At 70.5% G+C, this 56554-nt stretch carries 55 protein-coding genes (2 of these 55 running past the window's edge); 28 read left to right on the top strand and 27 right to left on the bottom strand.

Annotation, left to right across the window (positions count from 1 at the left end; translation table 11 throughout):
* A protein-coding gene (gene sepH, locus ACIA77_RS14680) for a septation protein SepH (protein ID WP_395886372.1) crosses the window boundary here: on the top strand, positions 1 to 636 show its 3' portion. 219 nt of this gene lie to the left of the window's left edge; 636 of the gene's 855 nt are visible here — the last part of the coding sequence; its start codon lies off the left edge, out of view; the stop codon is at positions 634 to 636.
* Here sepH and ACIA77_RS14675 read toward each other — a convergent pair.
* From ACIA77_RS14675 to ACIA77_RS14665, 3 genes are all read right to left on the bottom strand, one after another.
* A complete protein-coding gene (locus ACIA77_RS14675; protein ID WP_395886371.1) occupies positions 633 to 998 on the bottom strand; it encodes an MmcQ/YjbR family DNA-binding protein in 366 nt (121 codons plus the stop codon). The genes sepH and ACIA77_RS14675 overlap by 4 nt on opposite strands.
* An 18-nt stretch (positions 999 to 1016) precedes the next feature.
* Complete coding sequence (locus ACIA77_RS14670) at positions 1017 to 1607, bottom strand: DUF2537 domain-containing protein (protein WP_395886370.1); 591 nt, start codon at positions 1605 to 1607, stop codon at positions 1017 to 1019.
* Positions 1608 to 1765: 158 nt separating this feature from the next.
* Complete coding sequence (locus ACIA77_RS14665) at positions 1766 to 2587, bottom strand: TrmH family RNA methyltransferase (protein ID WP_395886369.1); 822 nt, start codon at positions 2585 to 2587, stop codon at positions 1766 to 1768.
* A gap of 226 nt (positions 2588 to 2813) precedes the next feature.
* Between ACIA77_RS14665 and ACIA77_RS14660 the strand changes: the two genes are divergently transcribed.
* The 5 genes from ACIA77_RS14660 to ACIA77_RS14640 all read left to right on the top strand — a co-directional run bounded on the left by ACIA77_RS14660 (position 2814) and on the right by ACIA77_RS14640 (position 7463).
* Positions 2814 to 4313, top strand: a complete 1500-nt coding sequence (locus tag ACIA77_RS14660) for a glutamate-cysteine ligase family protein (protein ID WP_395886368.1) — start codon at positions 2814 to 2816, stop codon at positions 4311 to 4313.
* A gap of 63 nt (positions 4314 to 4376) precedes the next feature.
* Positions 4377 to 4985, top strand: a complete 609-nt coding sequence (locus tag ACIA77_RS14655) for a TetR/AcrR family transcriptional regulator (RefSeq protein WP_395886367.1) — start codon at positions 4377 to 4379, stop codon at positions 4983 to 4985.
* 65 nt (positions 4986 to 5050) lie between these two features.
* Positions 5051 to 5719 (top strand): heme oxygenase (biliverdin-producing), encoded by a 669-nt coding sequence (locus tag ACIA77_RS14650; RefSeq protein WP_395886366.1) that lies wholly within the window; start codon positions 5051 to 5053, stop codon positions 5717 to 5719.
* A gap of 208 nt (positions 5720 to 5927) precedes the next feature.
* Positions 5928 to 6551 (top strand): superoxide dismutase, encoded by a 624-nt coding sequence (locus ACIA77_RS14645; protein ID WP_360593604.1) that lies wholly within the window; start codon positions 5928 to 5930, stop codon positions 6549 to 6551.
* 99 nt (positions 6552 to 6650) lie between these two features.
* On the top strand, positions 6651 to 7463 hold the full coding sequence (locus ACIA77_RS14640; RefSeq protein ID WP_395886365.1) for an arylamine N-acetyltransferase: 813 nt from the start codon (positions 6651 to 6653) through the stop codon (positions 7461 to 7463).
* Positions 7464 to 7714: 251 nt separating this feature from the next.
* Here ACIA77_RS14640 and ACIA77_RS14635 read toward each other — a convergent pair whose 3' ends face one another.
* The 3 genes from ACIA77_RS14635 to ACIA77_RS14625 form a co-directional block, all read right to left on the bottom strand.
* Positions 7715 to 8974 carry an MFS transporter gene (locus ACIA77_RS14635; RefSeq protein WP_395886662.1) on the bottom strand — a complete coding sequence of 420 codons (1260 nt, stop codon included), beginning with the start codon at positions 8972 to 8974 and terminating at the stop codon, positions 7715 to 7717.
* 239 nt (positions 8975 to 9213) lie between these two features.
* Entirely contained in the window at positions 9214 to 9645 is a 432-nt protein-coding gene (locus tag ACIA77_RS14630; RefSeq protein ID WP_395886364.1) for a MarR family winged helix-turn-helix transcriptional regulator, read from the bottom strand.
* A 143-nt stretch (positions 9646 to 9788) separates the two neighbouring features.
* The gene (locus ACIA77_RS14625) at positions 9789 to 11258 is read right to left on the bottom strand and encodes an NCS2 family permease (protein ID WP_395886363.1); all 1470 of its coding nucleotides are present in this window, start codon (positions 11256 to 11258) and stop codon (positions 9789 to 9791) included.
* A gap of 84 nt (positions 11259 to 11342) precedes the next feature.
* Between ACIA77_RS14625 and ACIA77_RS14620 the strand changes: the two genes are divergently transcribed.
* On the top strand, positions 11343 to 11570 hold the full coding sequence (locus ACIA77_RS14620; RefSeq protein ID WP_395886661.1) for a DUF2530 domain-containing protein: 228 nt from the start codon (positions 11343 to 11345) through the stop codon (positions 11568 to 11570).
* Positions 11571 to 11583: 13 nt separating this feature from the next.
* Here ACIA77_RS14620 and ACIA77_RS14615 read toward each other — a convergent pair whose 3' ends face one another.
* Both ACIA77_RS14615 and ACIA77_RS14610 read right to left on the bottom strand, forming a co-directional pair.
* Complete coding sequence (locus tag ACIA77_RS14615) at positions 11584 to 14394, bottom strand: sacsin N-terminal ATP-binding-like domain-containing protein (RefSeq protein ID WP_395886660.1); 2811 nt, start codon at positions 14392 to 14394, stop codon at positions 11584 to 11586.
* Between the two features lie 8 nt (positions 14395 to 14402).
* Positions 14403 to 17741: a DUF3027 domain-containing protein gene (locus ACIA77_RS14610; protein WP_395886361.1), complete on the bottom strand. Its 3339-nt coding sequence runs from the start codon at positions 17739 to 17741 to the stop codon at positions 14403 to 14405.
* A gap of 51 nt (positions 17742 to 17792) precedes the next feature.
* Here ACIA77_RS14610 and ACIA77_RS14605 point away from each other — a divergent pair, with 51 nt between their 5' ends.
* Genes ACIA77_RS14605 through ACIA77_RS14595 form a run of 3 tightly spaced genes read left to right on the top strand, consistent with a single transcriptional unit; the run spans position 17793 to position 21058 of the window.
* Positions 17793 to 18584 (top strand): glutaminyl-peptide cyclotransferase, encoded by a 792-nt coding sequence (locus ACIA77_RS14605; protein WP_395886360.1) that lies wholly within the window; start codon positions 17793 to 17795, stop codon positions 18582 to 18584.
* Positions 18585 to 18622: 38 nt separating this feature from the next.
* Positions 18623 to 20572 (top strand): MFS transporter, encoded by a 1950-nt coding sequence (locus ACIA77_RS14600; protein WP_395886358.1) that lies wholly within the window; start codon positions 18623 to 18625, stop codon positions 20570 to 20572.
* 9 nt (positions 20573 to 20581) lie between these two features.
* Positions 20582 to 21058 carry a DUF2771 family protein gene (locus ACIA77_RS14595; RefSeq protein WP_395886357.1) on the top strand — a complete coding sequence of 159 codons (477 nt, stop codon included), beginning with the start codon at positions 20582 to 20584 and terminating at the stop codon, positions 21056 to 21058.
* Positions 21059 to 21145: 87 nt separating this feature from the next.
* Here ACIA77_RS14595 and ACIA77_RS14590 read toward each other — a convergent pair whose 3' ends face one another.
* Positions 21146 to 21532, bottom strand: coding sequence for a cold-shock protein (locus ACIA77_RS14590; protein WP_007033367.1), 387 nt, complete (start codon positions 21530 to 21532; stop codon positions 21146 to 21148).
* 131 nt (positions 21533 to 21663) lie between these two features.
* On the opposite strand from ACIA77_RS14590, the gene ACIA77_RS14585 reads away from it, so the two are divergent.
* Positions 21664 to 21906: a hypothetical protein gene (locus ACIA77_RS14585; RefSeq protein WP_395886356.1), complete on the top strand. Its 243-nt coding sequence runs from the start codon at positions 21664 to 21666 to the stop codon at positions 21904 to 21906.
* 3 nt (positions 21907 to 21909) lie between these two features.
* Here the strand turns inward: ACIA77_RS14585 and ACIA77_RS14580 are convergent, their stop codons facing one another.
* Positions 21910 to 22518: an HAD family hydrolase gene (locus ACIA77_RS14580; protein ID WP_395886355.1), complete on the bottom strand. Its 609-nt coding sequence runs from the start codon at positions 22516 to 22518 to the stop codon at positions 21910 to 21912.
* A gap of 105 nt (positions 22519 to 22623) precedes the next feature.
* Between ACIA77_RS14580 and ACIA77_RS14575 the strand changes: the two genes are divergently transcribed.
* The 3 genes from ACIA77_RS14575 to ACIA77_RS14565 all read left to right on the top strand — a co-directional run bounded on the left by ACIA77_RS14575 (position 22624) and on the right by ACIA77_RS14565 (position 24908).
* On the top strand, positions 22624 to 23250 hold the full coding sequence (locus ACIA77_RS14575) for a TetR family transcriptional regulator (protein WP_395886354.1): 627 nt from the start codon (positions 22624 to 22626) through the stop codon (positions 23248 to 23250).
* A gap of 16 nt (positions 23251 to 23266) precedes the next feature.
* Positions 23267 to 24235 carry a R2-like ligand-binding oxidase gene (locus ACIA77_RS14570; RefSeq protein WP_395886353.1) on the top strand — a complete coding sequence of 323 codons (969 nt, stop codon included), beginning with the start codon at positions 23267 to 23269 and terminating at the stop codon, positions 24233 to 24235.
* Positions 24236 to 24668: 433 nt separating this feature from the next.
* Positions 24669 to 24908, top strand: coding sequence for a hypothetical protein (locus ACIA77_RS14565; protein ID WP_395886352.1), 240 nt, complete (start codon positions 24669 to 24671; stop codon positions 24906 to 24908).
* Positions 24909 to 25316: 408 nt separating this feature from the next.
* Here ACIA77_RS14565 and ACIA77_RS14560 read toward each other — a convergent pair whose 3' ends face one another.
* Positions 25317 to 26975 carry an AMP-binding protein gene (locus ACIA77_RS14560; RefSeq protein ID WP_395886351.1) on the bottom strand — a complete coding sequence of 553 codons (1659 nt, stop codon included), beginning with the start codon at positions 26973 to 26975 and terminating at the stop codon, positions 25317 to 25319.
* A 104-nt stretch (positions 26976 to 27079) separates the two neighbouring features.
* Between ACIA77_RS14560 and ACIA77_RS14555 the strand changes: the two genes are divergently transcribed.
* The 6 genes from ACIA77_RS14555 (at position 27080) to ACIA77_RS14530 (ending at position 32069) form a co-directional block, all read left to right on the top strand.
* Positions 27080 to 27853, top strand: a complete 774-nt coding sequence (locus tag ACIA77_RS14555; protein WP_395886350.1) for an ESX secretion-associated protein EspG — start codon at positions 27080 to 27082, stop codon at positions 27851 to 27853.
* A 55-nt stretch (positions 27854 to 27908) separates the two neighbouring features.
* A complete protein-coding gene (locus tag ACIA77_RS14550; RefSeq protein WP_395886349.1) occupies positions 27909 to 28463 on the top strand; it encodes a hypothetical protein in 555 nt (184 codons plus the stop codon).
* An 86-nt stretch (positions 28464 to 28549) separates the two neighbouring features.
* A complete protein-coding gene (locus tag ACIA77_RS14545) occupies positions 28550 to 29041 on the top strand; it encodes a hypothetical protein (protein ID WP_395886348.1) in 492 nt (163 codons plus the stop codon).
* Positions 29038 to 30492 (top strand): hypothetical protein, encoded by a 1455-nt coding sequence (locus tag ACIA77_RS14540; RefSeq protein ID WP_395886347.1) that lies wholly within the window; start codon positions 29038 to 29040, stop codon positions 30490 to 30492. Before ACIA77_RS14545 ends, ACIA77_RS14540 begins: the two co-directional genes overlap by 4 nt.
* 438 nt (positions 30493 to 30930) lie before the next feature.
* Positions 30931 to 31683: a PhzF family phenazine biosynthesis protein gene (locus tag ACIA77_RS14535; RefSeq protein WP_395886346.1), complete on the top strand. Its 753-nt coding sequence runs from the start codon at positions 30931 to 30933 to the stop codon at positions 31681 to 31683.
* Positions 31683 to 32069 (top strand): YccF domain-containing protein, encoded by a 387-nt coding sequence (locus ACIA77_RS14530; RefSeq protein ID WP_395886345.1) that lies wholly within the window; start codon positions 31683 to 31685, stop codon positions 32067 to 32069. The genes ACIA77_RS14535 and ACIA77_RS14530 overlap by 1 nt, the downstream gene beginning before the upstream one ends.
* Here the strand turns inward: ACIA77_RS14530 and ACIA77_RS14525 are convergent.
* From ACIA77_RS14525 to ACIA77_RS14500, 6 genes are all read right to left on the bottom strand, one after another.
* Positions 32066 to 32860 carry a metallophosphoesterase family protein gene (locus tag ACIA77_RS14525; RefSeq protein WP_395886344.1) on the bottom strand — a complete coding sequence of 265 codons (795 nt, stop codon included), beginning with the start codon at positions 32858 to 32860 and terminating at the stop codon, positions 32066 to 32068. The genes ACIA77_RS14530 and ACIA77_RS14525 overlap by 4 nt on opposite strands.
* Before the next feature lie 37 nt (positions 32861 to 32897).
* Positions 32898 to 33692, bottom strand: a complete 795-nt coding sequence (locus tag ACIA77_RS14520; protein ID WP_395886343.1) for an HAD-IIA family hydrolase — start codon at positions 33690 to 33692, stop codon at positions 32898 to 32900.
* Between the two features lie 108 nt (positions 33693 to 33800).
* Positions 33801 to 34877, bottom strand: coding sequence for a sulfate/molybdate ABC transporter ATP-binding protein (locus ACIA77_RS14515; protein ID WP_395886342.1), 1077 nt, complete (start codon positions 34875 to 34877; stop codon positions 33801 to 33803).
* Positions 34874 to 35623, bottom strand: coding sequence for an ABC transporter permease (locus ACIA77_RS14510; RefSeq protein WP_395886341.1), 750 nt, complete (start codon positions 35621 to 35623; stop codon positions 34874 to 34876). The genes ACIA77_RS14515 and ACIA77_RS14510 overlap by 4 nt, the downstream gene beginning before the upstream one ends.
* A 73-nt stretch (positions 35624 to 35696) precedes the next feature.
* Positions 35697 to 36503, bottom strand: coding sequence for a molybdate ABC transporter substrate-binding protein (modA, locus tag ACIA77_RS14505; protein WP_395886339.1), 807 nt, complete (start codon positions 36501 to 36503; stop codon positions 35697 to 35699).
* Positions 36500 to 36904 carry a molybdopterin-binding protein gene (locus tag ACIA77_RS14500; RefSeq protein ID WP_395886659.1) on the bottom strand — a complete coding sequence of 135 codons (405 nt, stop codon included), beginning with the start codon at positions 36902 to 36904 and terminating at the stop codon, positions 36500 to 36502. Before ACIA77_RS14500 ends, modA begins: the two co-directional genes overlap by 4 nt.
* A 428-nt stretch (positions 36905 to 37332) precedes the next feature.
* Here ACIA77_RS14500 and moaA point away from each other — a divergent pair, with 428 nt between their 5' ends.
* The 3 genes from moaA (at position 37333) to ACIA77_RS14485 (ending at position 39984) form a co-directional block, all read left to right on the top strand.
* The gene (moaA, locus tag ACIA77_RS14495; protein ID WP_395886338.1) at positions 37333 to 38406 is read left to right on the top strand and encodes a GTP 3',8-cyclase MoaA; all 1074 of its coding nucleotides are present in this window, start codon (positions 37333 to 37335) and stop codon (positions 38404 to 38406) included.
* A 25-nt stretch (positions 38407 to 38431) separates the two neighbouring features.
* Positions 38432 to 38683 carry a MoaD/ThiS family protein gene (locus tag ACIA77_RS14490; protein ID WP_395886337.1) on the top strand — a complete coding sequence of 84 codons (252 nt, stop codon included), beginning with the start codon at positions 38432 to 38434 and terminating at the stop codon, positions 38681 to 38683.
* 668 nt (positions 38684 to 39351) lie between these two features.
* Entirely contained in the window at positions 39352 to 39984 is a 633-nt protein-coding gene (locus ACIA77_RS14485) for a transglycosylase family protein (protein ID WP_395886336.1), read from the top strand.
* A gap of 246 nt (positions 39985 to 40230) precedes the next feature.
* Here ACIA77_RS14485 and ACIA77_RS14480 read toward each other — a convergent pair whose 3' ends face one another.
* The 4 genes from ACIA77_RS14480 to ACIA77_RS14465 all read right to left on the bottom strand — a co-directional run bounded on the left by ACIA77_RS14480 (position 40231) and on the right by ACIA77_RS14465 (position 43463).
* Entirely contained in the window at positions 40231 to 41217 is a 987-nt protein-coding gene (locus ACIA77_RS14480) for a molybdenum cofactor biosynthesis protein MoaE (protein ID WP_395886335.1), read from the bottom strand.
* On the bottom strand, positions 41214 to 41687 hold the full coding sequence (gene moaC / locus ACIA77_RS14475) for a cyclic pyranopterin monophosphate synthase MoaC (protein WP_395886334.1): 474 nt from the start codon (positions 41685 to 41687) through the stop codon (positions 41214 to 41216). Before moaC ends, ACIA77_RS14480 begins: the two co-directional genes overlap by 4 nt.
* An 81-nt stretch (positions 41688 to 41768) precedes the next feature.
* Positions 41769 to 43166, bottom strand: coding sequence for an NAD-dependent malic enzyme (locus ACIA77_RS14470; protein ID WP_395886333.1), 1398 nt, complete (start codon positions 43164 to 43166; stop codon positions 41769 to 41771).
* A 111-nt stretch (positions 43167 to 43277) separates the two neighbouring features.
* Entirely contained in the window at positions 43278 to 43463 is a 186-nt protein-coding gene (locus tag ACIA77_RS14465) for a hypothetical protein (RefSeq protein ID WP_395886658.1), read from the bottom strand.
* Between the two features lie 91 nt (positions 43464 to 43554).
* On the opposite strand from ACIA77_RS14465, the gene ACIA77_RS14460 reads away from it, so the two are divergent.
* Positions 43555 to 45795: a helicase-associated domain-containing protein gene (locus ACIA77_RS14460; RefSeq protein WP_395886332.1), complete on the top strand. Its 2241-nt coding sequence runs from the start codon at positions 43555 to 43557 to the stop codon at positions 45793 to 45795.
* Between the two features lie 192 nt (positions 45796 to 45987).
* On the opposite strand, the gene ACIA77_RS14455 is transcribed toward ACIA77_RS14460, so the two are convergent.
* From ACIA77_RS14455 to ACIA77_RS14430, 6 genes are all read right to left on the bottom strand, one after another.
* The gene (locus ACIA77_RS14455) at positions 45988 to 47511 is read right to left on the bottom strand and encodes a DUF742 domain-containing protein (protein WP_395886331.1); all 1524 of its coding nucleotides are present in this window, start codon (positions 47509 to 47511) and stop codon (positions 45988 to 45990) included.
* 3 nt (positions 47512 to 47514) lie between these two features.
* Positions 47515 to 47934 carry a roadblock/LC7 domain-containing protein gene (locus tag ACIA77_RS14450; RefSeq protein WP_395886330.1) on the bottom strand — a complete coding sequence of 140 codons (420 nt, stop codon included), beginning with the start codon at positions 47932 to 47934 and terminating at the stop codon, positions 47515 to 47517.
* Between the two features lie 392 nt (positions 47935 to 48326).
* Entirely contained in the window at positions 48327 to 48935 is a 609-nt protein-coding gene (locus ACIA77_RS14445; protein ID WP_204093054.1) for an ATP/GTP-binding protein, read from the bottom strand.
* Positions 48916 to 49680 carry a DUF742 domain-containing protein gene (locus tag ACIA77_RS14440; RefSeq protein ID WP_395886329.1) on the bottom strand — a complete coding sequence of 255 codons (765 nt, stop codon included), beginning with the start codon at positions 49678 to 49680 and terminating at the stop codon, positions 48916 to 48918. The genes ACIA77_RS14445 and ACIA77_RS14440 overlap by 20 nt, the downstream gene beginning before the upstream one ends.
* A 27-nt stretch (positions 49681 to 49707) precedes the next feature.
* Complete coding sequence (locus ACIA77_RS14435) at positions 49708 to 50178, bottom strand: roadblock/LC7 domain-containing protein (RefSeq protein ID WP_395886327.1); 471 nt, start codon at positions 50176 to 50178, stop codon at positions 49708 to 49710.
* Complete coding sequence (locus ACIA77_RS14430; RefSeq protein WP_395886326.1) at positions 50175 to 53222, bottom strand: nitrate- and nitrite sensing domain-containing protein; 3048 nt, start codon at positions 53220 to 53222, stop codon at positions 50175 to 50177. The genes ACIA77_RS14435 and ACIA77_RS14430 overlap by 4 nt, the downstream gene beginning before the upstream one ends.
* A 707-nt stretch (positions 53223 to 53929) precedes the next feature.
* Between ACIA77_RS14430 and ACIA77_RS14425 the strand changes: the two genes are divergently transcribed.
* The 4 genes in view from ACIA77_RS14425 to ACIA77_RS14410 are tightly spaced (at most 22 nt apart) and all read left to right on the top strand, a layout consistent with a single transcriptional unit that may run on beyond the window.
* Positions 53930 to 54892: an ABC transporter substrate-binding protein gene (locus ACIA77_RS14425; protein ID WP_395886657.1), complete on the top strand. Its 963-nt coding sequence runs from the start codon at positions 53930 to 53932 to the stop codon at positions 54890 to 54892.
* Between the two features lies 1 nt (position 54893).
* Positions 54894 to 55661 (top strand): ABC transporter permease, encoded by a 768-nt coding sequence (locus ACIA77_RS14420; protein WP_395886325.1) that lies wholly within the window; start codon positions 54894 to 54896, stop codon positions 55659 to 55661.
* Entirely contained in the window at positions 55658 to 56485 is an 828-nt protein-coding gene (locus ACIA77_RS14415; protein ID WP_395886324.1) for an ABC transporter permease, read from the top strand. Before ACIA77_RS14420 ends, ACIA77_RS14415 begins: the two co-directional genes overlap by 4 nt.
* Before the next feature lie 22 nt (positions 56486 to 56507).
* A protein-coding gene (locus tag ACIA77_RS14410; RefSeq protein WP_395886323.1) for an ABC transporter ATP-binding protein crosses the window boundary here: on the top strand, positions 56508 to 56554 show its beginning. It continues 817 nt past the right edge of the window; only the first 47 of its 864 coding nucleotides appear in the window; the start codon lies at positions 56508 to 56510; its stop codon lies beyond the right edge, outside the window.

Below are 56554 nucleotides of genomic sequence, written 5' to 3'. Positions count from 1 at the left end.
CAGGTCGCGAGCAGTGCCGGGGTGTCGGAGCAGCGCGTGGAGAGATTCGCCTACCCGGTCCTGCTGGAGCGCTCGCGCACGGCGGAGCTGGCGCAGAGCGCGCACCCCGTGCGCGAGGACGGCCCCGACGTCCAGACGCTGGGCGAGGTGATCGCGTACGCGTTCGGCGTCCGCGGCCACGACTACTCCCAGGCCCGCTGGGACTCCTGGCGCGGCGACGACGGCAAGTGGGTCGTCGTGCTGCAGTGGAAGGCCGGGCGCTCCGACAACCGCGCCCACTGGTCCTTCTCGCCCGGGGCCCACGGTGGCACCGTGCACGCCCTCGACGAGAACGCCGAGGTGCTGCTCAACCCCAACGCCTACCGCCCGCCGCGCACCGTGCGCGCCCTCGACCCGGCCCGCGACGCCGCGGTCCAGCCGACGCTCGACGCGAGCGACGACGAGGTCCGCGCCCTCGAAGCCCCGGCTGACCCGGCGGAAGAGGACGACGACACGCGAGAGATCCCGCGCGTCCCCTCGGACGACGACGCCGCGTCCCCCGACGACGAGCAGCCGCGGGCGAAGGCCAAGAAGAACCACCCGATCGTGCCGTCGTGGGAGGACGTCCTGCTGGGCGTCCGGTCCCAGCGCGGCTAGCTCTCCAGCAGCACCGCCAGCGATTTCGGCGCCACCAGCCGGTAGGCGTCGCGCACGATGCGGTCGATCTCGGTCCAGTCGACGTCCACGTCGAGGCGCACGCCGAGCCAGCCGCGGTGGCCGACGTAGGGCGGGCGGAAGAAGCGGTCCGGCTCGGTGCGCACGAGGTCCTCCTGCGCACCGAGCGGGGCGGGGCACCAGAACGCGAGCCTGCCGTCGTCGTGGTGGTGGTCGGCGAACATCACGAACGTCTTCTTCCCGCGGATGAACCACGTCGGCTCGCCGTGGCTGAGGCGTTCGCTCGTCTCGGGCAGCGCGAGGCACAGTGCGCGGAGCCGGTCGAGTTCGCGTCGGGGCGCCATGCGGCCAGTATCGGCGGGTCAGAGCACGATCGCCAGCACGCCGATCCACGCGGCGACGATGCCGGCGCCCGCGCCGTACACGGCCCACCGCACGATCGGCAGCTTCCGCCCGAGCCACAGCGACGGTCCGATGCCACCGGTGACCACGACCGTCGCGACGAGGGCGAGCCACCCGCTCGTCGCGCCGGCGAGCGTGCTCGCCAGTGCGAGCATCGCGACGACCACGAGCACCGCGGCGAAACCGGACACGAGGAGCCCCGTGAGCCACGGCGTCGGCTCGGGCCGCGGCGCCGGCCGCAGCCGCGCCACGACGCGCGCCGGGGGCTCCACCACCGTCTCGACCCCGGACACCGGGTCGACGAACCGCACCGTCGTGCCCATCACCGTCGCCAGCCGCCCGGCGAGCTGCCGGCCCCGCTGCGACACGACGGACGCCGCGACCTCCGCTTCACCGCCGGTGCGCGACACCGCGGACGCGACGCGCGCCCACTCGTGGAGCGCCTGCGCCAAGTCCGGCCCGATCGCCAGCCGGCGCGGATCGACCTCGCGCGCGTGCTCCCCACCCGGGCCGGCGAGCACCGCGCGCTCGCCCCGGATCCGCAGCTCCACCAGTGTCCTTCCCCGCGGGGACGTTGTTCCGCCACCCGGAGCGTACCCGGCCAAACCCGCTGGTCGAGCAGAGCCCGGCGGGCGGTGAAGAGTGCCCGAACGACACCCGCCCCCTGGGCAGCGCCGCGAGAAGTGGGTACCCAGGAACCATGATCACGTCAGCGCGTGGCGGCGGCCGCGGCCACGCCGAAGAACTCGTGGAACGCGATCGCCGACGCCGTGGCGACGTTCAGCGAGTCGACCTCCGGCACCATCTCGATGCGCACGGCGAGGTCCGCGGCCGCGATCGCCTCGTCCGTCAAACCGGGGCCTTCGGCGCCGAGCACGAGCGCGACGCGCCCGGTCACCCCCGCGCGCAGTCCGCGCAACGGAACGGAATTCGGTCGCGGGGTCAGGGCCGCCACCGTGAAACCGCTCTCTCGCAAGAGGTCCAGGCCACCGGGCCAATCCTCGAGCGGCGCGAACGGGACGCGCAGCACGTGGCCCATCGACACGCGCACGCTGCGCCGGTACAGCGGGTCCGAACACCCCGGCGCCAGCAGCACACCGCCGACGCCGAGCGCCGAGGCGTTGCGGAAGATCGAACCGAGGTTTTCGTGGTCCCCGACGCCTTCCAGTACGGCGAGCACGTCCGCACCCGCGACAACGTCGGAAACCGCAACGGGCGCGGGTTTGTCCGCGACGGCCAGCACCCCGCGGTTGAGGTGGAAGCCCACCACTTCCGCCATCGTTTCCGCGGAGGTCACGTACGCGGGCGCGTCGATGCCCGACAGGTCCAGCTCGCGCACGCGTCGTTCGACGCCGAGGAGCGCGCGCACGGGGTAGCGCGACGCGAGCATCCGCTCGACCACCACCGTGCCCTCGGCGATCACCAGCCCGCGCCCGCCGGGACGGTCCGGCCGGCGGTCCGCTGTGGACAGGTCGCGGAAGTCGTCGAGCCGGGAATCGCGCGGGTCCTCGGTGAAGATCAGTTCAGCCACACCGCACAGTGTTGCATCCGAGCAGTGGACACCGGCCCGGTACAAAGCTGGTCCGAACGTCCGGAGAACTGTGGTACGAATGGGCCATTTTCGCGCACCGTCAACCCCCCGTGACGGAGAGCACCAGTTTGGCCGCTAGCCCGGATGCGCCGCGCTGTGCGACGGTGGGCGGCCTGGCAGTCCCCGCCCGGACACCTGCGGACCGAAGCCTTGGAGCGCGTCACTCATGGGTACCGATCTCTCGGCGAAACCGTTCGACCAGCTCGACCGCGGACGGTACCGCCGTAAGGTCCAGCGCTGTCTCGACACCCTCGCCCGGATGCTCACGGACGGGAGTTTTTCCTTTCCCCGCAAGAACATCGGCCTCGAAGTGGAGCTGAACCTCGTCGATCCGCAGCTGCGTCCGTCGATGACCAACACGGCGGTGCTGGACGCGCTCGACGACCCGTCGTTCACCACCGAACTGGGCCAGCACAACCTCGAGCTGAACGTTCCGCCGCGCCCGCTCGCCGGCGATTCCGCGCTACAGCTGGAAGATGATCTCCGCGCGTACCTCGGCCGGGCCGCGAGCACCGCCACCGACACGGGTTCCACGCTCGCGATGATCGGCATCCTGCCCACGTTGCGCCACGAGCACTTCGACCAGAAATGGCTCACCAACCAGGCGCGGTATTCGTCGCTGAACGACCAGATCTTCGCCGCGCGCGGGGAACGGATCGCCCTTTCCGTGGACGGTGCTCCCCTTCCGGGCGAACAGCCCGAAAAGCTCCGCAGTCACGCGGAATCCATCCTTCCGGAAGCCGCGTGCACCTCGGTCCAGCTGCACCTGCAGGTGGCACCCGAGGAATTCGCCGCGCACTGGAACGCCGCGCAGTGCCTCGCCGGCGTGCAGACGGCGCTCGCCGCGAACTCGCCCTTCTTGCTGGGCAAGGCGTTGTGGCACGAAACGCGCATCCCGCTCTTCCAGCAGGCCACCGACACGCGCCCGGAAGAGCTGAAGAACCAAGGCGTTCGGCCGAGAGTGTGGTTCGGCGAGAGGTGGATCACGTCGATCTTCGACCTGTTCGAAGAGAACGTGCGTTATTTCCCGGGTCTGCTGCCGCAGACCGACGGCGAGGATCCCCTCGAGACGCTCGAATCCGGCCAGGCGCCGAAGCTCACTGAGCTGCGCATGCACAACGGCACGATCTGGCGCTGGAACCGCCCGGTGTACGACGTCGTGGACGGCCTGCCGCACCTGCGGGTGGAGAACCGCGTTCTGCCGGCCGGGCCCACGGTGGTCGACATCGTCGCCAACGCAGCGTTCTTCTATGGCGCGCAGCGCGCGCTCGCCGAACAGGAACGCCCGATCTGGACGCAGATGTCGTTCCAGGCCGCGGAGGAGAACCTCTACGCGGGCGCCCGCAAGGGGTTCGACGCGCAGCTGTACTGGCCCGGCATCGGCTGGATCCCGCCGGACGAGCTGGCGCTGCGCGTGCTGCTCCCGCTGGCGCACGAGGGCCTGCGCCGCTCCGGCGTCTCCGACGAAGCGCGCGTCAAGTACCTCGGCGTGATCGAACGCCGTTGCCTCGCGCGCCGCAGCGGCTCGACCTGGCAGCGCGACTTCGTGCTGCGCGCCCAGGAACGCGGCGCCGACCGCGAAGAGGCGCTGCTGCGCATGCTCCGGCGCTACCTCGACCTGTCGGCCGAGGGGGAACCCGTGCACACTTGGCCGCTCGTCGACTGAGTCGATCGGCCCCGTCGCCCTTATGGTGGCTGGACAAGGACTCACGAGGCAGGGGAACCCACGGTGCCGAAAGTTCTCGGCGGCTCCCTCGAAGCGCACCGGCGCGAGGTCCGCGCCCGGGTGTTCGAGGTGCTGCGCGCGCAGCTCTACGAGCGCGGCTTCGACGCGATCACGCTCGCCGGCATCGCCGCCGACGCCGGAGTGGGGCGCACCGCCCTGTACAACCACTTCCCCGACAAGGAGAGCCTGCTCGTCGCGTTCGTCGAGGACGAGGCCGCGAGGTACGTGACGCGGCTGCGCGAGGCCGTGGAAGCCGAGACGGATCCGGTGGCGCAACTGGCGACGTTCGTCCGGCTGCAGCTGCGGGTGCTCGCCGAGCACCACCTGCCGCCGGGCGGGGCGCTGGAGTCCGCCCTCGCGCCCGCGGCCTACCGGCGCATCAGCGCGCACGCGGACCCGATCACCGAACAGCTGCGGGCGGTGCTGCTCGCGGGCGTCGACGCGGGCAGCTGGCCCGCGCAGGACGTCGACGTGGTGGTCCCCATGATCACCGCGGCCCTCGGCACGCGGCAGGTCGTGGACGTGCCGCCGGAGCGCCTGGGCGCGGTGGTCGACGTGGCCGTGCGATTCGTGCTGCAAGCCGTCGGTTCGAGTGAAATTCTCCCAAATTAGGGTAGCCTAACCCCACATCGTGGCCTACGCTCTTTCTGACAGCTTGTCAGATCGAGGGAGGCCCCATGCCGGTGTCCACGGAACTGGAAGCGCGCCCGTTCTCCGCCGAGCTGCGGGCGTCGACCAGGGTGGTGCACGACCGGGCCAACCACTCCACGTACATGAACGCGCTGCTCGGGGGCGAACTCTCGCTGGCGGGCTACACGGAGCTCGCGATCCAGTACTTCTTCATCTACCAGGCCATCGAGCGCGCCACCGACACGATGACCGGCGACCCGGTGGGCGGTGAGTTCGTGTTCGACGAGCTGCGCCGGCTGCCCTCGCTCGAACGCGACCTCGCGCACCTCGTGGGCCCGGAGTGGCGCTCGACCGTCCGCCCGCTCGCCAGCACCGAGGCATACGCGGCGCGCGTGGCCGAAGCCGCGAAGTGGGCCGGCGGCTACGTCGCCCACCACTACACGCGCTACCTCGGCGACATCGCGGGTGGCCAGATCATCCGGCGGCTGCTGGAGAAGAAGTTCGACCTCAGCGGGGCGGGCACGCTGTTCTACCACTTCGACGACCTCGGCAGCGCCCCCGCGTTTCGCGACCGCTACCGCGCGAAGCTCGACGCGGCGCCGTGGGACGACGTCGCGCGGGTCCGGGTGATCGACGAAACACTCGTGGCCTTCGAGCACAACGTCGCCGTCTTCGACGAGCTCGCCCTCGACCTGCAGCGTCACCGGATCGCCTGAGCGGCAGCCGGATGAAGCTGATCACACGGAGTTGACCTCCAGTTTGGTCGAGGTACAAGGCTCTGTTTCGCACGGTGCCCACCCGGGTACGCGACAGCCGGACGAGTGCGCCCACCCTGCGGTACGCAGGCGGCCCCGGTCGCCGCGAACCCGGGTGTGCTACTAGGTTCGGTAGTAGGAACTTGTGTCGAAGACTGAAGGAGGGCCAATGGCCCGGTACAACCTGCCCGATCTCGACTACGACTACGGCGCTCTCGCGCCCCACATCTCCGGTCAGATCAACGAGCTGCACCACAGCAAGCACCACGCGACCTACGTCAAGGGCGCGAACGACACGCTGGACAAGATCGCCGAGGCGCGCGAAGCCGGCGACTTCGGCAACATCGTCGGTCTCGAGACCACGCTGGCCTTCAACCTGGCCGGCCACGCCAACCACGTCGTGTGGTGGAAGATCCTGTCGCCGGAAGGCGGCGACAAGCCGACCGGCGAGCTGGCCGCGGCGATCGACGAAGCGTTCGGGTCGTTCGACAAGTTCAAGGCCCAGTTCACCGCCGTGTCCACCACGATCCAGGGCAACGGCTGGGGCGCGCTCTCCTGGGACCCGATCGGCAAGACGCTGATCACCCAGCAGCTGCGCGACCACCACAACAACCTGATCCTGCCGACCACGCCGATCCTGCTGGTCGACGTGTGGGAGCACGCGTTCTACCTGGACTACAAGAACGTGAAGCCGGACTACGTCAAGGCCCTCTGGAACATCTTCAACTGGGGCGAGATCAGCAAGCGGTTCGACAACGCCGTCGCCGGTGGCAACGGCCTGCTGCTCAGCTGAAGTTCACCTTCGCGGAAGACGGGGTTCTCCTCCTGGGAGGGCCCCGTCTTTCCGTATCTCGGTTGACTTCGAGCGCACTCGAGGTGTGAGGCTGTGGTCATGGACGTCGACGCCTACCTCGCCCGACTCGACCTCGCGCTGCCCACCACGGCGGACCTGGCCGCCCTGCGGCAGCTGCAGGAACGCCACCTCGAACGCGTGCCGTTCGAGAACCTCAGCATCCACCTCGGCGAACCGATCGAGCTGACCGAGGACGCGCTGTTCGACAAGATCGTGCACCGCCGCCGCGGTGGCTTCTGCTACGAGCTCAACGGCCTGTTCACGGCCCTGTTGCGCGAGCTCGGCTTCGACGCGGAGCTGCGCGGGGCGTACGTGTTCGACGGCGAGGGTGTGCCCGGACCGCCGCTGGACCACGCGGCCGTCGTCGTGCGCCTGGACGGCGAGCAGTGGCTCGTCGACGTCGGCTTCGGCCGGTTCAGCCGGCACCCGCTGCGCATGTCGGCCGTGGACGTGCAGACCGACCCGGAGGGCGAGTTCCTGTTCCTGGACGCGCCCCACGGCGATCTCGACGTCGTGCTGGACGGGAAACCCGCCTACCGCCTCGAACGGCGCCCGCGGGAGCTCTCGGAGTTCAGCCCGATGGCCTGGTGGCAGTCGACGTCGCCGGCGTCGGGGTTCACCGGGCGCCTCACCTGCTCGCGGACGACGTCGCAGGGCCGCGTGACGCTCTCGGGGCACCGGCTGATCGAGACCGTCGACGGCGTGCGCCACGAGGTGCTGCTCCCCGACGACACCGCGATCCACACGGCCTACCGCGTCTACTTCGGGCTGACGCTCACGCGGCTTCCCGCCCCACCTGATGAGCGCACCTTGACGCCGAGCACGCCCGACCCGACCATGAACCCGTCGTGAAGGGCCGAATCCGGCGGATCACCCCTGGCGTGAACGAAGCCCCGCCCCCGGGGTTCCCAGGTGCGGGGCTCCGTCCGTTCCCGAACTGACTGCCGCTCCCACCACGAAGCGGACGTGTATGAGGTTAGCCTAACCTCATACGGCGGGCAACCCCCTGATCGCGGAGACCCACCTCTCACTCGCGCGGGTGAGCCGTGAAAAACAGCAGGGCGCCCCGGGAAGCTCCCGAGGCGCCCTCTTCGAGCCGAGCGTCAGACGCGTTCGCGCTTGAGCACGCGCAGCCCGTTGCCGAACCGGCGCACCGGCAGGCTCACGCCGCCGCGCCGCACGAGCACCAGTGCGCACACCACCGCGGCGATCAGCGAGATCGCGCCGCCGATGTAGAACGGCGAGCGCCCGCCGAACACGTCGGCCATCCAGCCCGTCATCGGGCCGCCGATGGGGTTGCCGCCGATCAGCACCAGCACGTAGATGCCCATCACGCGGCCGCGCATCTCGGGCGAGACGGACGTCTGCACCAGCGCGTTGGCCGTGTTGAGGAACGTGATGGTGGCGAAGCCGAGCGGGATCAGGCCGATGCCGAAGGCCAGGTAAGTGGGCATGAAGGCCGTGATGAACTCGAACAGGCCGAGCCCGGCCGCCGCGAGCAGCATGGTCCGCACCCGTGGGCGGCTCTTGATGCCGCGGCGCGCGGACAGCAGCGCGCCCACGAACGTCCCCACGGCAACGAGGGTGGAGAGCAGGCCGTAGCCGTCGGCCTGGGTGTGGAACACGTTCGCGGCGACGATCGGCAGCGACGTGAAGTAGGTGATGCCGAACGTGCTGACGAAGAGCACCAGCACCATGACCGTGACGAGGTCGGCGCGGTGCAGCACGTAGCGCAGGCCTTCGACGAGCTGTCCCTTCGCGCGGGGGATCGCGGGGCCGCGGAAGAGCTTGGCCGGGTTCATCAACGCGAGCCCGGTGACCACCGCGACGGTGCTCACCGCGTTGGCGATGAACAGCCAGCCGGTGCCGACCCAGGTGATCGCGAACCCGGCGATGGCCGGGCCGACGATGCGGGCCAGGTTGAAGATCGAGGAGTTGAGCGCGACGGCGTTGGCGATCTGGTCGCGGCCCACCATCTCGGCGACGAACGACTGCCGCGTCGGCACCTCCACGGCGGAGGTGATGCCGAGCATCATGCACAGCAGGTACACGTGCCAGATCTGCACCACGCCGGTCAGGTCCAGCACGCCCAGCAGCGTCGCCTGGACGCAGTTGATGCTCTGGATGAGGATCAGCAGGCGCCGCTTGTCGACGCGGTCGGCGAGCACGCCGGCCCACAGCGAAAGCAGCAGCGTCGGCGTGAACTGGAACGCGACGGCGATGCCGAGCGCCACCGGGTTGTTGCCCGAAAGCTGGAAGACGAGCCAGTCCTGGGCGATGCGCTGCATCCAGGTGCCGACGTTGGAGATGACCTGGCCGCTGAAGAACAGCCGGTAGTTGCGGACCCGCAGCGACGCGAACATGCCCTTGCCCTTTTTGGGCTCCGCGGGCCGTTCGGTTTCTTCGGGGACGCGGTCGGCGCCGGCCGGCAGGCTCGGCACGAGCTTCTTCTCGCCGGTCTTCGCCCGGGCCAGCGCCTGGTCGGCGGCGGTCTTGCCGGGAGGTCCGGACGGGGGCGGACTCGACGGCTGTGGTGCCGTTTCCCGGGTAGCAGTGGTTTCGGTCTTACCGTCTGTGTCGCTACCCGTGGTCGCCACCGGTGTTAGTTCCCCGCCATCCTGTCGATGATCTCAGCGGCTTGGGAGAGCACGTCCAGCTCTTCCTCGCCGAGTTCCGCCAATTGCCGGTCCAGCCACGCCTCCCGGACCGAGATGGCCTTCTTCACGTAGGCCAACCCGTCGTCGGACAGCTCGACGATGGCCTGCCTGCCATCGGTCGGGTGCGGACGTCGCTCGACGAACCCCATCTCTTCGAGCGCGGCGATGACCCTCGTCATCGAGGGCGGCTGAACGCCTTCCTTCGCGGCGAGCTGACCCGGGGTCAGCGCACCGCACTTGAACAACGTGGACAGCGCCGCGGTCTGCGTCAACGTGACGTCGTCGGCCACGCGCTGAGCCCGGAGCCGGCGGTTGAGCCGGACCACTGCGAGACGCAAGCGGCTCGCGAGGGAGCGCTCATGCGTGTCGCCGGACATATAGTTAGCATACCTTACGAAAAATTCGCCGGAGGGTGAACCCGGACACCCTCGCCGGTCACGCTGAGCGCACGGGCGGGTTCACGCTCAGTTCCGGTGCGAGGTCAGGCGCTGGGGTCGCGCGCCAGGTCGAGGCGCCGGGGTCAGCTCAGTGCCGCCTGGATCGGGCCGACCGCGAAGTAGGCCACGAACGCCACCGCGATGACCCACATCAGCGGGTGCACCTGCCGGGCCTTGCCGGTCACCGCGCGGATCACGACGTAGCTCACGAAGCCCGCGCCGATGCCGTTGGCGATGGAGTAGGTGAAGGGCATGACGACGATCGTCAGGAAGGCCGGCAGAGCGACCGAGAAGTCCGTGAAGTCGATCTCCCGGACCTGGCCCATCATCAGCGCGCCGACGACGACCAGCGCCGGCGCGGCGGCCTCCACGGGCACGACCTGGTAGAGCGGCGTCAGGAACATCGCGGCGAGGAACAGCACGCCCGTGACGATGTTGGCCAGGCCGGTGCGCGCGCCCTCCGCGATGCCGGACGCGGATTCGACGAACACCGTGTTCGAGCTGGCCGAGCCGAAGCCGCCGGCGGCGCCCGCGAGGCCCTCGACGAACAGGGCGCGCCCGACGTTGGGCAGCTGGCCGTCCTTGCCGATCAGGCCGGCTTCCTTGCCGAGGCCGGTCATGGTGCCCATGGCGTCGAAGAAGTCGGCGAGCACGAGCGTGAACACGAGCAGGACGACGGTGATGATCGGCAGGCGCGTCCAGGCGCCGAACGACACGTCGCCGACCAGCGACAGGTCGGGCACGCCGACGACGTTGTCCGGCAGCGCCGGGTAGCCGAGGTTCCAGCCCTGGGGATTCGTGCCGTTCGACGGGCCGGCCTTCACGACCGCCTCGACGAGGATCGCCAGCACGGTCGAGCCCAGCACGCCGATGAGAATCGCGCCCTTGACCTTCTTCGCGACGAGGACACCGGTGAGCAGGAGGCCGACCACGAACACGGCCGTCGGCCACGAGGCGACCGAGCCGTTGATGCCGAGGCCGACCGGCACGGTGGTGTGCGCGTCGTCGGGCAGGCGGCGCACGAACCCGGCGTCGACCAGGCCGATGAAGCAGATGAACAGGCCGATGCCCACGGCGATCGCCGACTTCAGCGCCGGCGGGACCGCGCGGAACACGGCCGTGCGGAACCCGGTGAGCACCAGCGCGACGATGATCAGGCCCTCGATCACGACCAGGCCCATCGCCTCGGGCCACGTCATCTGCGGCGCGAGCGTGACGGCCAGCAGGCTGTTGAGCCCCAGCCCCGTCGCGATGGCGAACGGGTAGTTGGCGACGAGCCCCATCAGGATCGTCAGCACGCCGGCGACCAGCGCGGTCACCGCGGCCACCGCCGGCACGGGCAGGATGTGGCCGAGCACGTCCTTGTGCGCCGACGGGGTGTCGGCCGCGAAGCTGCCGATGATGAGCGGGTTGAGCACCACGATGTAGGCCATGGTCACGAACGTGACGATGCCGCCCCGCACTTCGCGCCCGGTGGTCGAACCGCGTTCGGTTATCTTGAAGAAGCGGTCCAGAGTGGACACCGCCTGCTGCCGTTCGCGCTGATCCGTCATCCGCCTGGCCCTCCGTGGTCGCTGCTCGGGGGTACCCTTCACCACGTGGACGAACCGATCAATCCCAGTGAGGTAACGGGCACGTTGCGGCACACGCCGGACCTGCCCAAGCGCCTGACCGACCTGACCCCGGTGGTGATCGTAGGTACCTCGCTGTGGGCCGTCGCGCTGGTGGTGCTCTTCGTGGTGACCAGCGGCGTGTGGGTGTGGACGGCGTTCGCGGGGATCGTGCTGGGGTTCATCGGGTTCGGGATCATGCTCTGGCAGCGCGCGGCCGCCCGGCGGGGCTCGAAGTCGGCGCAGCGCTTCTAGTTGGCCTGGCCCTTCAGTTCAGCAGCGTGTGCGGTGCGGGGTCGTCGAGGAGCGCGGTGATCCGGTAGCGCTCGGCCCACCGGCCGCTCGCCCAGGCGAAGGCGCGGGCCAGCCCTTCGGACGTGTCCGCCGCGTGCAAGCGGTTCTGGTCGTCGGCCCACCACGGCACGTCCGAGCTCGCTCCGTCGACGGTGACCGTGAGCACGTCGTGCAGGAGCGGGCCGCCGTCCGGGAGTTCGACGCCGAGCTGGTCGGCGACGAGCCGCAGCGCGGGCAGGTCGGCCCACGCGACGTACTCGCCGGTGCTGGTGACCTCGCCGGCGAGGCTGCTCGCGAGCGGCAGGTCCAGGAGTTCAGCGAGGCGTTCGGGCTCCTCGGGCGCCGCGACGAGCCGGGCCGCGGGCAGTGCGGACGCGGGCCACGGGACGTCGAGGACCACGGCGGTGTCGGCGTCGGCGACGGAGGCGTCGGCCGCGCGCACGCGGGCGGGCGCGTCGAGCTCGTCGACCTCCACGGGTGAGTGGACCAGCGCGCGGTGGGCGCGGGCGGCGAGCCCGGGGCTGGGCGTGCGCTCGGGGTCGCCGAGGCGGTCGAGGAGGTCGGTGACGTCTTCGGCCGTGGCGAGCTCGAGGGTGGTCCGCACGCCGGCGGCTTCGAGGAGCTCGTCGGTGAGACCGAGGTCGGGGACCTCGTCGTAGAGGCCGGCGAGGTCGGCCGCCTTCGCGAGGCGCCACGAACCGGGGGCTTCGCCGGCGAGCAGGGCGTAGCGGGCGAGCCACCAGCGGGCGTGACCGCCGGGAGTGTGCAGCGCCTGCCACGTCTCGGGCCGCGCCGCGATGAGCCGCAGCGCGGCCGGCCACGCGTCGTCGGCGACGAGGTCGAGGTCGCGGATCGCGACGACGGCCGCGGGCTCGCGTTCGAAGGAGTCCCACCAGGCTTCTTCGTCGGGCAGGCCGTGGTCGGGCTCGTGCGGCTCCTCGTCGCGCACGACGGCGAACGAGTCGAGCACGCCCACCGCTTCGAGCGTCGCCGCCGCCCAGTCCTCGGCGAACTCGTCGTCCAGAACGGACAGCGCACCGTCCTCTTCGAACACTTCGGGGTCGAAGACGTCCAGCAGCGGCGAATTCGGCAGCACGAGCTCATCGGCGCGCCGCCAGCCGTCCTCCGAGGGCAGGGCGAGCGCTCGCGCCCATTCCGGCGCGTCGTCGCCGCACTCGGCGATGAGCCGCAGGACGGCGCCCGCGAGGTTCATCCCGTCCAGCCCGGACCGGACGTCCTCCACACTGCGTTCGACGGCGAACTGCACCTGTTCGGCTTCGAGCAGCTGGCGAGCGTCGGCGTGCTTGGCACCCAGGCGTTCCAGCAACGGGTGCGCGGCGGCGGGGTGGACGAGCCGCAGCCCCGGGACGTCCACATCGGACAGCAGCTCGAGCAGTTCGTGGGATCCGTCGACGAGCAGCGCACCACGGGCGCCCGGCAGCGTGCGGCCGTCGGACAGCGGCACGGGCAGGCCGTCGAGCTGCGCCGGCTGGATTTCGTGCGTGTCCACGCCGACGGCGAGCGCCGCGTAGAGCCGGTGCCACCACGCGGGTTCGCGGTCGACGCCGGTGAGGACGCCGAGCACGTCCTGGATGGTGAGCGGCTGCGCGGACACCGGTTTGAGCGTGCGCGCCGCGTCCTTCGGGGCGGGCACCAGCCCGGGCACGAGGTCTTCGAGCAACGGCGGCAGCCCCGGCACGTCGACGTCGAGGACCTTCGCCTCCCGACCGGCGACCTCCTTACCGTCCTGAGTGGACAGCCACGGTCGCGTGGCCAGCTCGGCGAAAACGCGCTCGCGGAGCTGTTCGTCCAGTGTGGACCTCGGGAAACCGACGCTCGGCACGAGCGCGAACCGGTGCTCGGCCGGAAGTTCCGCGACGAGCCCGACGTAACTCCCGGCGGCGTTGTCCAGCGCTTGGGTGAGCGCGGCTCCCGGCAGCACCCGCCGCCGTGACGGCTCCAGCGGCACCGGCGCGATCAGGCGCGCGGGCAGGCTCAGCTCTTCGTCGGTGGGGGTGGGCGCGTGCAGCACGTCCTCGGTGAGCGGCCGCGGCGTTCCGTCGTCGGCCAGCGGAACGGCCCAGCCGTCGTGCGTCAGCCACCGTTGCGTGGTTTCGGGCCCGCTGATCTCGACGGCTTCGTCGCCGGTCCGCGTCCAGCTGCGACCGTCCACTTCGATCTCACCCAGCCACGGCAGGGCGAGCAGCAGATCGGGAATTTCCTGTTCCAGGGCTGCGAGCAGCGTTTCCCCCGCGGCCGCGTCGCGCAGCGGCAACCGCACCTCGGTGTCGAACCCCTCCGGCGGCACCTCCCCGGTCGGCCACGGCAACCGCAGCACCGGCACGTCACCGTCCCGCCCGGCCGCCTCCCGCGTCCGCCCGGCCGAAAACGCCACGCTCCCCGTCGACGACACCACCCGCGGCTCATCCGAAACCGCCACCACGGCCGCGAAGCCGACCCCGAAGCGCCCCACGGACCCGCGCTCCTTGCCCGACGCCCGCAACGACGCGAGCGATTCGACCCCCCGCCCGTCCAGCGGCGCCCCCGTGTTGGCGAACCGCAGCTCACCGTCCACAACGGACACGCGCACCCGCCCGGGCTTCCCGCCCGCCTGCGCCGCGTCCGCCGCGTTCTGCGCCAGCTCGACGAACAAGCGATCGCGATACGCGCCGACCCTCAGGTCGCGCTCCGCGTTCGTGTCCTCGGTGAACCTCGTCGGGGAGTCCTGCCACGCCCGCAGGACCGCCACCCGCAACCGCTCGGTCCCGAACGGATCCTCCCCCACCGCCGTGGTCACCGGGGGCTGTCACCACTTTCCGCATCAGTGCCGTTGTCGGTGTTGGTGTCGGCTTCGGCGTTGCCGTTGGCTTCGGCGTTGCCGTTGGCTTCCGGGGCGGCTTCGGCTTCAGCACCGGCTCCAGCCTCGACCTCGCCAACCGACCGGCCCGCGGCCTCGTCGTCCTCGCCAACCACTCCGGCGCCTTCACCCGCGATCACAGCTCCAGCCGCAGGCTCGGCAACCGACCCAGCGTCCGTCGCGGCACTCGAGGTGTCCACATCGGTCGCGGCCTCACCAGGAACGACGGCCACACCTTCACCGGAACCCTCGGTCGCCGACTCAGCGGCCGGAGCCACAAAGGCCCCTGCGAGCCCGGCAGTCGCAGTCACTTCGGACTCAGCCACGCCAGCCTCTTCGACCGGAGCACCGGCCACGGCCTGCTCGGCAACCGGCTCGCCGGACACCTCAGCCGCCGACTCGCCGGCCTCCGCCGCAACATGCTCCGCCGACCCAGCCTCCGGCGCCTCCGCGTCGGTCACCTCAGCCGCAACCGGCGACCCGGCCGACACATCAGCCGCACCCGACTCGGCGGCAGCTTCGCGAGAAGCGTCAGTCACCGCCTCCGAACCCGGAGCCGCACCCTCGCGCTCCGACTCGAAAACGTCGGCGCCTTCCGGCGCGACGACATCGGTCGACTCAGCGGCAATCGTCGACTCGGCTGGCGCATCGACCACAACCGGCTCGACAACAGCCTGTCCGGAAACACCGCTCACCGACTCGGGCGCCGAAGTCGCAGCATCGACCGCTGACTCAGCAGTGGCGGTCGCTTCCGGCGCGTCCGCGCCGGTCACCTCACCGACAACCGACGACCCGGCCGACACATCGGCCCCAACCGACTCGGCCGCGCCTTCGCCGGAAACATCGGTCACATCGGTCGCCGGCTCGCCGGTCGGAGCGGCCAGGTCGCTCGCCGAACCAGCAGCAGCATCCGCTTCCGACGCAGCGGCATCGACAGCGGTCGCCACGGCATCCGCTTCCGGCGGGGCGGCATCGGTCACCGTGGCGACCGTCGGCTCAGCTGGAACGTCGGCGGCAACTGGCTCGTCAGAAACACCAGTCACCGACTCGGGCGCCGAAGTCGCAGCGTCGACCGCCGGCTCAGCGGTGTCGGTCGCTTCCGGTGAAGCCAAGTCGTTGGCAACCGTCGGCTCCGCTGAAACTCCGGCCGTGATCGGCTCGGCAGCTGGCTCGTCAGAAACACCAGTCGCCGACTCGGTCGCCGAAGTCGCAGCGTCGACCGCCGGCTCAGCGGTGTCGGTCGCTTCCGGTGAAGCCAAGTCGTTGGCAACCGTCGGCTCCGCTGAAACTCCGGCCGTGATCGGCTCGGCTGCAGCTTCGTCCGAAGCATCAGTCGCGGCCTCGGTCGCCGAAGCAGCAGTGTCGCCTACCGATTCAGCAGTGGCAGCAGCTTCCGGTGCGGCGGTGCCGGTCACCTCAGTGGCAACCGTCGGCTCGGCGGCGGCTTCAGCCGGAGCATCGGTTGCCGACTCGGCAGTGGCGGCCGCTTCCGATGCGGCGGCATCGGTTGCCGACTCGGCAGTGGCGGCGACTTCCGATGCGGCCGCATCGGTCGCGACCGTGGGCGCCGCTGAAACTTCGGGCGAGGCCGGCTCGGCGGGGGCGTCAGCAGAAGCATCGGTCGCCGGGTCGGTGGTCTGGGCCGGCACCTCGGCAACCGGCGCGGCACTCGTCGACTCTGGCGTGACCGTGTCGGCAGATTCAGTCGGGGAGCCGCCAACACCCTGTTCAGCCGAAGCGTCGGTCGCCGGCTCGGCGGCGGCCGGAGCCGCAACATCGGTCACCGACTCGGCAGCGACAGTCGCTTCGGGCGTAGCCGCGTCGGTCACCGGCTCGGCGACGGCAGCCGCGTCGGATGTGGCGACGTCGGGTGTGGTCTGCGGAGCCGTGGTTGCCTCGGCAGGGCCAGCCGTCTGAGCTTCATCCGAGGTGGCGGGTGCAGGTGACGTGTCCGACTCCGCCGTCTTGGTCGCGGCCGGCGCATCCGGGGCGACGGTCGCTTCGTCGGAAGCGGGAGCCGCGTCAGGCTCGGTCGCGGTCGGCGCCTCGGGGGCGACAGTCGCGGCATCGGGCGCGGTGGCCGGTGCCTCGATGTCCGGGGTCGGAACCCCGGCAACGGGCTCGGCGGCGACAGCCGATTCCGGTGCAGTGGTCTCGTCCGCGGCCGGAACCTCAGTCGCGATCGGCTCGGCGGTGGCTGCTTTCGCAACCTCAGCCGGTACGGCAGCACCTTCGTCCGCAGCGGCAACCGGCTCGGCAGCAGCAGCAACAGCCGGGGTACCGGTGCCTTCGTCCGCACCAGCCTGAGCCGAAATCGGCTCAGCGGCTTCAGCCTCAACCGGCTCGGCCCCACCCGCAGCTGCCTCCTCGACAGCCACCTCAGCCGCAGCCTCCGGCTCGACCGAACCGGCCGCGACGGTCTCGACCGCGGCGGCCGAAGCGGCCTCCCCAGCGACGCCGAACGCGGCCTCGGACTCGGGAACCTCCACCGGCTCATCGGCAACCGGCTCCGCATCGGGCACCGGGGAGAAGTCGATCAGGGAATCGTCGTAGACGAGTTCGGCGACGGGGACCGAGGAGGTGACCTCGACCTCGACCTCGGAGTGCGCGCCGCAGCCGTATTCGACGTCGACGGCGTGGCCGTCGGCCGGGGCGATGTCGTTGGTGCAGACGCCGAAGGAGCCGCGCAGGGAGCCGGCGAGCGGGACGAAGAAGCCGCACGTCCCGCAGGTCGCGGGGGCGCTGCGGGCCATGTCGGACCGCGGGCCGAACTCGCCGCCGTGCCAGCGGGCGGCGGCGTCCTGGCGGCCGTAGCGGGACAGGACGTGCACGCGGCCCAGGCCGACCTCGTGCGCGACCTCCTCGACGGCCGGGTCGTCGGACTGCAAGTACGCGGGCGCGAGGCGCGGGTCGTCCTTGTCCGTGGGGAAGATGTCGCCGACGCCGAGGTCGCCGGCGCGCACGCGCTGCTCCCAGGGGACCCAGGCGGGCGCGACGAGGGAATCCGGGCCGGGCAGGAGCTCCAGCTCGCTGACCGTCACCTCTTCGTCGAGCCCGGCGACGGCCAGCGTCACGGCCCAGCGCCAGCCGCGGTAACCGGGCACCGACGCTTCGAACAGGTGGGTCGCCGACACGGCGTCCTCGCGGTGCACACCGACGTGCTCGCCGACCTGCTCGGCCGGCGCATCCGCCAGCAGGGCATCTCGCGCGACGTCCACCGCGTCGGCGAGCTTCCGCTGGATAGAGCCGTCGTCGAGGGTCAACAGCAACGTCATGGGCCCAATTGTGCCGCACGCATCCGCGACGCCCGTGCCAGGCTGTTCCCCGTGCGTACCTCCAAGGCACCGATCGTCTGGCCGCTGCTCGCCGTCGCCCTGCTCGGCGGCTGCGCCGGCACGTCAGCGGCACCGCCGGCGCCCGAAGCGATGACCGTCCAGGTGCTCCAGACGCTGCCGCACGACACGTCGGCCTTCACCGAGGGCCTCGAGTTCTCCGGCACCACGCTGTACGAGAGCCGCGGCCTGTCCGGCGAGTCGGCGCTCACCGCCGGACCGGCCGGCCAGGCGCCGGCCACGCGCGTCGCGCTGCCGTCGCCGCTGTTCGCCGAAGGCATCACGGTCCTCGGGCCCGAGCTGTGGCAGCTGACCTGGCAGGACGGCTTCGCCATCGAACGCGACTCGAAGACGCTCGCCGAGCTGCGCCGCGTGCCGTTCGACGGCGAAGGCTGGGGCCTGTGCCACCAGCCCAGCGGACGGCTCGTGATGAGCAACGGCAGCTCGAAGCTCACGTTCCGTGACCCGCAGACGTTTGCGGTCACCGGCAGTGTCGACGTCGGCGTGGACCAGCTCAACGAGCTGGAGTGCGTCGGTGACACGGTGTACGCGAACGTGTGGAAAACCGGGACGATCCTGCGCATCGACGCCCGCAGCGGCCAGATCACCGGGCGCATCGACGCGTCCGGCCTGCGGACTCCGGTCGAACCCGGCGAGGACGTGCTCAACGGCATCGCCGCGATCCCGGGCACGGACGAATTCCTCGTCACGGGCAAGCTCTGGCCGTCGATGTTCCGGGTGAAGTTCGTCCCAGCGAAGACCGGGGACACCCAGAACGGCACGTGAGCGGGCGGAACGGCACCCCGATGAGGCAGGATTGACACGTGGCACTCTTCGGTTCGCGCTCCGAACCCGACGGCACCTTCTCCAGCCGGTCGGGCAAGGGGCGCGGCCGGAAGTCCAAGCGCAAGTGGACGCCGGAGCCCGGCGCCGCCCAGGCCCGCTCCTGGCGCGACGCGCCGCCGCCCCCTCCGACCCGTGTCGACCAGCAGTCGCGGCCTGCGCCGCCCGAGTACGCCGACCAGCAGACGCGCCGCGTCCCGCCTGAGTACGCGGCGGCCGACCAGCCGCGCGCCCGGCCCCAGCACGTGCCCCCGGCCGGCCGGGGGCGCAGTCCGTTCTACGACGAACCGACCGCCGACGAAGCCCCCACCGGCGCTGGCCCGCGGGGTCACCGGCCACCGCCGAACCGCGGCGCCCGGCCGTACCCACCGCCGGACCAGCGCACCGAGCCCGTGCGGCCGCGGCCGGACAACCGGCCCGGCAGCGGTGACTACGAGCACTACGACACCGGTGGTTACGCGGGCGAGCCGCACGTGGGCCCCGAGCGCGACGAGGAGCTGCACACCACGGCGGCGCCCGGCGCGGGCTCGATCCCGAAGCTGCCGAAGAAGCTCACCGTCACGCGGGTCGCGGCGCTGCGCAGCCGGCAGCTGAGCGGGCAGGCCATCGGCATGTTCCAGCGCGCGACGAAGGCTGATGGCGCGGACAAGTCGGGCCTCACCTCGCTGATGTACGCGGTGATGCTCAACTACGCGAGCGACGCGGCCATGGCCATCGCGCTCGCCAACACGCTGTTCTTCGCCGCCACCAGCGGCGAGAGCAAGGGCAAAGTCGCGCTGTACCTGCTGATCACCATCGCGCCGTTCGCGCTCGTCGCGCCCGTGATCGGGCCGGCACTCGACCGCATCCAGCGCGGCCGGCGCCTCGCGATGTGCGCGTCGTCGCTCGGCCAGGGCCTGATGGCCGTGGTGATGGCACTGCACTTCGACGACTGGCTGCTGTACCCGGCCGCGCTCGGGATGATGGTGCTGTCGAAGTCGTTCACCGTGCTCAAGGCAGCCATCACGCCGCGCGTGGTGCCACCGGAGATCACGCTGTCGAAGACCAACGCGCGCCTCACGATCTTCGGTCTCATCGCCGGTGGCGTGTTCGGCGCGCTCGCCAGCGGCGTCAGCTCGTTCAGCGGGTCGGCGGGCGCGCTCTGGTTCACCGCGCTGATCTGCGTGGCCGCGGCCGTGCAGTCGATGCGGATCCCGTCGTGGGTCGAGGTGACCGAGGGCGAGGTGCCGACGTCGCTGTCCGCGCGGCCGGAGCCGAAGCAGAAGAAGCGGCGCCAGCCGATGGGCCGCCACATCGTGGTCGCCTTGTGGGGCAACGGTTCCGTGCGCGTGCTCACCGGATTCCTCATGATGTTCGCCGCGTTCGCGGTGAAAGCGCAGACCGAGGGCCAGGGCCACAGCCCGTTCATGCAGCTGCTGCTGCTCGGCATCATCGGCGCCGCGGCCGGGGCGGGCGGGTTCGTCGGCAACGCGCTGGGCTCGCGCCTGCAGTTCGGCTCGCCGGACCAGGTGATCCTCGGGTGCGTCGCCGCGTGCGCCGGCACGACGCTGATCGCGACCCTCCTACCGGGACTCGCGACGGCCGCGATCGTCGGCCTCGTCGGCGCGACGGCGAGCGCGCTCGCGAAGATCAGCCTCGACGCCGTGATCCAGGCGGACCTGCCCGAGCAGTCGCGCGCGTCGGCCTTCGGACGGTCGGAAACGGTGCTGCAGCTGGCTTGGTGCTTCGGCGGTGCCGTGGGCCTGCTGCTGCCGCCGACGTACTGGATCGGCTTCCTCGTGGTGACGCTGCTGCTCGGCGTGGGCCTCACGCAAACCTACTTCGTGCGCCGGGGCGGTTCGCTCGTGCCCGGGCTCGGTGGAAACCGCCCACTGCGGCCCGAACCGACCGGCAGCTTCCCCGCGCAGGGTCTGCCGCGCGAGCGCCGGTAATCTTCGGCCATGCGACGTTCCCGTTTGGTGGCCGTGCTCGCGGCCGGTGGTCTCGCCGTGGCCGGCTGCTCCGCGCCGGGCCCGGCCGAGGTGACGTTCTACGGCGACGGGCACACGATCCGCGTCGGCCCCATCGGCAACTGCGATCTGAGCACCGGCGTCTGCTCCGCCAACCCGGGCGCCGCGGGCACGCTGAAGGTGCGCCCGGGCCTGCCGGTGGTGGTCTCCGTGCCGAAGGAGATCGCCGAGGGCCCGTGGAAGGTCACCGTGCAGTCCGTCGACGGCAAGGGCCAGCCCCAGCCGTTGAAGGAAGACATCATCACCAACGGCGACCAGTACGCCTACACCGCGACGCCGCCGTCGAAGGACGACCAGATCGTGGTGGTCGAGATCGCGCAGGCCACGGTCATCAGCCGCACCGGCGACCCGAACGACGCGGAGCCGATCACGTCGGCGTTGTGGTCGCTCCAGGTGCAGCCCGCCTGATCCCGGCGGACGGGGTCACAGGGTCCCGGCGGAGGGAACGGTTTTCCGTCCGCCCGCCGGCCCCGCGAGTTGCTGCCCGTCGCCGGTTTAGGGGTCGAGGTCCCGGGCGACCGCGCGCATGATCTCCGCGATCTGCTTGGTGTGCTTGCGATCCGGGTACCGGTTGCGCCGCAGGTCCGGCTGGACCTTGAGTTCGAGGAGCTTGATCATGTCCTCGATGAGGCCGTGCAGTTCCTCGGCGGGGCGCCGGCGCGCTTCGGCGACCGACGGCGGCGGGTCGAGCAAGCGGACGGAAAGCGCCTGCGGCCCGCGACGGCCGTCGGCGACGCCGAACTCCAGCCGCTGCCCGGCCTTGAGGCCTTCGACGCCCTGCGGCAGCGCGGCCTTGCGGATGTAGACATCGGCTCCGCCGTCCTGCGTGACGAACCCGAACCCCTTCTCCGCGTCGTACCACTTGACCTTGCCGGTCGGCACTTCCCTCACCAGTCCTTCTGCTGTGCTGCTCACGACGAACGCGCCCCGGGCGTACCCAGGGCGCGCGTCCGCTTAGCGTATCTCGCCACATGCCCTGGGGAGAAGCGGATACGGCCGATACGCTCGGCGCCATGGAAGACACCGCGAAGCAGACCGGCCGGACGCCGACCGGCAAACCGATCCTGATGCGGATCGGCATCGGCCTGTTCGGCATCGGCATGGCGGCCGTGCTGGCGGTGTTCGTGATGTTCGCAGCCGGCCTGGAGAACCTGCCCGTGTGGCTCAGCGCCGTCGCAGGCGTGGTGACGCCGCTGGGGTTGCTGCTGGGCCTGATCGCGCTGGTCCGCGAGGCGCGCGCGGGCAAACACGGCTGAGCGTCAGCCGAACGTCCGCGCGAACCAGTCCGGGAACTCCACCAGCGAGGCGAACACCACGTCCGCTCCTTCGGCGACCAGTTCTTCCCGTGTGCACGGCCCCGTGGTGACCGCCACCGCGAGCGCGCCCGCCGCGCGGGCGCCGCGCACGTCGCCGAGGTGATCTCCGACATACGCGCGAGCGTCGTGCTCCTTCAAAGCCACCGCTTTCCGCGTGGACCACAGCTCGCCGACGAGCTCGTCGACCTCCAGCCCGAGCGCCTCGACGTGCCGCCGCGCGTTGGGCGCGAACTTGCCCGTGACGACGAGCGTGCGCCCGCCCGCCGCGCGCACGGCCTTCAGCGCCTCCGCCGCGCCCGGCAGCGCGATCGTGCTCGGCACGACCACCTCCGGGTACAGCTCGCGGAACCGGCCGACGAGCTCCGGGATGCGCTCCTCCGGCGCCTCGAAGCCGCGCAGGCTGTCCTCGAGTGGCGGGCCGAGGTTGGCGGCAAAGTGCTCGCCGTCCAACGGCAGGCCCGCCTCCGCACCGAGTGCGTTCATCACCGCGACCATGCCGGGCCGCGGGTCGATCAGTGTCATGTCCAGGTCGAAGCCCACCGTGATGCACACGATCGCCACGGTAGCGGGCGGCACCGACAGGACCGCGAAACTGTACATCCGATCGAGTTCGGTAAACCTTCTTGACACATTTTTCAGATGTGTCAAGCTGGCGATGTGACGAGCTTCACCGAGCGCACCAAAGCTTCGCTGCGCGAGGCCCTCCTCGACGCGGCCGCGGACCTGCTCCCGGACCGCGGCCACGCCGGGCTGCGCATGGCCGACGTCGCGGCGCGCGCCGGCGTGAGCCGGCAGACCGTCTACAACGAGTTCGGCAGCAAGGCGGCGCTCGCGCAGGCCGTGGCGCTGCGCACGGCGTCGGCGTTCCTCGACGCCCTCCGCTCCCGCTTCGAGGACGCCGACGGGCTGGCCGCCGCGATCCACGGCGGCGTCGTCTACACCATCGAGCACGCCCGCGAGAACCGCCTCGTCGCCGCCGCGCTCGGCACGGGCGAGGGCGAAGACCTGCTCCCCCTGCTGACCACCAAGGGCGAGCCCATCCTCACGGCCGCCGCCGACCTGGCGACCGAGCACTATCGCGAGCTCGAACCGCGGCTTTCGCAGGAATCCGCCGCCCTGCTGGCGGAAACCGTGGTGCGGCTGTCGCTGAGCCACCTGGTGCTGCCGACGCATTCCGCGACCGTGGCGGCCGACGCCGTGGTCGCTGTGCTGGCACCCGCCATCGAGCAGTTCGTCCGCGAGCCGTCCGCGGATTCGTCCGGAGATTCGTCCACAACGGAGTGACACGAAAGGGCCAGTCATGACCGAAACGCTCCCCGAACTGCGCAGCGGGTTTTCGTCGCTGCGGGAGGGCGGGCTCAACTGGGACTCGTTCCCCTTGCGCCTGTTCGTCAAGGGCAACAAGAAGTTCTGGAACCCGGCCGACCTCGACTTCAGCCAGGAGCGCGATGGCTGGCAGAGCCTCACCCCGGAGCAGCAGCGCTCCACCACCTACCTCGTGGCCCAGTTCATCGCCGGCGAAGAGGCCGTGACCGAGGACATCCAGCCGTTCATGCGCGCGATGTCGGCGACCGGCCGCTTCGGCGACGAGATGTACCTCACGCAGTTCTGCTTCGAGGAGGCCAAGCACGTCGAGGTGTTCCGGCGCTGGATGGACGCCGTCGGCCTCGACCACGACCTCCACCAGTACGTGGCGGAAAACCCGCACTACCGCAAGCTGTTCTACGAAGAGCTGCCGCAGTCGCTGCGCGCGCTGGCGGACGATCCCAGTCCCCTCAACCAGATCCGCGCGAGCGTGACCTACAACCACGTGATCGAAGGCAGCCTGGCGCTCACGGGCTACTACTCGTGGCAGCTGATCTGCACCCAGAACCAGATCCTGCCCGGCATGCAGGAACTCGTCCGCCGCATCGGCGACGACGAACGCCGCCACATGGCGTGGGGCACCTTCACCTGCCGCCGCCACGTCGCCGCTGACGATTCGCTGTGGGACGCCGTGCAGCAGCGCATGGGCGAACTGCTGCCCCACGCGCTCGGCATGATCCAGTGGGTGCAGGACCAGTTCGAGGAAGTCCCGTTCGACAACGACCCGGAAGAGCTCCTCCAGTACGCCGCCGACCGCGCCCAGCGCCGCCTCGGCGCCATCGAATCGGCCCGCGGCACACCGGTCGAGCAGATCGACCTGGACTACTCACCGGAGCAGCTTGAGGAAACCTTCGGCGAGGAAGACGAGAAGGCACTGGCGGAAGCCGCCGCCGCGGCTTCCTGAGCGACTCCTGCACCTGGCCGTCCCCGGTTCCCCAGGGGACGGCCAGGTGCGGTCACCGTCAAAGCACCGTGCTGCCGTCGCTGGAGGAGCGGCGGTGACGCCGCGGGAGTTGATCACCGTCGCCGCCGCGGAACCGTGGCCTGGCAACGAATCCAGCCGTGCGCGGGAGCCGTCTGGCGCCCACCGCGCGGCCGAAGCGGTTGACCCCGTGCGGCGCTACGGCCGTCACTCGGCAGGTACGCCGGCCGGCCAATGGGGCCCACCGCACGGCGAGGTCACCGCCGAAGCCGGGGTTCCCGAGACCGACGACGGTGCCGAGTCGTTGCGGCCAGCACTTCCGGGCTGTCCAGTGCCCTCAGGCAGGGCGTGCGTCGCGCGGCCCGACCGATTCCCCCGCACCGCCACGGAAGATCCGCCGACCGTCTTCGAGCCGATGGCCACCCCTCTGAGGGAGATCGCGACGACCCAGGCCGTACTCGGCGTCCGGCGTCAGGGTGGTGATGCGCCCGCGCGCACGACGCGGGTGGTGCTGCTGGCGTCGACCGCGGCGCCGGCGATCACGCGACCGTCGCGCTCCCAGCGCAGGGGGCGGGCGACGATGCCGCCGGAGTCCCAGGCCACCGCGCGGCAAGTGTCGCTGTCCGCGCTCGTCGGCGCTGTGCCGGGCAGCTAGCACACTGTGCCGTCGGCGGCCCAGCGCGCGCCGGACGTGGTGCGCGTCCTCGGCCCGCCCGACCGCGACGTCGGCCTTGTTGATCGCGACGGCCTGGCAAACCTCGCCGACGTGCGCCGACAGCGCGGTGAGCTCGCCCGTCGGCGAACAACTTCGCCGGGTGGTCGAGATCGTGACGTCGCGCGAGACGTCTCGCCCGCGACGGTGCTGCGGTCGTCGATCGACTCGACCCGCCGCACTCGTCACCCGGCCGGGATGCGAGCTCCACCGGTCCCGGCGGCATCGCGACCGGTAACAGCGCCACAGGCACCACCTGCAGCGAACACTCTTCGGCTGAACTTCCCAGACCACACGTCGTTCCCCCTTCGCTGATCGGCTCAGGGGGAACACGCGCTTCCGGTTGCCTCGCTACGCGTGCTGGGTGGCAGCGGCAGCCTCGAGGCCGAGCAGCGTCACGGACTGCTCACGCATCTCGACCTTGCGCACCTTGCCCGTGACGGTCATCGGGAACTCCTCGACGACGTGCACGTAGCGCGGGATCTTGTAGTGCGCGAGCTTGCCCGCGCAGAATTCGCGCACCGCTTCGGCCGTGAGCGGCTCGGCGCCCTCGCGCATGCGGATCCAGGCCATGAGCTCCTCGCCGTACTTGACGTCGGGCACGCCGATCACCTGTGCGTCGAGGACGTTCGGGTGCGTGTAGAGGAACTCCTCGATCTCGCGCGGGTACACGTTCTCGCCGCCGCGGATCACCATGTCCTTGATGCGGCCGGTGATGTTGAGGTAACCGCCGTCGTCCATGATCGCGAGGTCACCGGTGTGCATCCAGCGGGCGGCGTCGATGGCCTCGGCCGTCTTGTCGGGCTGTTCCCAGTAGCCGAGCATCACGGAGTAGCCCCGCGTGCAGAGTTCGCCGGGCACGCCGCGCGGCACCGTCAGGCCCGTTTCGGGATCGACCACTTTGGACTCGAGGTGCGGTCCAACGCGGCCCACCGTGGACACTCGGCGCTCCACCGAGTCGTCGGCGCGCGTTTGTGTGGAGACGGGCGAGGTTTCCGTCATGCCGTAACAGATGGACACCTCGGTCATGCCCATGCGGTCGATGACCTGCTTCATCACCTCGACCGGGCACGGCGAGCCCGCCATGATCCCGGTGCGCAGCGACGACAGGTCGAACGAGTCGAACTCGGGGTGGTTGAGCTCGGCGATGAACATCGTCGGCACGCCGTAGAGCGACGTGCACCCTTCCGCCGCAACGGCTTCCAGCGTCGCCTTCGGGTCGAACGCCGGCGCCGGGATCACCATGGCCGCGCCGTGGCTGGTGCACGCGAGGTTGCCCATGACCATGCCGAAGCAGTGGTAGAAGGGCACGGGGATGCAGACGCGGTCTTCCTCGGTGTAGTTGCACAGCTCGCCGACGAAGAAGCCGTTGTTGAGGATGTTGTGGTGGGAAAGCGTGGCGCCCTTGGGAAAACCCGTGGTGCCGGAGGTGTACTGGATGTTGATCGGGTCGTCGGCCGACAGGTTCGCCTGCAGCTTCGCGAGCTCCGCCGGGTCGCCGCCTTCACCGGCGGCCATCAGGTCCGTCCACGCGCCGGTGCCGAGCAGCACCACGGACTCGAGGTCCGCGCACCGGGGCCGGACCTCCTCGATCATCGCCGCGTAGTCCGACGTCTTGAACTTGTCCGCCGCGACGAGCATCCGCACGCCGGCCTGCTTGAGGACGTACTCGAGTTCGTGCGAGCGGTACGCGGGGTTGATGTTGACGAGGATGGCGCCGATCTTGGCGGTCGCGTACTGCAGCACCGTCCACTCCGCGCGGTTCGGCGACCAGATGCCCACGCGGTCGCCCTTGCGGATGCCCTTGGCGACCAGGCCGTGGGCGAGGGTGTCGACGTCGGTCTTGAATTCCGCGTAAGTCCACCTGATGTTCGCCGCGCGGTCCACCAGCGCGTCGCGCTCCGGGAAGGCGGCCACAGTGCGGTCGAGGTTGTCCCCGATCGTGTCGCCCAGCAGGGGGACGTCGGACGTCCCGGAGGCGTAACTGGGCAATGCGGGCGCGTCAGGCATGGGTGCCTCCCGTGGCGGTCGTCGTCGACAAGGGGAGTCTAGTGCCGTGCGCCGTCCGCTACGCTCGGTGGCGGTTGGGGATCCTTTCACGAGGGGTTGGGGCTGTGCCGGAGGAATTCTCCCTGAGCTGGCATGAGGTCGACGTCGCCGTGCGCCGCAGCGGCCTGCCCGCCTCGTGGCACCCCTTCGAGATCCGCAGTCCGGGCTACACGGTCGACGAGCACGAGCGCTTGTCGGACGCCGCCTGGGACTCCATGCGGTCCCGCGGGCTGGCCGAAGCGGACAAACTGGATCCGGACGTCCTGGCCACGCTGCAGGCCTGGACCCGCCCGGAGGTCCTGATCATCGTCCGCGCCGCCGAACTCCCGTCCGGCACGGTCCTCTACCGCGCCTCCGCGGGCTTCGGCCTGGGCGTGTTCTCCGAGTCCCTCGCCGAGGGCATCCGCTTCCTGCAGGTCCGCCCCGAACGGGTGGCGGAGACGGTGCTGAGCATGTTCCCCGCGTATCCCCCGCTGCCCGTCTCGCCGATCGCCATCACCCAATCCCCGCCCCGCCACTCCTCCGCGGACTTCTCCGACTTCTCCGACCGCGACTTCACCGCCGACGGCTCCTCCCCCTCCCGCCGCGACCGCGACGCGCTCGCCGCGTACTCCCGCTGGCCCCTCCACCGCCACGGCACGGTCGAACTCTCCCTCCGCCCCCGCCACGGCTCGCTGCGCCCCGTCGGGACGGTGACGTTCGCGGATACCGATGGTGGCCGGTACGTGACGTTCTCGGAGCCGCTTCGGGACGGGGGGTTCCGGTTGAGGTTCGTGCCGTCGGATGGCTCGCACCTGCGGAGGTGGCTGTTGGATGCGATCGAGGAAGGCGTGCGCTGACGGCATCCGCCGACGGGCTCGCCTCGGGCGATCACCTACCCGTAGTGTTCAGCGCGTGACTGGACCGATCCGTGGCTTCGTGACCTTCGTCGGCCTCGCCGCACTCGCCTGCGCCCTGACCGCCTGCGACGGCCCGTCCGTCGGCGGCACCCCCGCACCGGCGACCCCGTCTGCGTCGGCGCCGAGCAGTTCAGCTGCGCAGTCGAACACCCCGTTGGCTGGCATGAGCCCCTGCACAACGCTGGACCAGGCACTCGCTGGACAGGGCTACCCACCGGCGAAGCCCGAATCCGCCGACATCGAGCACTCCTGCGGCACCGACCGGCCCGACGGACACGGCGTCAGTCTCCAGCTCCAGGACGGCATGACCATAGACCAAGACCTGACCGACCCCTCCGTGGCGAAGACCGGATCGATCAACGGCCGGAAAGCGATCCTCGAACGCGGCCTCCTTCACGCTACCGGGGGATGTGCCGTCCGGATGGAGGTCAAGCCACACTCACGAGCCATCGTGGTCGGCACGCTGGCGAACGGCAGCACCGACGAAGCATGCGACTACGCCGACAGCGTCGCCAAAGCCGTGGAAGTCCTGCTGCCGAAAGCCGGCTGATCAGCGATCGCCCGAACTCACTGACATCGCAGACCGAGCCAGTTACAGTGAACGGGGGAGTACGCAGGGTATCCTGGAGGGGCTTGATGACGACCGGTGACGCGAACGCTGACTTCGGCGGAGGACCGCCGGCAGCAACATCTGGAAACCCCGGACAAAGCCTCCCGAACCTCGTTGCGAATCCGCTGGACGACGCAGGGGTTCAGCGGATCAGCGAGGGCGCTACCCAGTTCAAAGCCCTCGCCGAGAGCGGTGGTTTCACCATCAACGACGAGGCCTTCAAAGCCTACGAGAAGGTTTGCGACGAATTCCTCCACGGATACGGCCAAATCCAACGAAATCTTTTTCTTTTGACAACTCGAGCCCAAATGGGCAACAGCGACTACGCAAAAGAAGTTGCGGATTTCAATCGTAAAGTCGCCGACGGCGACCCGCAGTCGCTAATACCCAATCTGGAGCAGCTCAAGAACAGCTTCGAGCAGGTCAAAGAAGCTCTCACCATCGCTCGGAACAACTACCGAAAAATCGATGGCGAACAAACGCAAAACCTCTCAAACGCGAACAAGGCGGACTCATGACGGAGAGGCACGCCGAGCAACGCGAGTACGAGGCTGACTACTACAGCCAGACCCACGCCGACCTGTCCAAGAAGGCAGCGCCGAGCCGCCTCGGCACCGAGGACCAGCAGAACATCCGCGACTCGGTCGACAATCGCACGGGCCAGGACGCGTCGAACTACTCAGTCAGCCAAGGCGAGCAATTGCTGCAGGACCAGGCGACACGAGGCGATGGTCCTGCCCCCAACGCGAACTACGCCGCCCATGATCACCAAGATCTGTACAACATGGTCCATACCAACTTGGACGTCGGAGGCATTGACGCGCGGGGACGAGTCTCCAACGACATAGGAAACTGGCTCGCGACGATTTCTCATTCGGTGGACAGTGCGACTAAAACCAGCGGCGCAGTGTGGCAGGGAGCCGGTGCGTCACAAGCGCACAACTTCTTCCAGAACACAGCCTCCTACACCGCGCAAACCGCCAACGCCGCACAGTTGAGTTCCAACCGGTACTCCCAGCAAGCAGCTGCAGCCAGCTACGCCCAGCACAACATGCCCGAGCCCACCGGGTTCAACCAGCAGGCCGAGATGGACAAGGCCACGCAACAGATCACCAGCGGCGACCCGGCCGGTGCCATTCAAACGATGAACGGGATCGCGGCCAAGCAGCAGCAAGCGGACGCAGCGCATCAACAAGCTGTCCAAGTGATGCAAGGCCTGGACAACACGTACCACGAAACGTCCACAACACAGCCCCAGTTCGCACCGCCGCCGCAGCTCGGCGGGTCGGACAACAGCACCCACATCAGCAGCGCCGCGCCCAGCGGTGGTGTCGGCGGGCACGGTGGGGGCTTCAACGGCCCGGCCGGCGCCAACTTCAGCGGGACCGGCGGCAGCAGCGGCGCTGGCGGCGGCCCCGGGGGTGCGCCGGCCAACTTCGGCGGCAACGCCTACACCCCGGGGACCAGCACCGGCGCCGGGGCGTTCCCGGGGGCCGGGCCCGGCGGTGGGGGCGGCTTCCGCTCACCGGCCGCGGGTGGCGGGTTCGGGCGGCTGTCCCCCGATGCGATGGCGCTCGGCGGCGGGCCGGGTGGTGTCGGGGGCAGTGGTGAGGACACCGTGCGCGGGCGGTCCGGCTTCGGCGGCGGACGGGCCGGCGGCGGGTCCGCCGGAAGCCGCGTCTCTGGTGGCGGAGCGACCGCGAAGCCGGGCGAAGGCGAGGGCAGCGGCGCCAAGGGCGCGAGCGAACGCCTCGAGCGCGGCGCGACCGCAGCGGCCAACGCGGGCAAAGGCGGCAAGGCCGGCGCACCCGGGGCGGGCGGCGCAGCGGGCGCCGGCAAGAAGAAGGAAGACGACAAGGAGCACAAGAACAAGCTCCCGACCCAGGCCGACCCGGACGAGGTGTTCGAGGTGCGGCCCGAGCGTGGACCCGACGGCGAGAAGATCACACCACCGGTCATCGGTGGGTGAACAGGAAGGACACGGCATCACCACTTCGGTGGTGCCGCGGGGCGAGTGCAGTGCCACCGGCGATAGAACACGCCGGTGGCACCACCTAGCTTTCACACGCTGAATGCGGGCTCTCCACAAGGTGACGGCACGTTGGGCGCCGACTCAGCCGCGAGGTGGCACCGCCTAGCTTTCACCCGCTCACTGCGGGCTCGCTGACTCAGCCGCGAGGTGGCTCCGCGTCGCCTCAGCAGGTTGCAGTGACTGGACGAAGCCGGCAAACCCCGGTCAGCCAGCCCCACCAACACGACGGATCAAGCATGCCGGACGGCTGAAGACCTGTCCGAGAAGCTCGAACGTCTCCTCCCCTAACCGTCGAGCCAAGTCGACAAAGCGCCAAAAAACTCCAGGGGAAATCCCTGACCCGCTCCCCCGACCACCACCGGTAACGTTGCGCACATGCGGTTCTACGTGGTCGACGCCTTCACCGACCAGGCGTTCGCCGGGAATGCGGCCGGGGTGGTCGTCCTCGAGCGGGCGGTGGAGGACGGCTGGATGCAGCAGGTGGCGGCCGAGATGAAGCACTCCGAGACGGCGTTCGTGAGGCCCGGGGGTGAAACCACCGAACTCCGCTGGTTCACCCCGACCACCGAGGTGGACCTGTGCGGCCACGCGACCATCGCGGCGACGCAGGTGCTCGGCGGGACGCAGACGTACGACACGCGCAGCGGGATCCTCACCTGCGCCAAGCAGGGCGACGGCTGGATCCGCATGGACTTCCCCGCGGACGAGCCGCGCGAGACGGGCGAGGACGTCGGGCACATCCTGGCCGGCGACACCACGTATGTGGGCCGCGCCAAGGAGAACCTGTTCGTGGAGCTGCCCGACGAAGAAAGCGTCCGCAAGGCCGAGCCGGACCTCGCGCAGCTGAAGAACACGTGGACCGGCCGCCTGATCATCACGGCGCGAGGCACCGAGTACGACTTCGTCAGCCGGTTCTTCGGCCCCGGGGTCGGGGTGGACGAGGATCCCGTGACGGGGTCGGCGCACTGCGCGCTGGCGCCGTACTGGGGGCGCAAGCTCGGGAAGACGAACCTCACCGCAGCGCAGGTGTCGCAGCGGGGCGGGGTCGTCGGAACGGAACTCGACAACGACCGCGTCCACCTCAGTGGCCGCGCGGTCACCGTGGTGAGTGGGGAGCTGCACGTCTGATGCGCCTGCTGCTGAACATCATCTGGCTCGTGCTCTGCGGCTTCTGGATGGCCGTCGGCTACCTCGTCGCGGGCATCATCTGCTGCATCCTGATCATCACCATCCCGTTCGGGCTGGCGAGCTTCCGGATCGCGAACTACGCGCTGTGGCCGTTCGGCCGCACGATCGTCGACCGGCGCGACGCGGGGGTCGGGTCGGTGCTGGGCAACATCATCTGGTTCATCTTCGCCGGGTTGTGGCTGGCGATCGGGCACGTGATCACGGGCGTGCTGCTGTGCCTCACCATCATCGGCATCCCGCTGGGGCTCGCGAACTTCAAGCTGATCCCGATCTCCCTCATGCCGCTGGGCAAGGAGATCGTGCCGGCCCCCGATAACGGCCTCTAGGACTCCGGCACGAACGGCAGCTCCACCACCAGGCACGGCCCGCCGACGAACAACCCGCCGTCGATCCCCAGCGCCTTGCCGCCGGCGTACAGGTAGGGTCCTTCGATCTGCGCCGGGTGGATCCCCAGCTGGTCGGCGATCACGCTGTGCCCGTGGACGATCCGCGTGCCGCCCAGCGCGTCCATCAGCTGCTGCGCGTTGTCCTCGCCGGCGGGGCCGCGGAAGGCGTAGCGCGTGGTCATCCGCCGCCAGACCTCCCAGAAGGCCTCGATGTCGTTGCCGGTCAGGATCTCCTTGACCGCCGCGTTGATCGCATCGAGGCCGTCGCCCCAGTCCAGGTACTCGAGCGTGTCCGAGTGCACCAGCAGGTGGTCGTCGACGAGGGAAACCACCGGACGCGCCGAGAGCCACTCGATGTGCTCCGGCGTGAGCCGGTCCTGGTCGGACAGCAGGCCGCCGTTGATCTCCCAGCTGCGCGCGAAGCTGCGCGGGCCGAAGTCCGACGGCACCTGGCGGTCGCCGAAGTGGTACATCCCCAGGAGCAGGATCTCGTGGTTCCCCAGCAGCATCTGCACGGACCCGCCGGCGTCGGTCGCCTGCTCCTGCAGCGAACGCACGAAGTCGATCACGCCCACCCCGTCGGGGCCGCGGTCCACGAAGTCGCCGAGGAACCACAGCTGGTCTTCGGCGCCGCTCCACTTGTCGTCGCCGTCGACCAGTCCCTCGGCGCGCAGGGCGTCGGCCAGGGCGTCTCGGTGCCCGTGGACGTCGCCCACCACATACACGCTCATCGTTCGACGATAGGCCCTGCTCCGCCGTCCGTACCGGTCAGCCTTCTCCGAACGGGTCCAGGGTTCGCCCGATCAGGTCCGCGACGGAGTCGATCACCATCGTCGGCCGGTACGGATAGCGTTCGGCCGACTCCGGAGTGGAAATCCCGGACAGGACGAGGATCGACTGCAGCCCCGCTTCGAGGCCCGCGTGCACGTCGGTGTCCATGCGGTCGCCGATCATCAGCGTCGACTCCGAGTGCGCGCCCAGCCGGCGCAGCGCCGAGCGCATCATCAGCGGGTTCGGCTTGCCCACGTAGTACGGCGAACGCCCGGTCGCGCGCTCGATCAGCGCCGCGACGGACCCGGTCGCCGGCAGCGAGCCCTCGTTGCTCGGCCCGGTCGCGTCCGGGTTGGTGGCGATGAACTTCGCGCCGCGCTCGATCAGCCGGATCGCGTTGGTGATGGAGCTGAAGCTGTACGTGCGCGTCTCGCCCAGCACCACGTAGTCCGGGTCGCGTTCGGTCAGCACGTACCCGACCTCGTGCAACGCAGTGGTCAGGCCCGCCTCGCCGATCACGAACGCCGTGCCGCCGGGGCGCTGCGAGTCGAGGAACTGCGCGGTCGCCAGCGCCGAGGTCCAGATCGACTCCTCGGGGATGTCGAGCCCGGTGCGCAGCAGCCGCGCGCGCAGGTCGCGCGGGGTGTAGATCGAGTTGTTCGTGAGCACCAGGAAACCGATGCCGTTGTCGCGCAGTTCGGCGAGGAACTCGTCCGCGCGCGGCACGAGGTGCTCCTCGCGAACCAGGACGCCGTCCATGTCGCTCAGGTAGTTCCAGCGGCCTTCGGTCACCCTCGCCGTCCTCTTCCACGCAGGATCTTGATCGAGTCGGAACGGTATCACGGGGCGCCGGCAAAACTGCCCGAATCCTGGGATTCTCCTTGCGGCGCAACGCCTCCGTCACGGCTGCGCCGGGTGCACGGCGACCGTCGCGGCCTTCACCGACAGAGTGACCGGCGAGCCCGGTTCCAGCTCCAGGTCGGCGACCGCCGCCGGCGTCAGGTCCGCGCTGAGGCCCTCGCCCCAGCCGCCGTCGGTCACGCGCAGCCGGATCACGGGCCCGTGCGGCTCGAGCGCCGCCACCTTCGCCTCGACGGTGTTGCGCGGGCTGCCGCGGTGCTCCCCGTCGTGCGGGTACACGGCCACCGCGCTGGGCTCGAACACCGCGACCGCGGCCTCGCCCACCACGGCGTCCGCCGACAGCAGCCCCGACACGAGGTCGCCGGAGCTGGTGCGCAGCCCGTCGGCTTCGGCGATGCCGGCCACCAGGTTGAGGCCGGCGATCCGGGCCGTGAACGGCGTGCGCGGCGCGGCCAGCACGTCGCGCGTCGGCCCGCGTTCGACGATGCGCCCGTCCGACATCACGGCCACGTGGTCGGCCAGGGCGAGCGCGTCGAGCGGGTCGTGGGTGACCAGCACGGTCGTCGGGCCGCCGCGCAGCACGCGCCGCAGCAGGCCGCGGATCGCGGGTGCCGCGTCCACGTCCAGCGCGGCGAAGGGCTCGTCGAGCAGCAGCAACAACGGCGACGACGCCAGCGCCCGCGCGATGGCCACGCGCTGCTGCTGGCCACCCGAGAGCTGGCCGGGCCGGCGGCGCGCGAACGCCGAAGCGTCCACTTCGGCCAGCCACTCCTCGGCCACCTCGCGGGATTTCGCCCGGCTCGCCCCGGCCGACCGGGGCGCGAAGCCGACGTTGTCCAAAGCGGACAGGTGCGGGAACAGCAGCGCGTCCTGGGAGAGCAGCCCGATGCCGCGCTCGTGCGGCGCGAGGTCCACGCGCTCGCCCGCCAGCGTGCGGCCGGCGAGCGTGATGTCGGCCGAGGTCACCGGGACGAGCCCGGCCAGGCTGCCGAGCACGGTGGACTTGCCGGAGCCGTTCGGCCCGAGCAGCGCGAGCACGGTGCCCTCGGGCACGGTGAACTCGACGTCGAGGGAGAACGTGCCGCGCGTGAGCGCGATCCGGGCCGAGAGCGTCACCGCAGACCACCTTCGAACGACCGGGGCCGCGCCACCGCGATGACCACGATCGCCACCACGATGAGCAGCAAGGCGAGCGCCACCGCACTGTCGACGTCCACCTCGGCCTGCGTGTAGACCTCCAGCGGCAGCGTGCGCGTAACGCCTTCGAGGCTACCGGCGAACGTGATCGTCGCGCCGAATTCGCCCAGCGCGCGGGCGAAGCTCAGGACGACCCCGGACCCGAGCGCCGGCAGCAGGAGCGGCACGGTCACGCGGCGGAACACCGTCCACGGGCGCGCGCCGAGGGTCGAAGCGACCTGCTCGTAGCGGTCGCCGGAGCCGCGCAGCGCGCCTTCGAGGCTCACCACGAGGAACGGCATGGCGACGAAGGTCTGCGCGATCACCACCGCCGCGGTGGTGAAGGGGATCTGCTGGCCGGTCAGCGCGTTGATCAGGATGCCGAGAAAACCCTTGCGGCCCAGCAGGTACAGCAGCGCGAGGCCGCCGACCACGGGTGGGAGCACCAGCGGCAGCAGCACGATCGAGCGCAGCACTCGCACGCCGGGCACCCGGGAGCGCGCCAGGACGATGGCCAGCGGCACGCCGAGGACAACGCACGCGGCCGTCGAGAGAAGGGCCGTGATCAGCGACAGCTTCAGCGCGGCCAGCGAAGACGCGGAGACGAGCAGGGACGGGAACCGGGTGATGTCCGAGCGCACGAGCAGCCCGATGACGGGCAGCACCACGAGCGCGAGCGCCGCCACGGCGGGGAACCAGAGAACACCAGGGACTCGCGAGTGCGGCGGCCGGCCGGTGGCCGCCGCACTCCGCTGTCCCCTACTGAGCCGGACCAAACCCGATCTTGGTCAGCTCGGCCTTGCCCTGCGGGCCGTTGACGAAGTCGGTGAACTCCTTCGCCAGCGCCAGCTGCGGAGCGTCCTTCACCACGGCGATCGGGTAGCTGTTGATCGCCCCGCTCGCCTCCGGGAAGTCGACCTTGTCGACCTTGTCCGCGGCCGACGTCGCGTCGGTGACGTACACCAGGCCCGCGTCGGCGTCACCCGACTGGACCTTGGCGAGCACCTGCTTGACGTCAGTCTCTTCACTCGCCGGCTTCAGCGTGACGCCGGTGTTCTGCTCGACCTTCTTCGTCGCCGAGCCGCACGGCACCTGCTGGGCGCAGACGACCACGGTCAGTCCGGACTTGGTGAGGTCGGAGAACGTCTTGATGCCCTTCGGGTTGCCCTTGGCGACCGCGATCGTGAGCTTGTTGGTGGCGAACACGGTCGGCTGCCCGTCGATCACCCCGCCCTGGACGGCCTTGTCCATGTTGGCCTGGTCCGCCGAGGCGAACACGTCGGCCTTGGCGCCGTTGTTCAGCTTCTGCACGAGGGCCGAGGAGCCCTCGTAGTCGAACTTCACGGTGACACCCGGGTGTGCGGCCTCGAACTGCTTGCCGAGCGCGTTGAACGACTCGGTCAGCGAAGCGGCCGCGAACACGGTCAGCGTGCCCGAGGCACTGGCGGGCGCCGGGGCCGACGCGCTGCCGGAACTCGAGTTGCTGCTGGCTTGGTCGCCCGAGCTGCACGCACCGGCGAAAACCGCTACCCCCGCGACGGCGCTGGCGATGGCGAGCTTCTTCATCTGGTTCCTTCCGGGGTCTCCACCACTACGGTGGTCGCCTTGACAACGGCCACCGCCAGCACACCCGGGCGCAACCCGAGCTCGCGGACGGCTTCCGAACTCATCAGTGACACCACTCGGTGCGCCCCGCACTGCAGCTCGACCTGGGCCATCACCTTGTCGGCGGTGACTTCGGTGACGAGCCCCACGAAGCGGTTGCGGGCGGAGCGGCCGACAGCCGACGGGTCCTCGGGACCGGCGGCCTGCGCACGGGCGAACCCCGCGAGCTGGGCGCCGTCGACGACCTTCCGGCCGGCGGCGTCGTCGGTCGCGGTCAACTGACCGGCCCGGACCCAGCGCCGGACGGTGTCGTCGCTGACGCCGAGGAGCCGGGCGGCCTCGGACAACCGAAATTGCGGCATGACCGGAACATTATCGCCGCAGTTGAGGAAAAGCCATGCGAACCGCGAATTGCTGGGTAACACTTCGGGTATTGCTTTCTGATAACGCCCGGGTTTGTCCCGCGTCGTGAGAACTGTCCGGAGGGAGGTCTCCGGACGCCGGTCATCGGACGCGGTGATGACCCGCGTCACAGCCGGAGTGGACAGTCCGGCGGCGGCCGCAAAACCCCGTGCGGCCTGGGGTTCCGCTGCCCGTCGGGCGAGGTCGGAGGTGGTCGGCGTCACTTCCGGACAGTCGGGGGCGAGCCGGTGCGCGAACGGTCCCGCCACGCGCCCCGGCGGGCGGTGACGACGCGGTCACGGCCCGCGCTTCGAAGCCGCGCTCATCGGGCCGCCCGTGGATTTCCCAGGAGTCGGCATTCGAGCGTTCGCGGGTTAAGCTGTGCGTAATGACGGCAGTACATCTCGGGTTTCCTCGTGTTGCCGGTAGACGAGGAACTTCAGGAGCGCCCGCAAGCCCCCGGCCCGACCACCCCGGACTCCTCGACAGCTTCGGCCGAGTGGCCACCGACCTGCGGGTATCCCTCACGGACCGGTGCAACCTGCGCTGCACGTACTGCATGCCGGCCGAGGGCCTCGACTGGATGCCGGGCGAGCAGGTGCTCACCGACGACGAGCTGGTGCGGCTCATGCGCATCGCCGTCGAGCAGCTCGGTGTCACGGACATCCGCCTGACCGGCGGCGAGCCGCTGCTGCGCCCGGGCCTGGAGAACATCGTGGCGCGCATCACGGCGCTCGAGCCGCGGCCGCGGGTTTCCATGACCACCAACGGGATCGGGCTCGCCAAGCGCGCGCCCCGCCTCGCGGCGGCCGGGCTGGACCGGATCAACGTCTCGCTCGACACCGTCGACCGCGAGCTGTTCGAGAAGCTCACCCGGCGCGACCGGCTGTCCCACGTGCTCGCGGGGCTGGCGGCCGCGCGCGAGGCCGGCCTGGCGCCGGTGAAGGTCAACTCCGTGCTGATGCGTGGGCTCAACGACCACGAGGCCGTCCCGCTGCTGCGGTTCTGCCTCGCCGAGGGCTACCACCTGCGGTTCATCGAGCAGATGCCGCTCGACGCGCAGCACGGCTGGAACCGGCGCGACATGATCACCGCGGAGGAGATCCTCGCGATGCTGGGCGAGGAGTTCACCCTGTCCCCGTTCCCGGCCGCCCGCGGCGGCGCGCCGGCCGAGCGGTGGCTGGTGGACGGCGGCCCCGGCGACGTCGGCGTGATCGCGTCGGTGACCAGGCCGTTCTGCGCCGCGTGCGAGCGCACCCGGCTCACGGCCGACGGCGCCGTGCGCTCCTGCCTGTTCTCCCAGGACGAGACGGACCTGCGCTCCCTCGTGCGCGGGGGCGCGCGCGATGAAGAGGTGGCGGACGCGTGGCGGGCCACGATGTGGGGCAAGCTCGCGGGCCACGAGATCAACGAAGCCGGCTTCGCGCAGCCGATCCGGCCCATGAGTGCGATCGGCGGATGACATGGCACCCCAGTCCCTCGAACCCATGACAGTGCTGGTCCGCTACTTCGCCTCGGCGCGAGCGGCCGCGGGCGTCGAGGAGGAGAAGCTGAAGCTGCCCGAGGGCGCCACCGTGGCGGACGCCGTCCGCGTGGTGCGCGAACTGCACCCGGGCCCGCTGCCGCGCATCCTCGACGCGGCGAGCTTCCTGCTGAACGAGATCGCCGTCCGCGATCAGACTCGTGCGCTGAGTGACGGCGCGCAACTCGACGTTCTCCCGCCGTTCGCCGGCGGGTGACCTCCGGCTGAACCCCGTCCGACGGCGCTCAGTGCCTCACTGGGCGCCGCAGCGGGCCTGCCTCGCCATTTGGTCCGGACCACCGCAAGCGGCGCTCCAGGCGCCGTGAGCGGCCATTTTCGTTTATCCCTACTCTCCGAAGTAGTTCGCTCACGGCGTATTCCCGGGTCTTCGCGGAACCACTCGCCCTGCACTGGCGGAGTTCGCACTGAGTGGTTTAAGGTGCCCCACTCATTCAGTGCGCGAATGGACCGTTGACGCCTTATCGACGTGACCCAAGCCTCACGATCCGTGAAATATCTCGGCCAGAAAACGGGCAGATAACGGCCCTCTGACCTGCGAAAACATACCGATCGCGACAGGTTGCCCACTGTTACTGTGACGTAGGTCACATGCCGAATAATTTCCGATCACGGCTCTCGTTACGTACCGTCGCTTTTCGGTTGGCCCCGACCGACCGAGCAAGACCGGGAATCCGTAGCGCCTAGCCCTGTCCAGCGGATCCCCGGACCCATACCCCGAGCGAAAGCATTTCCGGACAGGGACGAGGGGACGAAGGCCGCGCGTCGTGCGCTGCCCGCGTCTGCCGCCCGGCAACGGGCGGACGGGCCCCCAACCCGACCCTCAGCCTCCGGGCTCGTAGGCGCAGGAAACCGAGAAGTGTTCAGATGTCTTACCGAGGCAAGCACCGCAAGATGTCCGCTGCCACCCGCACCATCGCCCGCGTCGCTGTCGCGGGTATCGCGGTCGGTGCGCCCGTTGCGATCGCCGCGACCCCCGCGTCGGCGACGAACTGGGACGCTGTCGCGCAGTGCGAGAGCAGCGGTAACTGGAGCACCAACACCGGCAACGGCTACTACGGCGGCCTGCAGTTCACGCAGAGCACCTGGAAGGCCTACGGCGGCACCGGCAGCGCGGCGAACGCTTCGCGCGAGCAGCAGATCGCCGTCGCCGAGCGCGTCCTGGCCGGCCAGGGCGGCGGCGCGTGGCCGAACTGCTACGGCAAGGGCGCGGGCGGCTCGACCGCTTCGCACAAGTCGACCAAGTCGACCTCGAAGTCGACCAAGAAGGTCACCCCGAAGAAGAGCACGAGCGCGAAGAAGGCCGTCTCGACCCCGGCGACCGGCGTCTCGAAGTCGAACCCGAATGGCGACTACACCGTCGTGGCCGGCGACACGCTGTCCAAGATCGCCAGCAAGTTCGACGTCCAGGGCGGCTACCAGAAGCTGCAGGACCTGAACAAGAGCTACATCCCGAACGCGAACCTGATCCTGGTCGGCCAGAAGATCGCCACCAAGTGATCCGGGCCTCCTCCGGGAGGCTCTGACCGCGCCATCGGGCTGCAATTCCCGACGAAGGGCCCCACCGCGACATTCCCCCGGCGGTGGGGCCCTTCGAGGTCGGGTCCGGCACTGAGCCGGCCGTGCGGACGCCCACGGTGGTTCGCGCGGCTCAGACGTACTGAGAGCGCCGAACGTCCGGTTCGCCCGTTTCCACACTGATTCGGCCGGTACGGCGCGCTCAGCTCGTTTCAGCGTCCGGGCCCGTCAGGGCGAGTTGACCCACTCGTCCGAGCCGTCCGTGAAGTGCTGGTGCTTCCAGATCGGCAACCGGGCCTTCACCTCGTCGACCAGCTCCGCGCACGCGGCGAAAGCCTGCCCGCGGTGCTCGGCCGCCACGGCGCAGGCCAGGGCCACGTCGCCGATGGCCAGCGGGCCGACGCGGTGGCTGACCGCCACGGCGCGCACCCCGGTCCACCGGCCGGCCAGGTCGTTCACCACCTGGGCGAGCACTTCGCCGGCCGTGGGGTGCCCCTCGTACGTGAGGTCGCGGACGCCCTTGCCGCCGTCGTGGTCGCGCACGACCCCGCCGAACGTCACCACGGCGCCGGCGGCATCGTCTTCGACCAGGCGGGCGTGCTCGTCAACCGACAGCGGCTGGTCGCTGACGTCGGCGCAGAGGATCCGCACCACCGGAGCCTCGGCCACCGCCACGGACTCCGCGGGCTGCGCAGCGGCGAGCGCGTCCGCCACCGAGGCGGCGTCCTCCGTGGTCGCAGGCCGCGGGTGGTCACCACCGGCGAGCTGGTCCACCGCGTGCGCCAGGATGTCCTCCAGTACGCCCAGCCCGTCTTTCACGCCGCCCTTGGACCCGGGCAGGTTCACGACCAACGTGCGCCCCGCGACGCCGGCCACTCCGCGCGACAGCACCGCCGTCGGCACGTGCGGCAGACCGGCCGCGCGGATGGCGTCCGCCACACCCGGCAGCTCGTAGTCCAGAACTTCGCGGGTGACGTCCGGCGTCCGGTCCGTCGGGGAAATCCCGGTTCCGCCAGTGGTCAAGACCACTGCGACGCCGTCGGAAACCGCGGCGCGCAGCGCCACGCCGACCGGCGCGCCGTCCTCGACGACCACCGGCGCCGGCACCTCGTACCCGTGCGAAGACAGCCAGGAAACCAGCACTGGCCCCGTTTTGTCCTCGTACACGCCCTTCGCGGCGCGGTTGGACGCCACGATCACCCGTGCTTCGGTCATGACTGCCGCTCCCACGTGCCGGTCTTGCCGCCGTCCTTGCGGATCAGGCGGACGTTGTCGAGCGTCGCGGCCGGATCGACGGCCTTGATCATGTCGTGCACCGTCAGGCCGGCGACGGCGACGGCCGTGAGGGCCTCCATCTCGACGCCCGTGACGTCGGTGGTTTTCGCCGTCGCGGTGATGTGCACGGCCGCGTCGCCGAGTTCGAACTCCACCTTCACGCCCGACAGCGCGATCTGGTGGCACAGCGGGATCAGGTCCGGCACCTTCTTCGCGCCCATGATCCCGGCGATCCGGGCCGTCGCCAGCGCGTCGCCCTTCGGCAACCCGTTGGCGGACAACAACTTCACCACCTCCGCGGTGGTGTGCACGGTGCCGCCCGCGAGGGCGGTGCGCGCGGTCGCCGTCTTGCCGGAGACGTCGACCATCCGCGCGGCACCGGTGGCATCGACGTGGCTGAGTTCACTCACCCCTGGAGGCTACCCACGCCACCACCGGAGAGCACGAAAAGGGCCCCGCCGAACAGCAGCGGGGCCCGTTCGCGAAGAACCTCAGCCGATCGCGGCTTCCTTGCGCACGGCGGCGCGCACCGCGTCCGCGACGGCCGGCGCGACCGCGCTGTCGAAGACGCTCGGCACGATGAACGACGCGTTGAGCCGACTGTGGTCGACCACGTCGGCGATCGCGTCGGCGGCCGCCAGCAGCATCGTGTCGTCGATGTCGTGCGCGGCGGCGTCGAGCAGGCCGCGGAAGACGCCCGGGAACGCCAGCACGTTGTTGATCTGGTTCGGGAAGTCGCTGCGGCCCGTGGCGACCACCGCGGCGTGCTTCTGCGCCTCGAGCGGGTCGATCTCCGGGTCCGGGTTGGCCAGCGCGAACACCACGGCGTCCTTGGCCATCGTCGCGACCTGGTCGGCGCCGAAGAGGTTCGGGGCCGAGACGCCGATGAACACGTCGGCGCCCACGAGCGCCTCGTGCAGCGTGCCCGACTGCTTGTCCTGGTTGGTGTGCGAGGCGATCCAGGTCAGGTTGTCGTCGAGGTTGCCGCGATCGGGGTGGACGATGCCGTCGATGTCGGCGGCCACGATGTCACGCGGGTTCTTGCGCAGCAGCAGCCGGATGATGGCCGAGCCGGCCGCGCCGACGCCGCTGACCACGATCTTGCAGTCCTCGATGTTCTTGCCGACCACGCGCAGCGCGTTGCGCAGGGCGCCGACGACCACGATCGCCGTGCCGTGCTGGTCGTCGTGGAACACCGGGATGTCGAGCTGCTCGCGCAGGCGCGCCTCGATCTCGAAGCAGCGCGGCGCGGCGATGTCCTCGAGGTTGATGCCCGCGTACACCGGCGCGATCGCCTTGACGATCTTGATGATCTCCTCGGTGTCCTGGGTGTCCAGGCACACCGGCCACGCGTCGACGCCCGCGAACTTCTTGAACAGCGCCGCCTTGCCCTCCATCACGGGCAGCGCGGCCGCCGGGCCGATGTTGCCCAGGCCCAGCACGGCCGACCCGTCCGTGACCACGGCCACGGTGTTGCGCTTGATGGTCAGGCGGCGGGCGTCCTCGGGGTTGGCCGCGATCGCCTGGCACACGCGGGCGACGCCCGGCGTGTACGCGCGGGAGAGGTCGTCACGGTTGCGGAGCGCGACCTTGGGGGTGACCTCGATCTTGCCGCCGAGGTGGATCAGGAACGTCCGGTCCGAGACCTTCCGCACCTTCACCCCGGGCAGGGAGTCGAGAGCCTGGGTGATGTCCTGCGCGTGGTTCTCCGACAGCGCGTTGGCGCTGATGTCGACCACGATCATCTCGGCGTGCGACTCGACGACGTCGAACGCCGTCAGCACCCCGCCGACGCGACCGACGGCGGTGGTGAGGTCACCGGCGGCGGTGGACGAAGCCGGGGCCTCGACCCGGACGGTGATCGAATACCCGGGACCGGGAACCGGCATGGCACTAACTCCCCGCTGGGAAACCTGTGGCTAGGACACTGACGACACTAGCCCCGTGACGCCGGACACCCGACCCCAACCGGGTGACTCGCCGGTAACTCCGGCGGGCCCCTACTTCCAGTTGATTTCCGTCTCCGGGTGCACGTACGGCACCGTGTCGAGCGGGAAAGTCAGGTCGCCGAACGGCGACAGCGCGCCCTGGCGGTCGGACGAGAGCTCCGTCACGGGGTGCTCGCCGTCCTCGCCCGGCCAGGTCGGGTCGACGCCCTTCTTCCTGCCGTTCTCACCCTTGGCCACAACGTCCTCCATCGGCAATCGCACCGGCTTCGCACACAGTCTGCCCCAACACCCCTCGAGCCCGCGCACCCGCCCGGTATCCTGGGCCTCTATGCCCGCGACCTCTCTGGCGGACTGGCTGCGTGCGGAGTCCGACGACGCACTCACCGAGCTGCTGCGCACGCGTCGCGACCTGTCGACCCCACCGCCCTCCGACACCACCGTGCTGGCCACCCGCGCCGGCACCCCCGGTTCCGTCGCGCGCGCCTGCGAGGACCTCGACACGTTCACGCTGGCCGTGCTCGACGCGTTGCTCGTCGCCGGGGCCGACACCGCGCCGGCGCCGCTGGCGACCGTGACGGAACTCGTCGGCACGGAGGTGCCCGACCAGCTGACCCGGCTGCGCGCGCGGGCCCTCGTCTGGGGTGCCGACGACGAGCTGCGCGTGCCGCCGGCGGCGCGCGACGCGCTCGGTCCGTTCCCAGCCGGACTGGGCACGCCGTCGCCCGCGCTGGCCGCCACCGACTTGGCCGCGCGGGTAGCCGAGGTGACCGACGACGAACGGAAGGTGCTCGCGGCGCTGGCCGCGGGCCCGCCGATCGGGCGCACGCGCGACGCGAGCTTCGACGTCGCGCTGTCCGACGCCGCCACCCCCGTGCAGAAGCTGCTCGCGCGCGGCCTGCTGCTGCGGCGCGACGACCAGACGGTGGAGCTGCCGCGCGAGCTGGGCCTGCTGCTGCGCGGCGGCCGCGCGTTCGACCCGGCCACGCTCGGAGAGCCCGCCCTGCCCGTCCATCCACACGGGACGGACACTGTGGACACGACGGCGGCCGGCGAGGCCATGGAGCTGTTGCGGCAGACCGAAGCGCTGCTGCGGTCGTGGTCGGCCACTCCGCCGCCCGTGCTCAAGGCCGGTGGCCTGGGCGTGCGGGAGCTGCGGAAGCTGGCGAAGGACCTGGAAGTCGACGAAGCGCGCGCCACGCTGGTCGCCGAGCTGGCCGTGGGCGCGGGGCTGGTGGCCGACAGCGAGTCGACGACGCCGGAGTGGGTGCCGACGACGCTCACGGACACCTGGCTCGCGTCGCCGACCGTGCAGCGCTGGATGACGCTCGCGCAGGCGTGGCTGGAGCTGCCGCGGCTGCCCGGGCTGGCGGGCGGGCGCGACGCGAAGGACAAGCCGGTCGCACCGCTGTCGGAGGACCTGCGGCGGCCGCTGGCGCCGGTCGGGCGGCGCCGCGTGCTCGCGGCGTTGGCGGAGCTGGCTCCGGGGTCGGGCGTGAAGAGCGTGGCCGAGCTGGTGGCCGTGCTCGCGTGGCGCGCGCCACGGCGGGGCGGGCGGCTGCGCGACGAGACCGTGCGCTGGACGATGGCCGAAGCCTCGGCGCTGGGGCTCGTCGGGCTGGGTGCGCTGACGTCCGCGACGAGGGCGCTGCTGGAGGACGACCGCCCGGCCGCGGTCGAGGCGATGCACCGCGCGCTGCCGGCGCCCGTCGACCACGTGCTGGTGCAGGCCGACCTGACGGTGGTCGCGCCGGGACCGCTCACGCCCGAGCTGGCGGCCGAGATGGCCGCGGTAGCCGGCATCGAGTCGGCCGGGCACGCGACCGTGTACCGCATCACCGAGGAGACCGTGCGCCGCGCCCTCGACACGGGCCGCACGGCGGACGAACTGCACGCGTTGTTCCGCGACAAGTCGGCGACGCCCGTGCCGCAGGGCCTGACCTACCTGATCGACGACGTCGCGCGCCGCCACGGCCGCCTCCGCGGCGGTGCCGCCGGCTCCTTCCTGCGGTGCGACGACGAAGCGCTGCTGGCCGAGGTGCTGGCCTCGCCGATCGCCGCGGAGTTCGACCTGCGCCTGATCGCGCCGACGGTCCTCATCAGCTCGTACTCGCTGGGCGAAGTCCTGGAAGCCTTGCGCGGCGCGGGTTTCGCGCCCGCGGCGGAAGGTCCCGACGGCCGCGTTGTCGACCTCCGCCCGTCCGGCCGCCGGTTACCCGCGCGCGCCCGCGCCGCCCGTGCGCGCCCCGGCGAGCAGGCCGTGCTGACAGACGAGCAAGCGGCCCGCATCGTCTCCAACCTCCGCGCCGGCGACTCGGCCACCGCGCGCCGCCGCGGCGCCGCCGTCCGCGCCCCCTCCGGCGGCGGCGCCGACACCACCGCGACGCTCGAACTGCTCTCCCGCGCCACCCTCGAACACCGCGAGGTCTGGATCGGCTTCGTCGACTCCCGCGGCACGGCCAGCCAACGCGTTGTCCGCCCCATCCGCGTCGGCGGCGGCGTCCTGGTCGGCACGGACCACGAACGGTATCCGTTGCACCGCATCACGTCGGCGGCTTTGGTCGAGGATTGACGGGTTTCCCGCCGGGCCTGAGACCGGACGAGGACTGAGCTCTGCCCGAAGGCCGGTTTCCGGGTAGTTTGCGACACCACCGGTCGTTGGCCTGGGACGTGCACGCACACGGTCGCAGCCGTCAGAGGGTGCTGCCGGTGCCCGCGCCACGCAGCAAGGTGTCGAAGACGAGCGTCGCGAGTGTGTCGGTGCTCAGAGGTTGCGCAACCCCTGCAGCACCCGCTCCATGAACTCGCGCGACGACCGGTCGCCGAGGACCAGGTCGGTCTGGTGGATCAGGACGAGGCCGATGTCGGCCATGTCGCCGACCAGGACCTTCACCACGCCGAGCGGCAGGTGCAGGTGGGCGGCGATCTCGGCGACCGACCGGGTGTCCAGGCAGAGGTCGCAGATCCGCCGGTGCTCGATGGAGCGCACGCCCCGGTAGCGGCGGCCGTCGTCGCTGGTGGAGACCAGGGCTTCGAGGGCGAGGTTGTGGTCTGAGCGCGTGCGGCCGCGGGTGCGCGCGTACGGGCGCACGCGCGACTTCGCGGGCTTCGCCGGCGGCGGCTCCTCGCGCGGCGGTTCGGGCCACGAAGTCGGCTCGGCGTAGTTTTCCTCTTGCGCCACAACGGGTTCCGGCGCGCGCCGCCGGCCCGACGGACGCGGCGTGGTGCGCTCGGGCGGCTCGGCGAGCCGGTGCTGGCCGTCGGCCGGGGGCAGGTAACCGACGTCCGCGGGTGTCGGGTGGTAGCCGGATTCGCGGTCGGCGGTGTCGACCGCTGCGTGTCGGCGCCCCGAGCTCCGGCGGTTCGGTTCGGTGGTCCGCTCCACAACGGCGTGCCGACCGGTCGATTCGACCGGTTCGTAGGACTCGCCGGACGGCGTGGCGTAGTGACCGGATGCGTACGCCTCACCCGAGGCCGCCGGCTGCGCCTCGTAGTAGCCCGAGGCGTACTCGTCACCCGGCTCGGCATTCGGGGCGGCGTAGTAGCCGGACGCTTCAGCCGGTTCGACGGACCGCGCGGAGTAGTACCCCGACTCATCAGCCGGCTCAGCGTAGTAATCAGACGCCTCAGCCGACGACGCCGGGTAACCCGACGCACCAGCCGACTCGGCGTAATAATCAGACGCCTCAACAGATTCAGCCGACCGCCCAGCGTAATAACCAGACGCATCACCGGGTTCAGCCGACCGCGCGTCGTAATAGCCCGACGCGTCAACCGATTCCGCAGACCGCGTCGCGTAATGCCCCGACGCCTCCGCCGGCGCCGCGTAATGCCCCGATTCGTCCGCCTCACCCGAGCCGGCACCGTGCCGGTACCCCGCAGCCACCGGATACGCCGCGGGTTCCGTCGCCGGATCGCGGTAGTACCCCGGCTGCTCGTCGTCCGCCACGGCGAGGTGCCGGCGGCCGTAAGCGGAGTCCTCGGGGACCTGGCGATCGTCGTGCGTGAGGTAGGACTCCGTGTCGTAGTAGCCCGACGAGGGGCCCGTTTCCTCCCAGTAGCCGGACTCGCCGTCCTCGATCCACTCGTAGCCGTCGTCTTCGTCGTAGTCGACGGGAGCGGGAGGCTCGGGCGCCGGAGGCGGCGGTGACGGCCGCCGGTGCGGCAGCATCGTCTTGAGCGTGCTCAGCTCGTAGTGGCTGGGCGAATCGAAGTTCTCGCGATCGGTGCCCTTGTGCAGCGCGTCCCAGGCACTCGTGTCCTGCTCGCCGAAACCGGAGATCTTCATCTACTACCCACGCACCCCGCCCTGTAGCTGGGCGCGCAGCTCGGGCGTGAGCTGCTGGCCGACGCGCTCCACGAGCAGCGTCATCTCGTACGCGACAGTCCCGATGTCACACGTGGGCGCGGCCAGCACGGCCAGCGAAGACCCGTCCGACACCGACATCAGGAACAGGTACCCGAGCTCCATCTCGACCACGGTCTGGTTCACACCACCCGCCTCGAAGCAGCGGGCCGCGCCCTGCGTGAGGCTCACGAGGCCCGACGCGACGGCCGACAGCTGCTCCGCGCGGTCCTGCGGCAACCCCTCCGACGGGGCGAGCAGCAGACCGTCGGCCGACACCAGCACGGCGTGGGCGGCGCCGGGCACCCGGCGCACGAAGTCCGTGATCAGCCAGCCGAACTGGCCCTCCAGGCCGGAAACGGTCACTGCTCCTCCAAACCGGTCGTACGCCACCGAGCTCCGCCATGATCGCCGGGTGGCCGTGAAGACGCCGTTCCAGCGTATTCACCCGCCCGGCAGTGTCGAGCCCGAGTCGGTCGAGCACCGCGCACTGTGCGTACGCACGCGAACGCACATCGCGCGATCCCCTGAAGGACCACGCGTGCGTGGGTCACTCGGTGGTGGCGTCGGCAACGGTGCGCAGTGGGGTGTCCGCGCAGGTCACCGGCGTTCCGGCTGCCCGTTCGGGCGTTGCCGGCCCCGACCGTACCGAAGAGCACCACCGCAGCCCTACTCCGGTCGGAGGCACCACTCCCCGAAGCGGGTGAAGCACGTGGAGTTCACTCCAACGGCCGCACCCGGCCCCGGGTACTCGGGATCTAGCCTGCCCGCAGTGCCGTGTCGTGGGCGATCGCGTGCTGCACGACCGAGATCAGCACCTGCTTGGCCGAATCCCGTTCGCGAGCGTCGCACGCCATGATCGGCACCGACGGGGAGATCGTCAACGCGTGCCGCACGTCCTCGATCTGGTGGTGCAGCAAGCGGTCGAAACAGTTGATCGCGACCACGTACGGCAGTTTCCGGTTCTCGAAGAAGTCGATGGAGGGGAACGCGTCGGCGAGCCGCCGCGTGTCCACCAGCACCACGGCGCCGATCGCGCCGACGGCCAAGTCGTCCCACATGAACCAGAACCGGTGCTGGCCCGGCGTGCCGAACACGTACAGCACCAGGTCCGAGTCCAGCGAGATGCGGCCGAAGTCCATGGCCACCGTGGTGGTCATCTTGTTCGGCGTGGCGGAAGTGTCGTCCGTGCCGACACTCGCCTCGGTCATCATGGCCTCGGTGGTCAGCGGGTCGATCTCCGAGATCGCTCCGACCAGTGTCGTCTTGCCCGAACCGAACCCACCCGCGACCACGATCTTGGCCGACGAGGTCGGACCCGTCACCTGCGGTGTGTTCGCGTCGGAGTCAAATTCTCCGAAGCCCACTGAGCACCCTTTCCATGAACTCGATACTGGGGCGGTCACCCGAGGTCGTGCTGGTGGTCGTGTGCACCAGCACCAGTCCGAGACCCGCCACGTCACCAATGAGCACCCGCACGACGCCGAGCGGCAGGCGCAGCAGCGCCGCCACCTCGGCCACCGACCGGGTGTCGATGCACAGATCGCAGATGGACCGGTGCTCGGGCACGCGCACGCGGTCGAGCACGCGCCCTTGCTCGCTGGTCGAGACCAATGCCTCGATCGCGAGGTCGTAGGTCGGCTTCGTCCGCCCGCGCGTGCGGAAGTACGGCCGCACGAGCCCGGACGTCTCGACCTCGGCGACCGGCGGTTCGTCCACGAACTCGCCCGCGGCCTGCATCGGCAGCGCGGCCGAGAGCTCGTTCGACGACGGGCCCGGCGAGCCGTCACGCGCGGCGGAGAACGCCGCGAACTCGGCGGAGTCGTACAGCGGGCCGCTCGACCCGCCGAACAGCTCGGCGCCCGGACCGCCCAGGAGGCGGTCGCGGTACTCGCCGGTGATCGGCTGCTGCCCGGCGTTGGAGTCCGTCAGCCAGTTCGGCGGCTCCCGCACCGGGTCCGCGTCGGATCCCGTGGCGCGCCGGGCACGCCACTCGCGGTCCACCCGGTCCCGGAAGGACTTCCAGTCCTCCCGGCCCTCGTCCCGCTCGGCCCAGCCGCCGGTGTTGTCGTCACCGAGCCGGCCATCGCCCCTCAAGCGCCCGTCGTCCACGGTTTGCTCCTGAAGTTCCCGATCCGCCTAGCGGCGGATCGCAGCGCCCTGCAGTTGCGCACGCATCTCCGGTGTCAGCTGCTGGCCGACGCGTTCGACCAGCAGCGTCATCTCGTACACCACGAGCCCGATGTCGCTGTCCGGCGCGCCCAGCACCGCGAGGCACGAGCCGTCGGAAACCGACATCAGGAAGAGGAAGCCGTTGGCCATCTCGACCACGGTCTGCGCGACCGGGCCACCTTCGAACACCTTCGCCGCACCGCGCGCCAGGCTGGTCAGCCCGGACGCGACGGCCGCCAGCTGGTCTGCTCGGTCCTTCGGCAGCCCCCGCGAAGCCGCGAGCAGCAGCCCGTCGGCCGAAACGACCACCGCGTGCGCCGCTCCGGGCACGCGGTGGACGAAGTCCGTGATCAGCCACGCGAAGCTGCCCGCCGCGCCGGCCGAAGCCCTGCCGTTCGGCGCCGAGCCGCCCCCCGGCTGCACTGCACCCCGTGTCACTGTCGCTCCTCACTGCTGCTGTCGCTCACATACCCGGCTCCGGTGACCCGGACGCCATCCTCGTCGAGCCGGGCGTCCGGCGGCCGCTCCTGCAGAGCGTGCCGTCCGGACTTGTACCCACGCTGGAAGCTTGCCATCCTGCTGCGGGCCGCGGAGGCCGAGCGGGTGATAGCACCCGTTCCGGGCAGACCGGCCGTCGCGTCCGTGAACGAATTCTGCTGCTCAGCCGGTGTCGACTGGCTGCCGATCGAGCCCGGGACGAGGTACGCGTTGGGCACCCGCTTGGGCAGGCCCGCCGACGTCACCTCTTCCGCCTTCTTCTCCAGCAGCGACTGCGCGGCCTGCCAGCCCTCGTCGGAGGCGCTGCTCCAGCCGTCCTCGGAGCCGGGGTAGAGCGGCGTCGCTTCGATCGGCTCCTCCTCCCGGCTCTCGTCCGGGCCTGCGGTCTCCGCCGGCGCCGGTTCGGCCGCGGCTTCCGGTTCGCCGACGGCCTCGGGCGTCGCCGGAACGGCGAACTCCTCGAGCGCGGCGCTCGGCCCGGACTCGCCGTCTTCGCTGCCCTCGCTGAACCACCGCGAGAGCACCGACTGGTAGATCGGCAGGCGCCGGGTCGGCACGTCGTCCTCGAGGGCCGACGCGCCGTCGTCCACGGCCGGTTCCTCCCGCTTCGGCTCCTCCGGCGCGACGTACTTCGGTTCGCGCTTCGGGAGCACCAGCGGCGGGAACTCGGTCTCCGCCAGGCTCGCACCGTCCCCGTTGGACTGCTGGGTGAGCGGGGCCAGGTCCTCGGCCGTCGGCCACGCCGGGGCTTCCGGCATCGCCGTTTCCGGGCTGAGGAACGGCCCGGCCGCGCGGTTCCCGGCGACGAGGTCGTCGAGGCTGATCGGCTGGTCGAGCGGCACGAGGCCGCCGTTCGACTGCGCCGGCACGGGCGGCGGCGCCGACTGCGCGGGAGGCGGTGGCGTCGACTCGAGCTGCCGGTTGATGGGCGGCAGGCTCGGGTGCGAGATCTCGTTGCGGTTCAACGGCGGCGGCGTGTTCCGCGGCACGACGGTGTTCGGGCGCAGCTGCGTGAGCAGCTCGGCCGGCACGACCACGCGGGCTATCACGCCGCCCTCGATGTCCTCGTTCTCGCGCAGCCGCACCTCGATGCCGTGGCGCTGGGCCAGGCGCGCGACCACGTACAGACCCATCCGCCGCGTCACCGAGACGTCGAGGTCCGGCGGGTCGGCCAGCCGCTGGTTGATCTCGGCGAGCCGGTCGTCGCCCATGCCGACACCGTGGTCGGTGATCTGGATGGCGAGGGCCTTCTTGCGCGTCACCACGGCCCGCACTGTGACCTTCGTCTCCGGCTCGGAGAAGTAGGTCGCGTTGTCGAGCAGTTCGGCGAGCACGTGCACGAGGTCGTGGATCGCGAGGCCCTGCACGGCGACCTCGGGCACGATGCCGACCTCGATGCGGGCGTACTGCTCGATCTCCGACACCGCGGCGCCGATCACGTCGGCCGCCGGCACCGGCTTGGGCACGGACTTCGCGAGACCGGCGCCCGAGAGCACCAGCAGCGATTCGCCGTTGCGCCGCAGCCGCGTCGCGAGGTGGTCGAGCTCGAACAGGCTCGCCAAGTGGTCCGGGTCTTGCTCGTCGGCCTCGAGGCGGTCGATCACGCCGAGCTGGCGCTCCACCAGCCGCTGCGAACGCCGGGAGAGGTTCACGAAGATGCCGTTGACGTTCTCGCGCAGCAGAGCCTGTTCGGCGGCCATCTTGACGGCCTGCTCGTGGACCACGTCGAACGAGCGCGCCACTTCACCGATCTCGTCGCGGGAGATGACGGGCACCGGGGCCACGGCCTTCTTCGAAGCGTTGACCGGGTCCGGATCGTCCAGAATGGACTGCACCGTCTCCGGCAGCCGCGTGTAGGCCACGTCGAGCGCCGTCGTCCGCAGCACGCGCAGCGGGCGCAGCATGAGGCGGGCGACCACGAGCATCAGGATCAGCGCCGCGATCAGGGCCGCGAGGACGATCACGCCGCCGACCCACGCGGAGCGGACGGCCGAGCTGGCCAGGTCGTCGGCCTGCGTGCGCAGCTGCGTGAGCAGGTTCGACTCCACCGCGCGCATCTTGTCCGACGCGACGGTGCTGTCCTGCGCGAGCCGCGTCGGGTCGAGGTTCAGCGGATCGCCCTGCTGCGCGAACGAGAAGGCCTGCTTCTGGAGCCGGCGCCGGTCGTCGACCTCCGGGCCCGACACGGTGTCGGAGTACAGCTGCACCTGGTCGTCGGTGGCGTTCGCGAGGAACGCGGCGATCGACGCGTCACCGCTCGCCTCCGCGGTGCGGGTCTGGTCCAGCAGGTCGCCGGGGAAGCCGTTGCGGAACGCCGCGATCTCGAGCGCCGTGTCGCCGCGGAGGGTGAACTCCTTGGCCTCGCTGATGGACTGCGTGCTGTTGCCCAGCCGCAGCAGGTCGCGGTCGGTGACCGCGGTGGTCACCTCGCGGCCGAGCTGGATCAGCGAGTCCAGGATCGAGGAGTACGTGTCGAGCACCGCGACGTCGGAGTAGGACGAGGTGTTGATGGCCGCGCGCAGCGGGCGCAGCGCGTCGAGGCGCTGGATGCCGCGGGCGTACCGGTCACTGGTCGCCTGGTCGTCGGGGTTGAGGTTCACGAGCCCGTTGCGCAGGTCGTCGACGTCGCGGTCGACCTTCGCGATCTGGGCGTCGAGCCCGGTCTGGCGCGAGGAGTCGCCGGAGGAGAGCCGCGCGACCGCGAGCGAGCGCTCGCCCTGCAGGTCGTGGATGACCGTGGTCACCTTCACCGCGAAGGCCACCTGGTCCGCGGTGTGGCCGAACTGCACGGCCTCGCGGGCGTCGTCCACCACGCGCAACGCACCGAGCACGAGCGCGGTCAGCGTCGGGATGATCAGGATGAGGGCGAGCTTCGACCGAAGCCGCCAGTTGTTCAGCGCGAAGACCGAACCCCTTCGTACCGGGTTCACCCCGCCTTCGCGCGCAGGGGCCCCTCCCACCCCCGCGGTGTCTTCGTTCGGCACCGCCGCACCACCATCGTCTTCCGGCCCCGAGGGACCCTGTGAATTGAAGCCTGCCGTGCCCGCGACCACTAGCCGCACACTCCCGGCAGACCTTCCGGCACCCCAACGGTCCGGACGACCCGGCCCATTACACCCTTTCGGGTGAAAAGATCCACTTCCAGGTGCGGTTTCGCGCCGCGCTTGACGCGGAATCGGTTCAGTACTTGCATGGCGTTCGATCCCCGCACTGGTCGATCAGCTGGTCCAACAGGCCGAAGCCACCAGTCCGCCGACGGGTGCCGGCCTGCGCAGAGTGCCTCTTGACGAGGCTGACTCTCACTACATCGGTGGTCCACACCTCACACTGCCGGAGCAGAGGGTAGCGAACGACACGCCGATTTGTAACCCTCCCGACGGCCCTACCAGAGCACCCGGCTAGCGGATCAAGACCAAGCCGACACCGCGTCGACGTGCTGGACGGCCGTTGTCCAGCGCAACTCGATCGCCTGATCGAGTGATTCACGACACTGCTGAACCATTGATGACCACCCATTGTGATGGGCACTTCACTTCTCTACAGTGGCCGCGTGACTCCGGACAATGAGCCACACCCACCATCCCCGCACGGTCAACACCCAGGTGACCTCATTTTCCAAGGAGCGGACTTGTTTGAATCAGCCGGGAGCAGCCAGGCCAGACTCGGGCGCCGTGGCTTCCTCTCCCTCGCCATGGCGAGCGGTGTCGCACTGACCGCGAGCAGCTGCGGCCTGCTGGGCGGTTCGGACGATTCGGGCAGCACCAGCGGCGGATCCGGGCTCGAGAAGTCCAAGATCAAGGTGTCGATCATGCCGACGATCGACGTCGCGCCGTTCCACCTGGCCGTGCAGAACGGTTACTTCAAGGACGAAGGCCTGGACGTCGAATCCGTCGACGCCGCGAGCGGCGACGCGTCGGTCGCGAAGCTCCTGTCCGGAGAGGTCGACATCGCCTACTCGAGCTACACGCCGTTCTTCATCGCGAAGAGCAAGGGCAACGCGGACATCAAGTTCGTCTCCGACGCCTCCTCAGCCGGCCCGAAGAGCACCGAGATCGTGGCCATGCCCAACGGGCCGGTGAAGACCGTGCGGGACCTGGCGGGCAAGAAGATCGCCATCTCCGCTCCGAACACCGTCGCCGACACCCTTTCCAAGTCCGTGATGCGCGACAACGGCGTGGACTACTCCAAGGTGCAGTGGGTTTCCCTGCAGTTCCCGAGCATCGGTGCCGCCATCAAACGCGGCGACGTCGACGCGGGCTTCCTCACCGAGCCGTTCATCACGAGCTCGGCGAAGACCAACGGGACCGTCCCGATCATCGACACCGCGACCGGTGCGACGCAGGACTTCCCCACCGCGGGTTACGGCTCGCTGGGCAAGTTCACCTCGTCGAGCCCGAAGACCGTCGCGGCCTTCCAGCGCGCCATGCTGCGCGCGACGAAGGAGTCGGCGGACCGCTCGAAGATCGAACCGCTGATGGTGAAGTTCTCGAAGGTCGACGAGGCCACCGCCTCGCTCACCGCGCTGCTCACCTTCCAGTCCACTCTGGACGCGCGCCGCATCCAGCGCGTGCCGGACCTGCTGCAGCAGTTCGGGTCGATCCCGGCCAAGATCGACGTCGCCCAGATGATCGTGTCCCAGCCGAGCGCCTCCTGACGTGCGGATCGTTCGCAACCTGACCGGCCTGCTCGGCTTCCTCCTGCTCTGGGAGGTCGTCGTGCGGGCCGGTCTGATCGACCAGAACGACGTGCCGCCGCCGACGGTGGTGTTCGCCCGGATCGGCGAACTGCTCGGCGACACGGAGTTCGTGCGGGACGTGATCGCGTCGGTGCTCGCGTGGTTCATCGCCATGGGCATCTCGATCGCGATCGCGGTGCCGGCGGGCCTGCTGCTGGGCAGCGTCCGCTGGCTGCGCGACGCCACCAAGGCGATCGTCGAGTTCCTGCGGCCGATCCCCTCGGTGGCCTGGATCCCGCTGATCCTCATCGTGGTCGGCGGCGGGCCCGAGTCGAAGATCCTGCTCGCCGTCTACGCGGCGGTGTGGCCGATCCTGTTCAACACCATCTACGCCATGGCCGAGATCGACCCGGTGCTCATCGAGACCGCGCGGTCGTACGGCACGCCGAAGTCGCGGCTGCTCACCTCGGTGGCGCTGCCGCACGCGGCGCCGTTCGTGTTCACCGGCATCCGCATGTCCGCGGCGATCTCGCTGATCCTCGTGATCAGCACGGAGTTCCTCGCCGGCGCGAAGCTCGGCATCGGCCAGTTCGTGCTCGAGGCGTCCTCGGGCTCCGGCCGGATGGACCTGGTCCTCGCGGGCACGGTCGTCGCCGGGATCCTCGGGTACCTCGCCAACGAAGGGCTCGAGCGGCTCGGCCGGCGGCTCTTCCGCTGGAGCAGCAACGACGAAGGGGACCTCGCGTGACCGTCGTCGGCAAACCCGCCGCGGCCGCCCGCGGCCGCGTGCGCAGCGGATTGAGCGGGTTCGCGCGCAAGTGGCTGCTGTTCGTGGTGCTCGTCGTGATCTGGCAGGTCGTCACCCAGTTCACGGACAGCGTTTTCTTCCCGCCGCCCACCAAGATCGCCGCGGCCGCGGTGAAGCTGTGGTTCTCCGGTCCGGCCTCGCACGTCTTCCTCGGCGACGCCGTGTTCCAGCACGTGTTCCCGAGCCTCGAGCGCGTGCTCGGCGGCTGGCTCCTCTCGGTCGTGCTGGGTGTCGCGCTCGGGACGGCGCTGGGCCGCTCGAAGACCGGGATGGACTACGTGGGCCCGCTGTTCGCGTTCTTCCGCGCGATCCCGCCGCCCGCGCTGGTGCCGGTGTTCATCGTGCTGTTCCACATCGGACCGGGCATGCAGATCGCCACCATCATCTTCGGCTCGATCTGGCCGATCGTGCTGAACACAGTGGACGGTGTGCGCTCGGTCGACAAGGTCAAGGTGGACACCGCGCGCGCGTTCCGCACGCCGCGGCGCTACTGGATCGGGCTCGTCGTGCTCCCGGCGGCGCTGCCGAAGATCTTCGCCGGGCTGCGGCTGTCGCTGTCGATCTCCCTGATCCTCATGGCGATCTCGGAGCTCGTGGGCGCGCTCAACGGCATCGGCTACGCGCTGATCAACGCCCAGCGCCAGTACGACTTCGACCAGATGTGGGCGTGGATCGTGCTGCTGGGCATCCTGGGTTACGGGTTCAACGCGGCCCTGCTGGGTGTGGAGCGCCGGGTGCTCACGTGGCAGCCCGGCCGTCACTAGATCTCTCCGGAAGGTTGTCAGAATGTCGACCATGCTCGAGGTCTCGGACCTGAGCCACCGCTACGGCAG

The sequence above is a fragment of the Amycolatopsis sp. NPDC051903 genome (assembly GCF_044452505.1).
Classification (GTDB): Bacteria; Actinomycetota; Actinomycetes; order Mycobacteriales; family Pseudonocardiaceae; genus Amycolatopsis.
Note: the sequence above shows the minus strand (reverse complement) of the source record. Positions and strands in the feature narration are given on the sequence as shown.

Bases quoted from the DNA above. Each gene is read 5' to 3' on its own strand.
- ACIA77_RS14675 (WP_395886371.1), bottom strand. From the start codon at position 998: ATGGCGCCCCGACGCGAACTCGACCGGCTCCGCGCACTGTGCCTCGCG.
- ACIA77_RS14660 (WP_395886368.1), top strand. From the start codon at position 2,814: ATGGGTACCGATCTCTCGGCGAAACCGTTCGACCAGCTCGACCGCGGA.
- ACIA77_RS14650 (WP_395886366.1), top strand. From the start codon at position 5,051: ATGCCGGTGTCCACGGAACTGGAAGCGCGCCCGTTCTCCGCCGAGCTG.
- ACIA77_RS14645 (WP_360593604.1), top strand. From the start codon at position 5,928: ATGGCCCGGTACAACCTGCCCGATCTCGACTACGACTACGGCGCTCTC.
- ACIA77_RS14640 (WP_395886365.1), top strand. From the start codon at position 6,651: ATGGACGTCGACGCCTACCTCGCCCGACTCGACCTCGCGCTGCCCACC.
- ACIA77_RS14635 (WP_395886662.1), bottom strand. From the start codon at position 8,974: ATGTTCGCGTCGCTGCGGGTCCGCAACTACCGGCTGTTCTTCAGCGGC.
- ACIA77_RS14630 (WP_395886364.1), bottom strand. From the start codon at position 9,645: ATGTCCGGCGACACGCATGAGCGCTCCCTCGCGAGCCGCTTGCGTCTC.
- ACIA77_RS14625 (WP_395886363.1), bottom strand. From the start codon at position 11,258: ATGACGGATCAGCGCGAACGGCAGCAGGCGGTGTCCACTCTGGACCGC.
- ACIA77_RS14610 (WP_395886361.1), bottom strand. From the start codon at position 17,741: ATGACGTTGCTGTTGACCCTCGACGACGGCTCTATCCAGCGGAAGCTC.
- ACIA77_RS14595 (WP_395886357.1), top strand. From the start codon at position 20,582: ATGCGACGTTCCCGTTTGGTGGCCGTGCTCGCGGCCGGTGGTCTCGCC.
- ACIA77_RS14585 (WP_395886356.1), top strand. From the start codon at position 21,664: ATGGAAGACACCGCGAAGCAGACCGGCCGGACGCCGACCGGCAAACCG.
- ACIA77_RS14570 (WP_395886353.1), top strand. From the start codon at position 23,267: ATGACCGAAACGCTCCCCGAACTGCGCAGCGGGTTTTCGTCGCTGCGG.
- ACIA77_RS14565 (WP_395886352.1), top strand. From the start codon at position 24,669: ATGGCCACCCCTCTGAGGGAGATCGCGACGACCCAGGCCGTACTCGGC.
- ACIA77_RS14560 (WP_395886351.1), bottom strand. From the start codon at position 26,975: ATGCCTGACGCGCCCGCATTGCCCAGTTACGCCTCCGGGACGTCCGAC.
- ACIA77_RS14545 (WP_395886348.1), top strand. From the start codon at position 28,550: ATGACGACCGGTGACGCGAACGCTGACTTCGGCGGAGGACCGCCGGCA.
- ACIA77_RS14540 (WP_395886347.1), top strand. From the start codon at position 29,038: ATGACGGAGAGGCACGCCGAGCAACGCGAGTACGAGGCTGACTACTAC.
- ACIA77_RS14535 (WP_395886346.1), top strand. From the start codon at position 30,931: ATGCGGTTCTACGTGGTCGACGCCTTCACCGACCAGGCGTTCGCCGGG.
- ACIA77_RS14530 (WP_395886345.1), top strand. From the start codon at position 31,683: ATGCGCCTGCTGCTGAACATCATCTGGCTCGTGCTCTGCGGCTTCTGG.
- ACIA77_RS14525 (WP_395886344.1), bottom strand. From the start codon at position 32,860: ATGAGCGTGTATGTGGTGGGCGACGTCCACGGGCACCGAGACGCCCTG.
- modA (WP_395886339.1), bottom strand. From the start codon at position 36,503: ATGAAGAAGCTCGCCATCGCCAGCGCCGTCGCGGGGGTAGCGGTTTTC.
- ACIA77_RS14500 (WP_395886659.1), bottom strand. From the start codon at position 36,904: ATGCCGCAATTTCGGTTGTCCGAGGCCGCCCGGCTCCTCGGCGTCAGC.
- moaA (WP_395886338.1), top strand. From the start codon at position 37,333: ATGACGGCAGTACATCTCGGGTTTCCTCGTGTTGCCGGTAGACGAGGA.
- ACIA77_RS14490 (WP_395886337.1), top strand. From the start codon at position 38,432: ATGACAGTGCTGGTCCGCTACTTCGCCTCGGCGCGAGCGGCCGCGGGC.
- ACIA77_RS14485 (WP_395886336.1), top strand. From the start codon at position 39,352: ATGTCTTACCGAGGCAAGCACCGCAAGATGTCCGCTGCCACCCGCACC.
- ACIA77_RS14480 (WP_395886335.1), bottom strand. From the start codon at position 41,217: ATGACCGAAGCACGGGTGATCGTGGCGTCCAACCGCGCCGCGAAGGGC.
- ACIA77_RS14470 (WP_395886333.1), bottom strand. From the start codon at position 43,166: ATGCCGGTTCCCGGTCCCGGGTATTCGATCACCGTCCGGGTCGAGGCC.
- ACIA77_RS14460 (WP_395886332.1), top strand. From the start codon at position 43,555: ATGCCCGCGACCTCTCTGGCGGACTGGCTGCGTGCGGAGTCCGACGAC.
- ACIA77_RS14455 (WP_395886331.1), bottom strand. From the start codon at position 47,511: ATGAAGATCTCCGGTTTCGGCGAGCAGGACACGAGTGCCTGGGACGCG.
- ACIA77_RS14425 (WP_395886657.1), top strand. From the start codon at position 53,930: ATGGCGAGCGGTGTCGCACTGACCGCGAGCAGCTGCGGCCTGCTGGGC.